Here is a 54,557-nt window from a genome sequence, read left to right on the forward strand (position 1 = left end):
CGGAGTCACCGTCACGGCCGGATGGGTCCAGAGCCGCGAGTCCTGCGGCAGTGGCTCGATCTCGAACACGTCGAGCACCGCTTCCCGGAGCTCGCCGGCGTCAAGCGCGGCGAGGATGTCCGTCTCGACCTGCAATTTCCCGCGGCCGGCATTGATCAGCGCTGGCCCGCCGAGCCTTCCATCGCGCGCCAGCTTGGTCAGCAACGGACGGTTCAGGATGCCTTCCGTCTCCGGCGTATGCGGCAGCAGGACGACCAGGATGTCGGTGCGGGCGAGGAAAGCTGTGAGGCCGTCTTCGCCGGAGAAGGTGGCGAGCCCCTCGATTGTCTTCGGCGAGCGGCTCCAGCCGGCGACGTCGAAACCGATCACCTGGAGCTTGCGCGCCGCGTCCTGGCCGAGCTCGCCCAGCCCCATGATGCCGACGCGGACCTCGCGTGCTGCTGGCTGGTGGCGATCATCGTCCCAGGATTTCTCGCGCTGCTGCCGGTCGTAGCGGCGCTGCTGGCGCAGCTGCATCAGGCAGTGCATGACGACATATTCGCTCATCCGTGTCGTCAGGTCGGGATCGATCACTCGGGCGATCGGCGCCTGCGGCAAGCGGCTGTCGGTGAAGAGGTGGTCGACGCCGGCGCCGAGCGAGAAGATCGCGGCGAGGTTGGGCAGGCCGGCAAGGCTGCCCTCGGGATGCTTCCAGCTCGCGACATAATGCACCGCGCGCCGGTCGAAGGGCTCGCCGAGCGTGACGATCGGCAGCTCGGGCAGCAGCGCCGCGAAGCGCTCGCGCCAGCTCTCGACATGCCAGCCGGTGATCGCCAGAAGCAGGCTCATGGGTCGGGAGACTCCTAGATCACGATGATTTTGGATCGAGCCGATCCAAAATCATAGAACGTGATCGATTTCACTAAGTTAGAGCAGGATTCATGCGAAAAACCGGTTCCCACTTTTTCGCATCCTGCTCTAGGCAGGGATGATCTGCGGCCCACGCGTAACAGCGGTCTCGCCGCGGCGATAGGCGCTCTTCAGGCGGATGCGGGCGGCGTCGAAGCCGGCCTCGCTGCGGGCATGGATGATGCCGAGTGGCCGGTCGGGACCGACCCGGTCGCCGAGGCCGGCGAGCTCGGTGATCCCGACGGCATGGTCGATCTCGTCCTGCGGACGCGTGCGCCCGCCGCCGAGCGCGACCACCGCGAGGCCGACACCGCGCGTGTCGATCGCCTCGACCAGGCCGGGCCGGTCGGAGAAGACCGGGCGGACGATCGGCGCGCGTGGAAAGTGCCGCTCGGGATGCTCCAGCAGGTCGGCCGGGCCGCCGAGCGCCGCGATCATGTGGATGAAACGCTCTGCCGCCGCCCCGCTGGCGAAGGCGTCCTCGATCCTGGCGACCGCTTCCTCGCGCGTCGCCGCCAGCCGGCCGAGCAGCAGCATCTCGGCCGACAGCGCGACCGTGACCTCGTGGAAGCGCGGCTCGCGCCGCCGGCCGGTCAGATGGTCGAGCGCATAGGCGACCTCGAGCGCATTGCCGGCGGCGGAGGCCAGCGGCTCGCTCATATCGGTGAGCAGGGCCCGCGTCGGCAGGCCGGCGCCGTTGCCGACATCGCTAAGGCTTTGCGCCAGCGCCTCGGCCCTGTCGAAATCGCGCATGAAGGCGCCGGAGCCGAACTTCACGTCCATGGCGAGGCCGGAGAGGCCGGCCGCGAGCTTCTTGGACAGGATCGAGGCGGTGATCAACGGGATCGACTCGACCGTGCCGGTGACGTCCCGGATCGCATAGAGCCGCTTGTCGGCCGGAGCGAGATCGGCGGTCTGGCCGATGATGGCGCAGCCGGCCTCGCGCACGACATGGCGGAAGAGATCGATTCCGGGCTGGGTGACATAGCCCGGCACCGCGTCGAGCTTGTCGAGCGTGCCGCCGGTATGACCGAGGCCGCGGCCCGAGATCATCGGGACATAGCCGCCGCAGGCAGCGACCGCCGCCGCGAGGGGCAGCGAGACCGTGTCGCCGACGCCGCCGGTCGAGTGTTTGTCGAGCGCCGGCCCGGGCAGGTCGCGCCAGTCCAGCACCGTGCCGGAATCGCGCATGGCGAGCGTCAGCGCCACGCGCTCCTCGGCGTCCATGTCGCGGAAGAAGATCGCCATGGCGAAGGCGGCGGCCTGACCTTCGCTGACCGAACCGTCGGTCAGGCCCGCGATCATCTGGCGGATGTCCTGGGCGCTCAGGCGCTCGCCGTCGCGCTTGGCGGCGATGATCTCCTGCGGCAGGCGCATCAATAGGCTCCGTCGGTCCGTTCGGGCGGGGTGGTGCCGGCGATGATGTCGGCGAGGACGCCATAGAGACCACTGGCGCCGAAGCGGAAGGTCTTCGCCGTCGCCCAGTCCGGGCCCATGATCTCGTCGGCGAGGTCGAGATAGCTCTTGGCGTCGGCGAGCGTGCGCAGACCGCCCGAGGGCTTCAGACCGACCGGCTTGCCGGAGGCCTTGATCGCTTCCAGCATGGTGCGGGCCGCCGCCGGCGTGGCGGAAGTTCTGGTCTTGCCCGTCGAGGTCTTGATGAAGTCGGCGCCGGCGGCGATGGCGAGATCGGATGCCGCGCGCACAGCTGTCTGATCAGGGTATTCGCCGGTTTCGAGGATGACTTTCAGCATCTTGTCGCCGCAGCTGCTGCGCGCTTCGGCGACCATTTCGCGGGCAATCTCGGCATCGCCGGCGAGGAAAGCGCGCCAGGGCAGCACAAGATCGATCTCGTCGGCGCCGTCTGCGATCGCCTCGATGATGTCGCTGCCGATCAGGCTGCAATTGCTGTTGCCGGCCGGAAAGTTGACCACCGTCGCGATCCTGACCGGCGAGGCTTTCAGTGTCTGGCGCGCCAGCCTGATGAATTGCGGCCAGATGCAGATCGCCGCGACCGGGCCCGGCGCCGCGGCGGCGCGGGCGCAGAGCTGCAGCGTGCCGGTCTCGCTGGCTTGATCCGACAGATCGGTCAGGTCGAGCAGGCGTAGCGCACGCAAAGCGAGATCGGCGTCGGACATGGTCAGAGCTCGCTCAGGAAGACGCGCAACACCCGCCGCAAAGCCGTGGTCGCGGCGGCTGCGACGTCGCGCGTCTCGCCATGGCTGGGCGCCCCGCCGAGGATGCCGGCGCCCATATTGGTGACGATCGAGATGCCGGCGACGCGCAGGCCGTGACGGCGGGCCAGGATCACCTCCGGGACGGTCGACATACCGACGAGATCGGCGCCCAGCGTCTTGGCCATCTTGATTTCGGCCGGCGTCTCGAAGCTCGGCCCGGAGAACCACATATAGACGCCCTCGCCGAGATTGGCGCCGCTGCTGGCGGCCGCTTTCTTCAGGCGGGCGCGCAGATGCGGGTCATAGGCATCGATCATCGGCACGAAGCGGCCGTCGCCGGCATCGCCGAGCAGCGGATTGGGGCCGTTGAAATTGATGTGGTCGGTGATCAAGGCGAGGCTGCCAGGCCGCAAATCCGGACGGAGCGAGCCGGCGGCGTTGGTCAGGATCAGCGGCGGCGAGCCGAAGGCGGTGAGCATGCCGAGCGGTACGCGCATGATGGCCGGGTCGCCGGTCTCGTAGAAATGCGCCCGCCCTTCGAAGACCAGCACCTTGCGGCCGTGCAGCGTGCCGTAGCTGAGCCGCTTGGCATGGCCCGAGACCGTCCCTTGCGGAAAGCCGGGTATCTCCGCGAAGGGGATCGAGATCGGATCGACCATGTCATCGATGATGCGGCCGAGCCCGGTGCCGAGCACGATGGCGCAGTCGATGCCGCCATCGATGCCACGATCGATCAGTACCGATGCCGCTTGGTCGAAAAGCGCATCCGCTGCCATGTTGTCTGCTCCATCGGCGCGTTGGCCGCGCTCATCGGGCTGTCTCTACCGGACGCCCGCAAATCAGGTCGGCAAATTGGCCGGTCCGAACGAGGCTGGCAACAGCTCCGCGAGCGAAAAACGCGCACGGATGCCTTCGGACCCGGCGATGGCGATCGGCGTCTCCGGCGCGGCGAATTCGCGGATGCGCTGGCGGCAGGCGCCGCAGGGCGTCACCAGTTCGGCGCCGTCGCCGAGGACGAGGATGGCGCGGATCGCGCGCGCACCGCCGGCGATCATCGCCGAGATCGCCCCGGCTTCGGCGCAGGCACCGACGGGATAGGCGGCGTTCTCGACATTGCAGCCGGGGTAGACGGCGCCGTCATCGGCCAGGATGGCGGCGCCGACCTTGAAGCGCGAATAGGGCGCATAGGCCCGTTGCTGCGCGGCCTTCGCCGCGGCGAAGAGGGCGTCGAGATCGGGGTCGGCGGTCACTCAGCGTTCTTTCACATAGGGCAGGCCCGAGGCCTTGGGCGGCGTCGCCTTGCCGATGAAGCCGGCGAGCAGCACCACCGTCATCACATAGGGCAGCGCCTGGATCGCCTGCACCGGCACCTGGCCGATCCCAGGCAGGACGACACCCTGCAGCCTTATCGCCACCGCGTCGAGCAGGCCGAAGAGCAGGCAGGCGAACAGAGCTGGCCAGGGCCGCCAATTGGCGAAGATCACGGCGGCGAGCGCGATGAAGCCCTTGCCGGCGGTCATCTGCGGCAGGAACCCGGCCGATTGCGAGACGGCCAGATAGGTGCCGCCGAGCCCGCAGAGCGCGCCGCAGATGATCACGGCGGCGTAGCGCAATCCGGCGACCGAGACGCCGGCGGTGTCGACTGCGGCCGGGTTCTCGCCGACGGCACGCAGGCGCAGGCCGAAGCGTGTGTGTTTCAAGGTCAGCGCCGTCAGGATCAGCGCGAGCACCGCGAGATAGACTGGGGCAGCATGGCCGGAGATGGCGATGTCGTAGATCGGGCCGAGGACCGGGATGTCCTTGATCGTTCCGACGAGTGGCAGATCGAGCTCGGGAAAGCGCGCTGCGCCTTCGAGGTTCGGCGTGCGTCCGCCCTGGCCGTACCAGGCATTGCCGAGGATGGCGGTGAGGCCCACCGCCAGCATGTTGATCGCGACGCCGGAGACGATCTGGTTGCCGCGCCAGGTGATCGCGGCGAAGCCGTGCACCAGCGACAGGGCGATCGCGGCGAGCATGCCGGCCCCTAAGCCCGCCCAGGCCGAGCCGCTGTGATAGGCGATGACGGCCGAGGCGAAGGCGGCGATCAGCATCTTGCCTTCGAGGCCGATGTCGACGACGCCCGAGCGTTCCGACCAGAGCCCGGCGAGCGCGGCGCAGAGCAGCGGGATCGACAGGCGGATCGTCGAATCGAGGATGACGGCGAGGGTCTGGACGATCTCCATCGCCTAGCCTCCGCGCCCGAGAGCGAGCACGCTCGCCACCAGCCGCCGGAACAGGCCGTCGAGCGCCCCGGCGAAGAGGATGACGATGCCGCCGATGACCACGACCATGTCGCGGGTGATGGTCGGCTTGTCGAAGGAGAGCTCGGCTCCGCCCTGATAGAGCACGCCGAAGAGCAAAGCGGCGAGGCCGACGCCGACCGGATGGCCGCGCCCCATCAGCGCGACCGCGATGCCGACGAAGCCGTAGCCGGCGGTGAAGTCGAGCACCAGCCGGTGCTGCACGCCCATGGCTTCGTTGACCGCGAGCCCGCCGGCGAGCGCGCCGGAGAGCGCCATCGCCACCATGATGATCCGCGCCGGCGAGATGCCGGCATAGGCGGCGGCGCGCGGATTGGCGCCGACGGTGCGGATCGCATAGCCGAGCCGCGAACGGTAGATCAGCGCCCAGACCGCGACCAGGGAGGCGAGCGCCAGCAGGAAGGAAGTGTTGAGCGGCGTCGAGGGCAGCTTCAGGCCGAAGGCGCCGAGCAGTTCGTGGATCGGCGTCAGCACCGCCTGCTTCGGGAAATCCGGGGTTTCCGGCTGCATCGAGCCGGCCTTCCCCATCACTTCGACCAGCAAATAGACGATCAGCGTCGCAGCGATGAAGTTGAACATGATCGTGGTGATCACGACATGGCTGCCGCGCGTCGCCTGGAGATAGCCGGGGATGAAGGCCCAGAGCGCCCCGCCCGCAGCCGCGGCGAGGATGGCGAGCGGCACCAGCAATATGCCCGGCAGCGGCGCGAGCCAGAGGCAGGCGAGCGCGGCGAAGATGCCGGCGACGGTGGCCTGGCCCTCGCCGCCGATATTGAACAGCCCGGCATGGAAGGCGACCGCGACGGCAAGGCCGGTGAAGATGAAGTTTGTGGTGTAGTAGAGCGTGAAGCCGAGGCCTTCGAGGCTGCCGAGTGAGCCCTTCAGCAAGAGCATCGTCGCTTCCAGCGGGCTTTCACCGATCGAGAGCACGACGAGCCCGGCGACGACGAGCGCCGCCGCGACCGAGACCAGCGGGACAAGGGCGGTGTCGGCCCAGCGCGGCAGATCGATCGGCGCAGCGCTCATGCCGCGCGCTCGCTGACGCCGGCCATCAGCAGGCCGAGATCGCGCTCATCGGTCGCCATCGCCTCGCGCTCCCCAGTGATCTGGCCGCCGCAGAGCGCGAGAATGCGGTCGGAGAGGGCCATAACCTCTTCCAGTTCGACCGAGACGAGCAGGATCGCGACACCCTGATCACGCAGGGCGATCAGGCGGCGGTGGATGAACTCGATCGCGCCGATATCGACGCCGCGCGTCGGCTGGCCGACCAGCAGCACCTTCGGCGCCCGCTCGATCTCGCGGGCAAGCACGATCTTCTGCTGGTTGCCGCCAGAGAACTTCGCGGTTTTCAGGCCAGGATCGACCGGGCGGACATCGTAATCCTGCATTCCCACGCGCGCATGCTTTTCGACCAGTGCCGGCGACAGGAAGGGGCCAGGCCCGAAGGCCGGGTCGTCATGATAGCCGAGGATCGCGTTTTCGGCCGCCGCGAAGGCGGTGACGAGCCCGGTCCTGAGCCGGTCCTCGGGAATGTGCATCAGGCCGAGCTTGCGCAGATTGGCCGGGTTGCGGTCGGCAGCGTTGAGGATCTGGCCGCCGAGCCGGATCACGCCGCGCGCCGGCTGGGTCAGGCCCGCGAGCACGTCGAGCAGTTCGCTCTGGCCATTGCCGGCGACCCCGGCGATGCCGACGATCTCGCCTTCATGCAGGGTCAGGCTGGCGTCCCGCAAGGTCTCGCAGCCGCGCTCGTCGACCACGGAGAGCCCTGCCGCCTCCAGCACCGGCGCGCCGCGCTGGCGCGGTGCCTTCTCGACGCGCAGCAGTACGCGCCGGCCGACCATCGCCTCGGCGAGCTCGGCCGGGGAAGTCCGTTCGGTCTCGACATGGGCGACCATCTCGCCGCGCCGCATCACCGAGACACGGTCGGTCACCGCCATGATCTCGCGCAGCTTGTGGGTGATGAGAATCACCGTCTTGCCCTGCGCCTTCAGCGCCCGCAGCAATTCGAAGAGCTGGTCGGCCTCGGCCGGGGTCAGCACTGCAGTCGGCTCGTCGAGGATCAGCACCTCGGCACCGCGATAGAGCGCCTTCAGGATCTCGACGCGCTGCTGCAAGCCGACCGAGAGCTCCCCGACGATCGCGTCGGGATCGATGGCGAGCCCGTATTCCTGCGACAGCCGCGCCAGCTCGGCCCGCGCTTTGCCGATGCCGCCCTTGAGGAAGGCTCCGCCCTCGGCGCCGAGCACGACGTTCTCGACGACGCTGAGCGGCTCGACCAGCATGAAATGCTGGTGGACCATGCCGATCCCGGCGGCGATCGCATCCGAGGAGGAGCGGATGCGCCGCGCTTCACCGCGCACGCGGATCTCGCCGGCATCGGCCTCGTAGAAGCCGTAGAGGATCGACATCAGCGTCGACTTGCCGGCGCCGTTCTCGCCGACGATGCCGTGGATCGAGCCGGCGGCGACCGCTAGCGAGACGTCCTTGTTGGCCTTGACCGGGCCGAACGCCTTGCTGATGCCGTTGAGCTCGATCGCAGGGTGCGGGTTGTTCACCGGCGCGCCGCGCTCACATCGTGCACTTGGAATCCGACATGTAGTCGTGGACCTTGACGGTGCCGGCGATGATGTCGGCGCGGGCCTTGTCGGCGGCCGCCTTCATCTCGGGCGTGATCAGCGCCTTGTTGTTGTCGTCGAGGGCCCAGCCGACGCCGTCCTCCTTCAGTCCGAGCACCGAGACGCCGGGCTTCCAGGTGCCGTCGCGCGCCTCCTTGAAGGAGGTATAGGCGGCAACGTCGACGCGCTTCAGCATCGAGGTCAGCACCTTGCCGGGATGCAGCATGTTCTGGTTGGAATCGACGCCGATGCCGAGCTTGCCGGCGTCGGCGGCGGCGCGCAGCACGCCGATGCCGGTGCCGCCGGCGGCGTGATAAATCACGTCGGCGCCACGGTCGATCTGCGACTTGGCGAGCTCGCCGCCCTTCACGGGATCGTTCCAGGCGGCCGGGGTCGAGCCGGTCATGTTCTGGAAGATCTCGGCGTCCTTCTTGCCGGCCTTGACGCCCTGGACATAGCCGCAGGCGAATTTGCGGATCAGCGGGATGTCCATGCCGCCGACGAAGCCGACCTTGTTCGTCTTCGAGGCGAGGCTGGCGAGGAGGCCGACGAGATAGGAGGCCTCATGCTCCTTGAACACCACCGACTGCACGTTCGGCAGCTCGACCACCATGTCGATGATGGTGAACTTCAGGTTCGGGAACTCGGCTGCGACCTTCTGCAGCGCGGTCGCCTGCGAGAAGCCGACGGCGATGATCGGCGAATGGCCGTCGCGGGCGAAGCGCCGCAGCGCCTGCTCGATCTGGGCGTCGTTGGTCGGCTCGAAATCGCGGAATTCGACGCCGGTCTCGGCCTTGAACTTCTCAGCCCCGACGAAGACGCCCTCATTGAAGGATTTGTCGAACTTGCCGCCCTTGTCATAGACGATCGCCGGCTTGATCGCGGTCTGGGCGACGGCTGCCATGGCCGAAAGGGCGACGCCCGCCAGAGCGAGGGCGAGAGATTTCAAACGCATCGAGCCGTTCCCCTGTCACACGCGGAATGGTTGCGCCATTCCTGCCTGGGGTCACGATGGCACGGCTTGCGGGCGGGGCCAAGCGGGCTTGCCGGCCCGCCTGGCGATATGTGTCACATATGAACAGTCGCCTCAGCCGCGCTGGATCGAGACGCCGCCATCGGCGAGGAACGCCGTGCCGGTGACGAAGCTCGACGCATCTGAAGCGAGGAAGAGCGCGGCGCGGGCGATTTCCTCCGGCTGCGCCATCCGCTTCAGCGCGTGGATGCCCTCGACGAAGGCCAGCACCTCCGGGCCCGAGGCGGGATCGTTGGTGATGCTCGCTGGGGTGTCGGTACCACCCGGCAGCAGGGCGTTGACGCGGATGCCCTTGCCGCCGAGCTCGGCCGCGAGCGCCTTCACCAGACCGATCTGCCCAGCCTTGCTGGCGGCATAGGCCGACATGCCGGCGAGCCCGGCGGTATGGCCGACGAAGCTCGAGGTGAAGATCAGCGAGCCGCCGCGGCGCGCTTCCAGCGCCGGCGCCTGGTGCTTTGCGCCGAAGAAGGCGCTGGTCAGGTTGATCGCGATCACCTCGTGCCAGTTCGCGCTCGCCATCTCTCCGATCGGGCCGAGCTCGCCGATGATACCGGCATTGTTGAAGCCGATGTCGAGCCCGCCGAAGCGCTCGGTCGCGGTCTCGACCAGGCGCTGCGCCAGCGCCTCCTCGCGGATGTCGCCGGCGACGGCGATCGCTTCGCCGCCTGCCGCTTCGATCTCGCTGACGAGCGCGTCGAGCTCGTTTTGCCGCCGCGCTGTGACCACGAGTTTCGTGCCCTCGGCCGCGAACAGCTTCGCCGCCGCCCTTCCGATGCCGGAACTCGCGCCGGTGACGATCGCGACCTTGTCCTTCAATGCCGTCATGTCCTGTTTCCTCGCTCAGGGAATGCGGCGCGGGTGATCGCAGGCGGGCGGCCCGTGCAGACACCCGCTTCCTGTCACGGCAGGGCACCCGATTGCTGATGCGGACGGATCGGCCTAGCTTGCCGCCCATGACGCTGAACGACGCCGAGATCGAGCGCTATGCCCGCCATCTGGTGCTGCCGGAGATCGGCGGGCCCGGCCAGGCGAAGCTCAAGCGTGCCCGCGTGCTGGTGATCGGCGCCGGCGGCCTCGGGGCGCCGCTGATTCCCTATCTCGCCGCGGCCGGCGTCGGCACGATCGGCATCCTCGACGACGACCATGTCTCGCTCTCGAACCTGCAGCGGCAGATCATCTTCGGGACGGAGGATATCGGCGCGCGCAAGGTGGTCGCGGCCGCCAATTTCGTCACCCGGCTCAACCCGCGGGTCGAGATCGAGGAATACGTCACCCGGATCGACGCGCATAACGCCCGTGCTCTTGTGGCGTTCTATGACGTCGTCGCCGACGGCTCCGATAATTTCGCGACGCGCTATGCCGTCTCGGATGCCTGCTTCCACGAGAAGAAGCCGCTGGTGACGGCGGCGCTCGGTCGCTTCGACGGCTCGCTGACCACGATCCGCGCGCATGAGACCAGCGCCGATGGGCGGCCCAATCCGACCTATCGCTGCCTGTTCCCGAACGAACCGCCCCCCGGCACGGTCGCGCCCTGCGCCGAGGCCGGCGTGCTCGGCGCGCTCGCTGGCGTGATGGGCTCGCTGATGGCGCTGGAGGTGATCCGCGCCATCACCGGCTTCGGCGAGCCGCTGGTCGGCAAGCTGCTGCTTGTCGACGCGATGGCGATGCGCTTCGAGACGATGAAGTATGGCTGGGACCCGGACAATCCGCTGAACGGGACGGCCGGCGTCGCCGCCTGAGCTATTTTGCGGCGCGCTTGGCTTCGATCACATCGAAGAGCTGGGCCGCGAGGTCTGGCCCGCCGAGCTTCTTGATGGCGCGGACCCCGGTCGGGGCGGTGACGTTGATCTCGGTCAGCTTGCCGCCGATCACGTCGATGCCGACGAGCAGCAGGCCGCGCTCCCGCAGCGCCGGCCCGATCCGCTCGCAGATTTCGAGCTCGCGCTTCGACAGGTCGGTCGGCCTGGCCGCGCCGCCGCGCACCATGTTGGCGCGCAGGTCGCCGACCGCCGGCACGCGGTTGACCGCGCCAGCCGCCTTGCCGTCGATCAGGATGATGCGCTTGTCGCCCTCCGAGACCTCCTTGAGGAAGGCCTGGATCACCCAGGGCTCGCGGAAGAGATTGGCGAACAGGTCATAGAGCGAGCCGAAATTCGGATCGCCCTTGCCGGTCTTGAACACGGTCGCGCCGCCATGGCCGTAGAGCGGCTTCATCACGATCTCGCCGAACTCCTCGCGGAAGGCCTCGATCTCGGCCCGGTCGCGCGTGATCAGCGTCGGCGGCATCAGCTCGGGGAAATGCGTGACGAAGAGCTTCTCCGGCGCGTTGCGGACTTCGGTGGGATCGTTGACCACTAGCGTCTTCGGGTGGATGCGCTCGAGCATATGCGTCGAGGAGACATAGGCCATGTCGAAGGGCGGGTCCTGGCGCAGCAGCACCACGTCGAGCGTCGAGAGATCGGTGCGCTCGGGCTCACCCAGCGTGAAGTGGTCGCCCTCGATGTCCCGCACCTCGACTGGATTGATCACGGCGGTGACCTTGCCGTCGCGGAGGGTCAGCTTGTCGGGCGTGTAGGTGAAGAGCCTGTGCCCGCGCACCTGCGCCTCCAGCATCAGCGCGAAGCCGGTGTCGCCGGCGATGCGGACCTTCTCGATCGGGTCCATCTGGATGGCGACGTTCAACGGCATGGCGGAAGCTCCGGTTGCGGCCGTTATATCGGCTGCGGCGGCCCGCTAGTGCAAGAGGCTGCGCCTTGCGTCAGAGCACGAGCTCGAACACGCGGGGAACATGGCGGGGCAGTCGCCAGGGCGCGAGGAAGACCGCATCGGCCCGCAGGTTGCGCTGCATAGCCCATGGATTGCGCGCCAGCCATTGCCGGATACGCGCCTCCATCAGCCGGCGCTTGTCCGCTGTGATCGCGCTCGCCGCATCGTCGAGCACGGCGCGCGCCTTGACCTCGACGAAGACGATGTCGTCGCCACGGGCCATGATCAGGTCGATCTCGCCACCCTTGCCGCCGAAGCGGCGCTGCAGCAGGCGATAGCCCTTGAGGGTGAGGAAGGTGACGGCGAGCCATTCGCCGCGGCGGCCGGAATGACCTGAATGGCGGGCGCGCCGGCTGCGCAGCGCCTCGCTCATGGCGCGCGCGTCAATTCGAGCGCGCGGGCATAGACGACCCGGCGCGGTTGGCCGCTCGCGGCCGCGACCTGCGCCACCGCTTCCTTCAGCGAGACTTTCGTGAGCGCGGCGCGCAGGGCTTCGTCGAGCGTGTCGCCTTGCGCTGCGGCAGCGGAGGCGTCGGGCGGGCCGATCACCACGACGATCTCGCCGCGTGCCTCCTCGGCCTCGCCATAATGGGCGGCGAGTTCCGGCAGCGGGCCGCGCCGGACATTCTCGTAATATTTGGTCAGTTCACGCGCGACCGCGCCGGATCGTGCGCCGAGCACTGTGGCGGCGTCCGCCAGCATCTCCGCGAGCCGGCGCGGCGATTCGAAGAAGACGAGCGTGCCGGGAATAGCGGCAAGCTCGGTGAGGCGCCCCTTTCGGGCTGCGCTCTTCGGAGGCAAAAAGCCCTCGAAGAAGAAGCGGTCGGTCGGCAATCCAGCCAGCACCAAAGCCGCCAGCACGGCCGATGGACCGGGAATGCCGGTGACCGGCAAACCTTCCGCGACCGCTTCGGCGACGAGCTTGTAGCCGGGATCGGAGACCAAAGGCGTGCCGGCATCCGAGATCAGCGCCAGCTTGCCGCCCTGGCGCAGCTTGTCGAGGATCTTCGGGCGCATCTGCGCCGCGTTGTGCTCGTGATAGGGCAGGAGCGGCGTCGCGATGCCGTAATGCGCCAGCAGCGTCTTCGAGGTCCTGGTGTCCTCGGCCAGCACGGCGTCGGCCGCCGCCAGCGTCGACAGCGCCCGGAACGAGATGTCCTTGAGGTTGCCGATCGGCGTTGCGACGATGTGCAGGCCCGGCGCGAGCGGCTCGGCCTCGGCCCGGAGCCCGAAGGCCGCATAGCTTGGGGCGCGACCAGGGGCGGGCGGGGCGGATACAGGGCCGGACATGGCGGCGAAACTGCCACAGCGGCCCGGAAGATACCACTGCCGGCACAGCAACCTAGAGTTAACAACTTGAAAATAGCCTTGCTCGCTGGCAGGACTTGTCCACGGTTCGGGACAAGACATTCAGCCGGTGCGGGCTCGTCTCGTGCCTCGCCGAGGAGTGGAGACGAAATCCGTGTCGCGTCAGAGCAAGCTCCTCACTCCGCCGAGCCGTCGTCTCATTCTGTTGTCCGGTGTCGGTGCCGTGCTCGCCGCCTGCAGTGGCGGAACCGGCGGCTTCCCTGGCTTCGACAGCCCCACCGCGCCCCAGGGCGGTAACGCGCCGCCGAGCGGGCCTACCATCGGCACCGGCTCGGTCAAGGTCGGTCTGATCCTGCCGCTGACCGCCGAGGGTTCCGGCGCGACCGTCGGCAACTCGCTCAAGAACGCTGCCGAGATGGCGCTCGCGGAATTCCCCGGCGCCGACCTGACGCTGCTGGTCAAGGACGATCGCGGCACGCCTGACGGCGCCCAGGCCGCGGCGCAGGAAGCTTTCCGCGAAGGCGCCGAATTGATCATCGGCCCGCTCTTTGCGCCGTCGGTGCAGGCGGTCGGCCAGGTCGCCCGCGGCGCCGGCAAGCCGGTGATCGCCTTCTCCAGTGACAGCAACGTCGCCTCGCGCGGCGTCTATCTGCTCTCCTTCCCGCCGGAGAACGACGTCAACCGCGTCATCGCCTATGCCTCGGCGCAGGGGCGCAAATCCTTCGCCGCGCTGGTGCCCGAGACCGCCTATGGCAAGGTCGTCGAAGGCGCCTTCCAGCAAGCGGTGGCCAATCGCGGCGCCCGCGTCGTGGTGATCGAGCGCTTCGGCTCCGATCAGAACAGCATGCGCGCCGCCGCGACCCGTCTCGTGCCGGCGCTGCAGCAGGCCGATGCGCTGTTCGTGCCGGCCGATGCCGCGGCGATGCCGACGCTCGGTCTCCTCCTGCAGCAGGCCGGCTATGATCCGGCCAAGGTCAAACCGCTCGGCACCGGCGTCTGGAACGACGCCAATGTCGCGCGTGTTCCGGCGATTCAGGGCGGCTGGTTCGCCTCGCCCGACACCGCCGGCTTCAACGCCTTCTCCGGCCGCTACCAGAAGCGCTTCAACAGCGCCCCGACCCGCACCGCGACCTTGTCCTATGACGCGGTCTCGCTGGCGGCGGCGCTGGCCCGCACCCAGGGCAGCCAGCGCTTCTCGGAAAGCGTCCTGACCAATGCCTCGGGCTTTGCCGGGGCCGACGGCGTCTTCCGCTTCCGTCCGGATGGGCTCAACGAGCGCGGCCTTGCGGTGCTTGAGCTGCGCAATGGCCAGATCGTCACGGTCAACGCCGCCCCGCGCGATCTCGGGCCTCGGACGAACTGACGCGCCGACGGCGCGTCATTCTCGGCCGAAGCCCTCGGGTCCGACCTTTGGTCGGACCAAGGATAAACTCAGCGAAGAGCCGAGAATCTCGTGCGGGAAGAGGCGCCCCTTCAAGGGCGCCTTTTTGTCTCGAGATGCTCGGGTCAAGCCCGAGCATGACGTGCGTGGTTCCTCACCCGCCGATATTGAACGCCGCCAGAGCCGCCATGTTGACGATGTCGGAATCCTTGGCGCCGAGCGGGACGATCTGCACCGGCTTGTCGAGCCCGACCAGCAGCGGGCCGATCACGGTCGCGCCGCCGAGTTCCTGCAGCATCTTGGTCGAGATCGAGGCCGAATGGAACGCCGGCATCACCAGGACGTTCGCCGTCCCGGTCAGGCGGCAGAACGGGTACTGCGCCATCAGGTCGCGATTGAGCGCGACATCGGCCGACATCTCGCCATCGTACTCGAAATCGACGCGCTGGCTGTCGAGGATCGTCACGGCCTCGCGCACCTTTTCCGATCGCTCCCCCGCAGGATGGCCGAAGGTCGAGAAGGCGAGCATGGCGACCTTCGGCTCGTAACCGAGGCGGCGCGCGACGCCGGCGGCTTCGACGGCGATCTCCGACAGCTCCTGCGCCGTCGGCATCTCGGTGATCGCGGTGTCGGCGATCAGCACGGTCCGCCCGCGCGTGATCGCGATCGAGACACCGATGAGCCGGTGGCCCGGCCGGTCGTCGATGACGCGGCGGACCTCTTCCAGCGCGATCGAGTAGTTGCGCGTGACGCCGGTGACCATCGCATCGGCATCGCCGAGCGCCACCATGGCGGCGGCGAAATGGTTGCGATCCTGGTTGATCAGGCGCTGGCAGTCGCGGAAGAGATAGCCCTGCCGCTGCAGCCGCTCGTAGAGATACTGGGCGTAGGCGCTGTTGCGATGCGAGAGCCTGGCGTTCTGGATCTCGATGCCCTTGGCAGCGAGGTCGACGCCGAGATGCTCGGCGGTCTCGTTGATGCGCTCCTCGCGTCCGACCAGGATCGCCTTGCCGAGTTCCTGATTGACGAAGGAGGCCGCGGCGCGGATGACCTGTTCCTCCTCGCCCTCGGCGAAGACGACACGCTTGGGATAGCGCCTGACGCGCTCGAAGATGCGGTTGAGCGTGCCGGTGACGGGGTCGCGCCGTGCCGAAAGCTGCGCCTTGTAGGCGCCGGTGTCGACGATCGGCTTGCCGGCGACGCCGGTGTCCATCGCCGCCTTGGCGACCGCCATCGGCACGACATGAATCAATCGCGGATCGAACGGCACCGGGATGATGTAATCCTTGCCATAGCGCGGGCGCGCCCCCTGATAGGCGGCGGCGACTTCGTCCGGCACGTCCTCGCGCGCCAGCATGGCCAGCGCCTCGGCCGCGGCGATCTTCATCTCCATGTTGATCGTGGTGGCGCGCACGTCGAGCGCGCCGCGGAAGATGAAGGGGAAGCCGAGCACGTTGTTGACCTGGTTCGGATAGTCCGAACGCCCGGTCGCCATGATCGCGTCGTCGCGGATGGCATGCACCTCTTCCGGCGTGATCTCCGGATCGGGGTTGGCCATGGCGAAGATGATCGGGTTCTCCGCCATCGACGCGACCATCTCCGGCGTCACCGCGCCCTTCTGCGACAGTCCGAAGAAGGCGTCGGCCCCCTTCATCGCTTCGGCCAGGGTGCGTCGGTCGGTCACCGCCGCATGGGCCGATTTCCACTGGTTCATGCCCTCGGTGCGGCCCTGGTAGATCACGCCCTTGGTGTCGCAGAGGATGACGTTGTCGGGCTTGAAGCCCATCGCCTTGAGCAGTTCGATGCAGGCGATCGCCGCGGCGCCGGCACCGTTGATCACGAGCTTGGTCGACTGGATGTCGCGTCCGGTCAGGTCGAGCGCATTGACCAGGCCGGCGGCGGCGATGATCGCGGTGCCGTGCTGGTCGTCATGGAAGACCGGGATGTCCATCAATTCGCGCAGGCGCTGCTCGATGATGAAGCATTCCGGCGCCTTGATGTCTTCGAGATTGATGCCGCCGAAGGACGGGCCGAGATAGCGCACGGCGTCGATGAACTTGTCGGCATCCTCGGTATCGACCTCGAGGTCGATCGAATCGACGTCGGCGAAACGCTTGAACAGCACCGACTTGCCTTCCATCACCGGCTTGGAGGCGAGCGCGCCGAGATTGCCGAGGCCGAGGATGGCGGTGCCGTTCGAGATCACCGCGACCAGGTTCGAGCGGGTGGTGTAGTCGTAGGCTCGGCTCGGATCCTCGGCGATTGCCAGCACCGGCACGGCCACGCCCGGCGAATAGGCCAGCGACAGGTCGCGCTGGGTCGCCATCGGCTTGGTCGGGACGACTTCGAGCTTGCCCGGTCTCCCCTGCGAGTGGAAGAGCAGCGCCTCCTGATCGGTGAAGGTCGGACGGGTGCGCTTGGTCGGCGGAGAGCGGTCGTTCATGCGCTTGTTCTTTTTCACAGGCGTTTCCTCGGGGGGAAACGACCATAGGGCAGCCCCGCTTTCCTCGACAAGGCGCGATTGCGCGACAGCAGTTTTACCGTGTCGGCGGGGATTGGTGCCTGCTCTGAGCGCTCAGAGGCCGGCGCGCATGCGCGCGACGCTGTCGCCGACATAGCGGTCGAGCTCGACCGCCTGCTCGCTGACCAGGCGCGCCGCTTCGACGACGCGCGCAGCGGCCTGGCCGGTGGCGCGGGCCTCGCCGCCCGCCCCGGCGACGTTCTCGGTGACGGTCGCGGCCGAACCGGCTACGGCCTGGGCATCAAGGGCGATGCCCGAAGCGATCGCGCCCTGGCCGGTGACGACCTGCGCGATGGTGTCCGAGGTCGTCTCGATCGTGCCCATCGTGCCTTCGATCTGCCCGACGGCATCGGCGACGGCAGCGGCGGCGCCGCGGATCTCCTGCAGTGTCGCGGCGATGTCCTGTGTCGCCTGCTGGGTCTGCTCAGCCAGGTTCTTGACCTCGCCGGCGACCACCGAGAAGCCGCGTCCGGCGACACCGGCGCGCGCAGCCTCGATCGTTGCGTTGAGCGCCAGCAGATTGGTGCGCACCGCGATGTCCTCGATGAAGGCGAGCACGGCGCCGACCTTGTCGGCAGCGATCGCGAGCCCGTCGACATCGGTTCTGGTCGAGCGGACATGTTTCGCCGCCTGCCGGGCGGTCTCTGCCGCGAGATCGGTCTGGCGCGTCAGCTCGCGGATCGAGGCGTCGATCCGCTCGGCCGCATGGGCGACGCTGCCGACGCGCTGCGAGGCGAGCTCGGCCTGCTGCGTCGCCTCCCCGGCACGGGCCGTGGTGCGGTCGGCATTGGCGGCCATGCCTTGCGCAGCCTCGAGCATGCTGCGGGCGGAGTCGCCGACCCGGCGCAACGCCTTGCCGACGGTGGCTTCGAGATTGACGGCGAGCTCCTCCAGGGCAGCCTTGCGCAGCGTCTCGATCTCCTGCCGCCCGGTCGCCAGGGTCTTTTCCGTGGTCACGTCGAGCAGGATTCCGTCCCAGATCGTGGTGCCATCGGGCAGATGGCGCCTGGTCGCCTCGCTGCGGAGCCAGACGACGGAACCATCGGCCGCCGCATAGCGCAATTCGGTGCGCCGGTGCCCGAACTCGTTGACCTGTGCGTCCTCGCTCGTCGACGAGCAGCGCTGCCGGTCCTCGGGCAGGATCCGCGACAGCAGCGCCTCGGGATCGCGTTCGATCTCCTCCCGGCTCAGGCCGAGCAGTTCTCCCAGGCGATAGCTGACGAAGCGGTAGCGGCGCTCACCGTCCGGCCGATCGATCCGCTGATAGAGCGTGCCGGGCACGTGATCGAGCAATGTCTTGTAGCGGTAGGACGTCTCGCGCCGTTCGCGGTCGTTGCTGAGGACGAGTCCGACCAGCACGGTGCCGAGCGTGCTGACCACGATCATGATCGGCACGGCTTCGGTGAGGAAGCGCTGGGCCGCAGCCCAGTTCGGCATGAAAATATTCGAGGCGATCAGGCAGCCGGCGCTGATCAGGCTGAGCCGGACGAGGTCGCGCAGCGTCAGCGAGCGCTTCTGCCGGCCGAGCCAGCCGGCATAGAGCACGCCTGCGAGCGCATGCAGGACGATCCCCGCAATCCCGGTCGGCATGCCGACGCCGCCGAGATTGTAGCGTGCCGCCGCCAGCGGGACGGCAGTCAGCAACGCGGCGATCGGCCCGCCGATCGGGCCCGCCAGGATCGCGAAAGTGTTGCGCGAATCGACCACCAGCCCCGGCTGGATCACGAAGGGATTGGCCATGCTGCACAGCGCGCCGGCGGCGAAGAGCACGCCGACGGCGAGCTGGCGCAGCAGCGGGCGCCGGTCGATCCAGCTGGCGCTCGCGGTCAGGATCAGGGCCGCCAGCAGGAGAAAGGACAGGCTCTCGATCAGATTGATGAACAGCGACATGACGGGCCCTTGGCCGAAGCGGCCTGCCGACCCTGCTTAAATATGTTGAAAGCAGTCCTAACGGATGGCCTTGGCGGCGCGATTTGCTAGCGTGCGCGCCCCATGCGCCACACAAAGCCAGACGATATCGCGGAAGCCAAGACCGCCGCTGCAGCCGATGCCGGCCGTGTCACGCCGATGATGGCGCAGTACGTCGAGATCAAGGCCAACAATCCGGACTGCCTGCTGTTCTACCGGATGGGCGATTTCTACGAATTGTTCTTCAAGGACGCCGAGATCGCCTCTCGCACGCTCGGCATCGTCCTGACCAAGCGCGGCAAGCATCTGGGCGAGGACATTGCCATGTGCGGCGTCCCGGTCGAACGCGCCGACGACTATCTGCAGAAGCTGATCGCCGCCGGCCATCGCGTCGCCGTCTGCGAGCAGACCGAGGATCCGGCCGAGGCCAAGAAGCGTGGCGCCAAATCGGTGGTGAAGCGCGACGTCGTCCGCCTCGTCACCCCCGGCACCATCACCGAGGAGCGCCTGCTCGATCCCGGCCGGGCGAGCCTGCTCGTCGCCGTGGCCCGGCGCCGGCTCTCGGACGAGGTCTACGCCTACGGCATCGCCGCGGTCGACATCTCGACCGGTCGCTTCGCCGTGCTGGAGACCGACCAGCGAGGCCTCGCCGTCGAGCTCGCCCGGCTCGAGCCGCGCGAGATCGTCTGTCCCGACGCCATCCATGACGATCCCGAGCTCAGGGAATTCTGGCGCGACATCGCCGCGCCCGTGACGCCGCTGGCGCGCGAGGGGCTCGACCCGGCCTCCGGCGAGCGCCGGCTGAAGGAGTTCTTCGGCGTCGCCACGCTCGATGCCTTCGGCGCCTTCAGCCGCGCCGAGATCGCCGCCGCCGCCGCCGCGCTCGCCTATGTCGAGCGCACCCAGTTCGGCGCCCGCCCGCCTTTGTCGCCGCCCGTCCGCGAGGGCATGAGCGCGACCATGCTGATCGACGCGGCGACGCGGGCCAATCTCGAACTGACCCGCACCCTCGCCGGCGAGCGCACAGGCAGCCTGCTCGCCACCATCGACCGGACGGAGACGCCGGGCGGCAGCCGCCTGCTCGCCGAGCGCCTCGCCGGGCCGCTCACCGATCCCGAGGCGATCGGCCGGCGGCACGACGCCGTCGCGCTGCTGGTCGAGGTTCCATCGCTGCGCGAGGCGCTGCGGCGCGATCTGTCGCGCGTGCCCGACATCGCCCGGGCGTTGGCGCGGCTCTCGCTCGATCGTGGTGGCCCGCGCGACCTCGCCGCGCTCGGCTCTGGGCTGGACGCCGCCCGCGGCGTCGCAGCGGCGCTGCTGCGCCAGGGCGACCTGCCGGATGAATTGCGCGAGGCGGCGCTGGCGCTGGGCCGCACCGATCCCGATCTCGCCATCCGCCTTTCCACCACGCTTGCCGACGAATTGCCGCTCTTGAAGCGCGACGGCCGCTTCGTGCGCGAGGGCTTCGATGCGGCGCTCGACGAACTGCGCCTGCTCCAGGTCGACTCGCGCAAGGTCATCGCGCAATTGCAGGCACGCTATGCCGCAGAGACCGATTGCCGGACGCTGCGCATCAAGCACAATTCCATGCTCGGCTATTTCGTCGAGGTGCCGCAGGCGGTCGGCGAGACCTTCCTGAGGGAACCCTGGCGCGCCGTCTTCGTGCATCGCCAGACCATGTCGGACGCGATGCGCTTCTCCTCGGTCGAACTCGGCGAGCTCGAAGCCAAGATCGCCTCCGCCGCCGACCGGGCGCTCAAGCTGGAACTGTCGATCTTCGTCGCGCTGACCGAGGCGGTTCTCGCGCAGGCCGAGCCGATCAAGGCGGCGGCGCAGGCGCTGGCGGTCATCGACGTCGCCGCGGCTCTCGCGGAACTCGCCATCGATGGCGGCTGGACCCGGCCGCAGGTCGATGACGGTGCCGCCTTCACCATCAGGGCCGGGCGCCATCCGGTGGTCGAGGCGGCGCTGAAGCGTCAGGGCCAGCCCTTCGTCGCCAATGACAGCGAGCTGTCCGCGGCAGGCAAGAGCCGCGATGGCCGCATCTGTCTGATCACCGGCCCGAACATGGCGGGTAAGTCGACCTTCCTGCGCCAGAACGCGCTGATCGCGGTGCTGGCCCAGATGGGTTCCTTCGTGCCGGCCTCGAGCGCCCATATCGGCGTGGTCGACCGGCTGTTCTCGCGCGTCGGCGCCGCCGACGATCTTGCCCGTGGCCGCTCGACCTTCATGGTCGAGATGGTCGAGACCGCAGCGATCCTCAACCAGGCCGGGCCGCGGGCGCTGGTCATCCTCGACGAGATCGGGCGAGGCACCGCAACCTTCGACGGTCTTTCGATCGCCTGGGCCGCGATCGAGCATCTGCACGAGGCCAATCGCTGCCGGGCACTGTTCGCGACGCATTATCACGAGCTGACGGCGCTGGCCGAGCGGCTCGACCGCGTCGCCAACGCGACCGTGCGCGTCACCGAGTGGAACGGCGAAGTGGTCTTCCTGCACGAGGTCGTGCCGGGAGCGGCCGACCGCTCCTACGGCATCCAGGTCGCCAAGCTCGCCGGCCTGCCGCCGGCGGTGGTCGAGCGCGCCCGCGCCATCCTCTCCGAGCTGGAGAAGAGCGAGCGCGAGAAGCCGGTCGCAGCGCTGGTCGACGATCTCCCGCTCTTCGCCGTGCAGATGCGCAAGCCTGCAGCGGTCATTGCAGCGGCCGCTGGTCCGGATGAATTGCGCGAAACCCTTGCCGGGCTCGATCCCGACGAAATGACGCCGCGCGAGGCGCTGGAGGCGCTCTACAGGCTCAAGCGGCTGAATTGATTGATCGTCATTCTCGGACGGAGCGAAGCGGAGATCCGAGAATCTCAGGCCCAGTGCCGTTACTGGAGCCTCTTCCGGCCTGAGATGCTCGGGTCAAGCCCGAGCATGACGCGTGGTGAGAAAGCGGCCGATCGCTTCCGCCGCCGCGACGCCCGTCGCGAAGCAGGCTTGCAGCAGATAGCCGCCGGTCTGAGCCTCCCAGTCGAGCATCTCGCCGGCGATGAAAGTGCCCGGCAGGCGCTTCAGCATGAAGTCCCGGTCGATCTCCTCGGCCCGGACGCCGCCGGCGGTCGAGATGGCGCGAGCGAGCGAGGCCATGCCGTTGAGACGCAAGGGCGCTGCCTTGATCAGGCTGGCGAGCGCTTCAGGCTCGGCCGGCAGCGGACCGCCTACTGCCTCGCGCAGCACTGCCACGGCAACCGGCGAAAGCCCGGCCGCCTTGCGCAGGTGATTACTGAGCGTCTCGCCAGGACGACGCTTGGCCAGCCGGTTGGCGAGCTCCGGTTCGCTCAGATCCGGCCGCAGGTCGATCATCAGGGTGGCCTTGCCGTCGCGGGCGATCGCGTCGCGCAGCGGACCTGACAAGGCATAGACCGCCCCGCCTTCGATACCCCCGGCATCGATCATGATCTCGCCGGGAACACGCTGTCCGGCGAAGCTCAGCGCAATCCGCTTCAAGGGTAAGCCGGCAAATTTATCCCGCATCAGCGCCGACCAGGCGACGGTGAAGCCGGCATTGGCCGGACGCAAGGGGGAGATCGCGATACCCTTCTGTTCGAGCAACGCGGCCCAGGAGCCGTCCGCCCCGAGCCGTGGCCAGCTTGCCCCGCCGAGCGCCAGCAGGGTCGCGCGGGCCTTTGCGATCTCTTCGCCGCCACCGCGGACGGAGAACCGCAACGCGCCGTTCTCGTCCCAACCCGTCCAGAGTCGCCCCGCATGCAGCTGGACGCCGAGCCCGGCGAGCCGCGCCAGCCAGGCGCGCAGCAGTGGCGAGGCCTTCATCGCCTTTGGGAAGACGCGCCCGCTCGAGCCGACGAAACTCTCCGCGCCGAGCCCGTCGGCCCAGTCGCGCAGCGCCTGCGGCGGAAAAGCTTGAATCGCCGGCTCCAGCCAGGTTCGCGCTGCGCCATAGCGGCCGAGCAGAACGTCCAGCGGCTCGGAATGCGTCAGGTTGAGCCCGCCGCGCCCGGCGAGCAGGAACTTGCGCGCCGGTGAGGCCATCCGCTCGTAGAGCGCGACCTTGTAGCCGGTCTCAGCCAGCCTCTCGGCCGCGATCAGCCCGGCCGGGCCGGCGCCGATGATGGCGACGTCCGGTGCGCTCAATTGCCGAACACGGTGTTGAGCTGGCTGCCGACCATGATGAAGGTGGTGCGCTTCGGCATCTCCTTGAGCCGGACCGCGCCGATATAGGTCATTGCCGAGCGCACTCCGCCTATGATCTCCTGCATCGTGCCCTCGACCGGGCCGCGATAGGGCACCTCGACGGTCTTGCCCTCGGAGGCCCGGTATTTGGCGACGCCGCCGGAATACTTCTTCATCGCCGTGTCCGAAGACATGCCATAGAACACCATTGCGACCGGCACTTTTTCGCCGTCACGGGTCTCGTAGCGGATCTCGCCCTCGCATTCGTCATGGCCGGCTAGCATGCCGCCCATCATCACGAAATCGGAGCCGCCGCCATAGGCCTTGGCGACGTCACCCGGAACGGTCAGACCGCCATCGCCACAGACCAGCCCTTTCAGGCCATGGGCGGCATCCGAACACTCGATGATCGCCGAGAGCTGCGGATAGCCGACGCCGGTCATCTTGCGGGTGGTGCAGACCGAGCCCGGGCCGATGCCGACCTTGACGATATCGGCGCCGGCCAGGATCAGCGCCTCCGTCATGTCGCCGGTGACGACGTTGCCGGCCATGATCGCCGCATTCGGGAAGGCCTCGCGCGTCGCCTTGACCGTGTCGACGAACTTCTCGGTGTAGCCATTGGCGACGTCGAGGCAGATCTTGTCGATCGGCGCCTTGGCATGCACCGCCTTGAGCTTGTCATGGTCGGAATCGGTCGTGCCGAGTGAATAGAAGGCGTTGGCCGAGCCCGGCTCCTTGAAGAAGGCGATCAGCTCGTCGGCGTCGTAATGCTTGTGCAGGGCGACCATGGCGCCGTGCTTCAGCAGCGCGCGTGCCATCGCCATGGTGCCGACTACGTCCATGTTCGCCGCGATCAGCGGGAAGCCGGTCCATTCGCGGCCGGTATGCGCGAAACGGAAGCTCCGGTTGACGTCGACTTCGGCGCGGCTGCCGAGCGTCGAACGCTTCGGTCGGATCAGCACGTCGCGAAAGTCGAGTTTCGGATCGTTCTCGATGCGCATGGTCAAAGCTCCGGCGGCTGGCGCAGGTCAAAAAAGGCGCACGCGGCGTGAGGGAGCGTGCCGGGATTCATAGCCGCTCGAACCCATGGGAGCAATGCGCCGGCTGCGGTCGGAGTTCTCGGCGAAAGAAACTTTAGCATCCTCTAAAGTTTATGCTGGACGGCTCGCTTGCGCCGCGATACTTAAGTTCATGCTTCACCAACCTGACCAGCTCGATCTCATGTTCCAGGCGCTGGCGGACCCGAACCGCCGGCAGATGGTGCAGCGGCTCAGCGAGGGGCCAGCGAACGTCAGCGAGCTCGCCCAGCCCTTGCAGATGACGCTGTCGGCGGTGGTGCAGCACCTCGCGGTTCTGGAAGGAGCTGGGCTGGTGCGTACGCAGAAGATCGGGCGGGTCCGCACCTGCCAGCTCGATACGCAGGCGCTGCGGGCGGCGGAGCGCTGGATCGGCGAGCGCCGCGCCCTATGGGAGCGGCGCTTCGACCGGCTCGGCGCCTTCCTCGCCGAACAGGACCAGGATTTGAAGGAGGACGGAGCATGACCGAACGGACCGTCGTCCACGCCGATTTCTCCATCGAGCGCCGCTATGAGGCGAGCCCGGCCCGCGTCTTCGCTGCTTTCGCCGATCCCATCGCGAAGAGGCGCTGGTCGGCCTGCCATGACGAAGGCGGGCTCGGCGAGCACAGGCTCGATTTCCGCGAGGGCGGCCGCGAGACCATGCGTGGCGCCCCGGCCGAAAACGGCGTCTACGCGATGAACGCGACCTTCCACGAGATCGTGCCGGAGGAGCGCATCATCTACAGCTACGAACTGCTGCGCGATGGTATCCGCCTGTCGATCTCGCTGGCGACGATCGAGTTCCATCGCGACGGCGCCGGCACCCGGCTTCGCTTCACCGAGCAGGCCGCCTTCCTCGACGGCCATGACCGGCCCGACTGGCGCGAGCAGGGCTCGCGCATCGGCTTCGACCGGCTGGCGGACTATCTCGCGCAGGAGCAGGCGCCAGCCTGAACCGCAGCCGTCGTCGACCAATCCCGTTTCAGCCCGCTCCTTTGCAGAAGCAGGAATGCACACTCATGTCCTTGACGCTCTATTTCCACCCGCTTTCGGGCTTCTGCCAGAAGGTGCTGGTTGCGCTCTACGAGAACGAGACACTGTTTACGCCGCAGCTCGTCAATTTCGGCGATGCCACCGAGCGCGCCGATTTCCTGAAGCTCTGGCCGATCGGCAAGTTCCCGCTGCTGCGCGACGACAGCAATGGAAGGCTGATCCCGGAGACCAGCCTGATCATCGAATATCTCGCTCTGCACTATCCCGGCCCGATGACGCTGCTGCCGGAGAATCCGGTCGAGGCGCTCGAAGTCCGGCGGCTCGACCGCCTCTTCGATCTCCATGTCGCCATTCCCATGCAGAAGGTGGTGCTCGACCGGCTGCGCCCGCAGGGCAGCCATGACCCGGTTGGCGTCGCCGAGGCCAGGGCGACGCTTGCGTCGGCCTATGACGTTCTGGAGGCGGAGATCGGCGGGCGGCAATGGGCGCTCGGCGACGCGTTCAGCCTGGCCGACTGCGCGGCCGCACCGGCGCTGTTCTATGGCGAGCGGGCGCTGTCCTTCCGCGACAGCCATCCACGGCTCTGGGCCTATTTCGACCGCCTGCGCACGCGTCCCTCCTATGCCCGCGCCCTGGCCGAGGCCGAGCCCTATTTCCAGTTCTTCCCGCGCGGAGAGGGCGATGCCGGGCTGTCGCGCTAGCTCAGCTGGCGGCTCTGGTTTCGGCGGGCTGCCGCGCCACGACCTCCTCATAGGCCGCGCGCAGCCGCTCCATGACGCGCGGCCCGTCATGGGGACGCAGAATCCCGAGATGGCTTTCGCGCAGTTCGTCCATGAAGTCGTCGAGCAAGGGCTGCCCGCCATCCTGCAGGATCTGCGCGCGCACCGCCATGTCCGGGGTCACCGGCTGGAAGCGCAGGCCCCAGCTCGACAATTGCGCCAGTACCGGCAGCAGCTGGATGCCCTTTTCCGTCAGGCTGTAGATCGCCTTCTGCTTGTGGCTGGGGTCATCGGCCTTGGTCAGGACGCCCGCCGCCAGCAGTGTCTTCAGCCGGTCGGCCAGGATGTTCGAGGAGATGCCCTCCTGCGAGTTGAGCAGCAATTCGCGGAAATGCCGGCGATTGCCGAACATCATGTCGCGCAGGACCAGGAGGCTCCAGGCGTCGCCGACGACTTCGAGCGTCAGATTGATCGGACAGCCCGAGCGGGGATTCGCATTCATCTTGATCTCCAGAAAACCGCTTGCAATATCGCATCAGTTTGCTTAACTCGCAACCAGTTGCAAATCGCAATCAGTTAGATCATCGACCCCAGCACCAAAGGAGACGATCATGACCGCCAATCCCGTCATCCATGCCAGCTTCACCATCGAGCGCAGCTATGCCGCCTCACCCGCCCGCGTCTTCGCCGCCTTTGCCGATCCCGCGCAGAAGCGCCGCTGGTTCGCCGAGGGCGAGGGCTGGGAGGTCGAGCAGTTCGATGTCGATTTCCGCGTCGGCGGCTTCGAGCGCAGCCGTTTCCGCTTCCAGGGCGGCCCGCCGATCACCAATGACAGCGTCTATCAGGTGATCCAGCCGAATGAGCGCATCATCCTCGCCTACGCCATGGCGATCGATGGTGCGCCGCTCTCGGGCTCGCTGCTGACCATGGAGTTCGTGCCCGAGGGCACCGGCACCAGGCTCGTCTTCACCGAGCAGGGCGCCTATCTCGACGGCAAGGACGGCCCGATCCATCGCGAGGAAGGCTCACGTGAATTGCTGGAGACGCTCGCCAAGATGCTCGGCGAGCCCGCTGACGCGGCGGCGTGAAGGAACAGGACATAGCCTGGCAATCCGCCGACGGGCTCCTCCCTTCCCCCTTGCGGGGAAGGGTACGGGAATGGGGGGCGAACGACTGGGCGAGCGGCGGCTTGTAGAAGTGGGTCGATCCCAGTTCCCTACGAATTCGCTTGGACTTTGCGCCCCACCCCTGCCCCTCCCCGCAAGGGGGAGGGGGCCCCGCGCACCCCATTCCGATCGTTCCATTCAGCCGCAGTTCATCCCCGGCCGGCTAACCGGCATGCTGGCGGCATCCGAACCGGGAAAACCCGGCGGCTGCTGCCTCCGATGCCGCGATCCGGGGGGATCTCTCGACTGTGCTGAAGGCCGTCGATCCGAACACCGTGCCTGCCGGCCCGCCATCCGATTGGCAGGTCACCAAGAGCTTCGCCCGTCTCACCGGCGGCTTCTGGCGCGGCGGCACTGCCGGCCGGGCCTGGTTCTGGTCGGTCGCGCTGGCGAGCGCGATCATCCTCTCCGTCTTCGCCAATGTCACCGTCAACCGCTGGAACGGCTGGTTCTTCGACGCGCTCGAGAAGAAGGACGGCGAGAGCGCGCTGATCGCCATGGCGGTCTTCCCGGTGCTGGTGCTGATCGCAGCCGGCCTCGGCGTCATCATCCTGGTCTCGCGCGAGACCTTCCAGGTCCATTGGCGCGCATGGGTCACGGCCAAGCTGGCCGATGGCTGGATCGGCGAGCGCCGCTTCTACCGGCTCGGCCTCTCCGGCTACGAGCCCGCCAATCCGGAATACCGCATCGCTGACGATGTCCGCTGGGCGACCGAGCCGGTGGTCGACTTCGCCATCGGCCTGCTCTCGGCAGTGATCACCGCGATCACCTTCATCGGCATCCTCTGGTCGATCGGCGGCTCCCTCAGCGTCGAGATCCGGGGCGTCGCCTTCGAGATTCCCGCCTATATGGTGCTGGCCGCGATCGTCTACGCGGTGCTGGTCTCCAGCCTGATCACCTGGGTCGGCCGGCCGTTGCCGCGCCTGATCGCCGCCCGCAACGAGGGCGAGGCGCGCCTGCGCTTCTCGCTGATGCGCATCCGCGACCATGGCGAGACGATCGCGCTCTCGCGCGCCGAAACCGGCGAGCGCCGCGCCGTCGCCGCGACCTATGACACGCTGGTGACACGCTGGCTGGCGATGATCCGCCAGCGTGGTCGTTTGACCTGGATCACCAATGGCAGTGGCGCCCTCGTCCCGGTCGTACCGCTGCTGCTGGCGGCGCCGAAATACCTCTCCGGCGAAATGTCGCTCGGCGACGTCGTCCAGGTCGCCGCCGCCTTCGTCGCCGTGCAGAACGCCTTCAACTGGGTGCTCGACAACTTCATGCGCATTGCCGAATGGCTGGCCTCGGCAAGGCGCGTCAACGAGCTCGCCGTCGCGCTTCATGCGATCGAGGCCGGCGCGGCCGAGAGCGACATCGCCGTCCTGACCAGCGACGATGGCGGCCTGCGGCTGGACGATCTCACCCTGACCGATCGCGACGGCCGCACCTTGCTCGCCGATTTCTCCACGTCCCTGCCCGCGGGCGCGACGCTGCATGTCGCCGGCGAGCTCGGCCATGGCAAGGCCGCTCTGATCCAGGCGGTGGCGGGCCTCTGGCCATGGGGACGCGGCGCGGTGGTCCTGCCGGATGGCGCGCGCATCGCCGTGCTGCCGCAGCATCTGCATCTCTCGGAAGGCAGCCTGCGCGCCGCGCTCGACCCGATCGGCGGCCATAGCGACGAGGAGGCTGCTGCCGTGCTCCGACATTACGGCCTCTCCGGCTTGGTGCCGCAAATCGATCTCTCGCGCGACTGGGACAAGGCGCTGACCACCGGCGACCGCCAGCGCCTCGCTCTGGCCCGGACCGAGCTGGCGGCGCCCGATATCCTCGTGCTCGACGAAGCCACCAGCGGCCTCGAAACCGAGGCGGCGCTCGATCTCCTGTCGCGGCTGCGAACCGCGCGGCCGCAAGCGGTGATGCTGCTGATTGGCCAGAGCCCGGGTTTCACCGAAGCCGCCGACCATCACCTCACCATGCGCCGGGCCGGCGGTGTCGCCCGCATCGCCGCATCCGACATGGTGCGCCCTGCTGCGCTCGCCGAAACCGGCGCAGGCTGACGTTCAGGCGCAGTTCAGGACCTTTTCCATCCAGTGCCGGGCAATCTTCCGGTCCTTTCCGAACACGGAGCCGACAGCATGTTGAACATCTGGGACGTCTATTGGGGCCTGCGCGTCGAGCAGTGTCCCTGCGACGTGCACTTCGTCGAATGGCTGGAAGAGCAAGGGCTGACCGAGAAGCGCATCTACCATTTCGGTACCGGCGGCCATCACTATGTCGGCATCCGCTGCGCCGAGCCGGAGCTGAACAGCACGGTGCTGGGGATCACCGCCTCGCCCAAGGAATACGAGGCCTTCGTCAAGCTCGCGATCGACAATCCGACGATCACCAAGACCTACAGCGCCTATTTCGGCGACATCTACACCAGCAATGCCCGCCTGCTGCCGCGCTTCGACATCGTCACGCTCTTTCATTCCTGCGAGTTCCGCAGCGAGAAGAACGACGTCTATGGCGCGCTGACCGATCTCGAAGTGATGCAGCTCTTCACCGACCAGACCGATGCCGGCGGCTATATCCTGTTCTACACCGGCTCCTTCGCCTATGAGAGTGCCAAGCCGATCATCGCGGATTGGGCCAAATCGCGTCAGGTCGAGGAAATCGGCGAGTTCAAGACGCTCCGGGTCTTCCGCAAGACCGCCTGAGGCGATTGCCTGAAGCGCTGAACGGCGTTAATTCCGTCCCGTCGATCCATACGAACCAGGGAGGGCTGCGTGATCACGTTCTTTCGTCACCATCGTCAGCGCGGCCCCGTTCAGGCCCTGCAAGCCGGCTTGCAGGGCTGACCGCACAGGCGATCCTTTCTAGGTCTCTTCCAGGTCTGCCCTTTGTGAGGGCGTAGCGTCTTCGAGCCCGGAGCTCGGTCAGCCACGCCCATCCCCTCATCGAGCCAGGCGTTCCGCATTCGTGGTGGTCCGGGGTTAGGGACCCCGGCCGAATGACGGCGCGCGGCTCGGGCAGTTCCGAGACCGACCATGACCTTGATCACCTCGCGCAATCTCGGCGTCACGCTGGGCGCGCCCCTCTTTTCCGACCTCTCCTTCTCCCTGATGGCCGGCGACCGCCTCGGCCTCGTCGCCGCCAATGGCCGTGGCAAGTCGACCTTGCTGCGCTGCCTAGCCGGCTCTTTCGAGCCGTCCATCGGCGAGATCACGCGCTCGCGCGGCCTGCGCATCGGCCATGTCGAGCAGGACGCCCCGCCGCACTTGCTGGGCCAACCGGTCGACCAGCTTCTGCTCGGCCAGCTGCCGGCCGAGCAGCGCGAGAGCGAGCATTGGCGCGTCGGCGTCGCGCTCGACGGGCTCGCTGTGCCGATGGAATCGCGCCGGCGCCCGCTCGGACAGTTGAGCGGCGGCTGGCAGAGGCTCGTCCTGCTCGCGCGCGCAGGCATCGCCGAGCCGGATCTGTTGCTGCTCGACGAGCCGACCAATCATCTCGATCTCGCCCGCATCGGCCTGCTGGAGAGCTGGCTCGCCGCTCTGCCGCGCGACATGGCCGTGATCCTGTCGAGCCACGACCGTGCCTTCCTCGATGCGACGACCAATCGGACGCTGTTCCTGCGGCAGGAGCGCTCGCGCCTGTTCGCGCTGCCTTACTCCCAGGCTCGCGCGGCACTGGATGAGAGCGATGCCGCGATGGCTCGCCAGCATGAGCGCGACCTCAAGGCCGTCCAGCAGATGCGGCGGCAGGCGGCGAAGCTGAACAATCTCGGCATCAACTCCGGCAGCGACCTCCTGCTGAGCAAGACCAAGCAGCTCAAGCGCCGGGCCGACGAACTCGAAGCTTCAGCGCGTCCGGCCCATCGCGAGCGCTCGGCCGGCGCGATCAGGCTCGCTGGCAGCGCGACGCATGTGCGGGCGCTGGTCGAGCTCGACGACGTCGCGGTCGAGACGCCAGACGGGCGGCTTCTGTTCAGGAGCGGCAAGCGCTGGATCGGCCCCGGCGACCGCATCGTGCTGCTCGGTCTGAACGGCGCCGGCAAGTCGCGCTTCGTCGGCATGCTCCACAAGGCGATTGCAGGTGACGAGCAGCCCGGCATCAAGCCGACGCCCTCGCTGGTGCTGGGCTATGCCAGCCAGAGTCTCGCCGAATTGCCCGATGCCGAGACTCCGCATGGGCTGATCAGCCGGCGCTTCGATGTTGGCGACCAGCCGGCCCGCGGCCTGCTCGCCGGCGCCGGTATCGTCATCGATCGCCAGATCGGGCCGATCGGCGCGCTCTCGGGCGGACAGCGGGCGCGGCTCGCCATGCTGGCGCTGCGCCTGGCCCGGCCGAACTTCTACTTGCTGGACGAGCCGACCAACCATCTCGACATCGAGGGGCAGGAGGCGCTGGAGACCGAGCTCACTGCCGGCGAGACCAGCTGCCTCCTCGTCTCGCATGATCGCAGCTTCGTTCGGGCCGTCGGCAACCGCTTCTGGCGTATCGACAAGCGGCGACTGGTCGAGGTCGACGATCCCGAAGTCTTCTTCGAGGAGGTGCTGGAGGCGCAGGGCTAGTCGTCTCCATCACGCCGATTGAAAGTTGCCGGCGCGTCCTGCGCCGGCCTCATGGCGCGCATTCGTCGCGCCATCCTGCCTTGTGCATCGCGGCGAAGGCGCTATCTCTCGGGTCCGGCCGCCAAGGCCAGCCGCCAGCAATCCGCCTTGCCCACCGCAGCCGCGCATGGGCGCAACCCGACAAGAGCACCGATGTCGTTCGGCCCGCACGAGCCAGGAATGCCGCTGCGCAAGCGCAGCCGCTGGTGGTGGCTCGGCCCGCTCGCGTCCTCGGTGATCTTCATCGCCTCGCTGGTGGTGCTCTATTACATCGTCCGAGAGATCGAGCCGGCCGAGATCGCCAGCACCTTCTCGCGGACGAGCTGGCGCCAGATCGGGTTGGCGCTCGGTTTCACCGCGCTGAGCTATCTGCTGCTCACCGGCTATGACGCATTAGCGCTGAAGCGGCTCGGCCTCTCGATCCCCTATCGGACCACGGCGCTCGCCTCCTTCACCAGCTATTCCGTCGCCTTCACCCTCGGCTTTCCGATCGTGACCGGCGGCACGGTGCGCTACTGGGTCTATTCGGCCAAGGGCGTGCGCGCCTCCGAGGTCGCGAGCCTCACCGTGATCGCCGGCCTGACCTTCTGGCTCGGGCTGGGCATGATCCTCTGCGCCAGCCTGTTCTATGCGACGGATGCGGTGGCGCAGCTGGCGCGGACCTCGCCGCTGGTGATCCAGGCGGTCGGCGTCGCCGTCGCGCTCGGCACGCTCGGCTATCTCGCCTGGGTCGCGACCGGCGAGCGCACCTTGCGGGTCAGCGGCTGGAACCTGCCGCTGCCGGGCCTCGGCGTCACGCTGGCGCAGATGCTGCTCGGTGCCGCCGAGGTCTGTGCAGCCGCTGCCGTGCTCTTCGTCCTGCTGCCGGGCGGGCACAATCTCGAATATCCGGCCTTCCTCGCGGCCTATATCTTCGCCTGTCTGATCGGCATCGCCAGCCATGCGCCCGGAGGCGCTGGCGTGTTCGAGGCGACCATGCTGCTGGCGCTCAATCGCCTGCCCTATGAGCAGGTGGTCGGCGCGCTCGTGTTGTTCCGGATCATCTACTACATCCTCCCGTTCATCCTGGCCCTGGTGCTGCTGGCATTGAACGAGATGATCCGTCGCATCAGGCGGCACGAGATCTGAGGCGCAGCCCTGTCGAGCATGACCAGGCGAGCGCGAGCTTGACGTAACGCCCCACCGACGCCAACTCGATTCTGCCGGGTGGGTGTTGAGGCCGCTGGCGGCCCGTGGGAGAGCGATTGGACACGACGAGCCTCATCGACGAGATCTACGAGGCGGCCGTCGTGCCGGAGCGATGGGCGGGTGTGCTCGACCGGCTGGCGGCGCGTGCCGGCGGCGTCGGCACGATCCTGTTCGCGGCCTCGCCGAACCGGTTCCAGTGGACCTCGTCCAAGGCCATCCATGCCATCACGGCCGAATGGGTCGCCTCGTCGTTCGTCGTGGATAATCTGCGGGGTAAGCGCCTGGTTCCGCTCTTCGAGCCGCGTTTCCTGACCGATCTCGACGCGATTACGCCCGAGGAACTGGAACAGGACCCGTTCTATCGCGATTTCCTCAGGCCACGCGGCTGGGGCTGGTGCGTCGGCACCTCGATCCGCTCGCCCAGCGGCGACAGCATCGTCTTCTCGATCGAGCGCCTTTATGCCGACGGCCCGGTTCCGCGCGAGACGGCCGCGGCGCTCGACCAGTTCCGGCCGCATCTGGCCCGGGCCTCGATCATCGCGGCGCGCCTCGGCCTCGAGCGGGCGCGCGCCAGCGTGGCGGCACTGGAGCTGGTCGGTCTGCCGGCCGCCATCATCACAGGCCGCCATAGCGTGCTTGCGGCCAACGAGCTGATCGTGAAATGCGCTGCCGTCGGGATCGGCGCCTTCGATCGCGTGCGCCTCACCGATCCCGTGGCCAATGAGCGCCTGCAGCGGCATCTCGATGCGGCCGGAGATGCGGGCCTGTCATTCCCGATCCGCGCGAGCGGCGAGCGGCCTGCCTTCGTCGCGCATCTGGTTCCGCTCAGGCGGGCCGGGCTCGATGTCTTCTCCGGCGCGGCCCAGCTGTTCTATCTCACCGAGGTCGGCCGCAGCGAAGCTCCGTCTGCCGCCATCCTCGAAGCCTTGTTCGATCTCAGCCCCGCCGAAGCGAGGGTCACGCGGCTGTTGCTGGCGGGCGGCACGGTTGCCGGCATCGCCACCAGCCAGGGCATCCGGCCTGAAACCGTCCGGGGCCAACTCAAATCCGTCTTCGCCAAGACGGATGTGCGTCGCCAGGCCGAACTGATCCAGCTCCTCGGCGGCATTCAGGCTCCCGGCACGCCGGGCTTCGGCCTGGGAGGAGCAGCCGGGACCGGCACGCGCGGATAGCACTTCCTCGTCCGGGGGAATTGCGCTGCACTATCGCTCCGGCATAAGACGCCTCGCCGCAAGCCACGCAAAGGCAGGAGCCGCATGCACGCTTTGGTCGACCCAAAGGCGCCCGTCACTGCGGCGCTGATCGAGGCCATCGGCGTTCCCGCCGTGCTGCTCGACCCGCAGGGCGTGATCCAGGCGCTGAGCCCGACAGCGCCGGCGCTGGTCACTGCGCTCGCCAAGGGCAAGCCGCTTGCCCTGGTGATGCGCGATCCCGATCTGATCGATGCTATCGAGCAGGTCTCGCGCCATGGTGGCCGCCGCGCCGTCGAATTGATCGAGCGCGTGCCGGTCGAGCGGACCTTCCGCATCCACATCGCCGCGCTCGCCGGCAGCGGCTGGCGCCGGGCCGTGCTGCTGACCTTCGAGGACCTTAGCGAGCAGCGCATGACCGAGCGCATGCGCGTCGACTTCGTCGCCAATGCCAGCCACGAATTGCGCACCCCGCTGGCCTCCGTGCTCGGCTTCGTCGAGACCCTGCAGGGACCGGCGCGCAACGATGCCGCCGCCCGTGACCGCTTCCTGACGATCATGCGTGAGCAGGGCCTGCGCATGGCGCGCCTGGTCGACGATCTGCTCTCGCTCTCGCGCATCGAATTGCGCGCCCATCTCGCGCCGGAGACGCCGGTCGACCTCGCCAGCATCGCTCGCGAGATCCTGGACTCGCTCGTGCTGATGGCGCGCGAGCGCGAGGTGACGCTGAAGCTCGACATTCCGCAGCACCCCGTCACCGTCGCCGGCGACCGCGACGAATTGCTGCGGCTGATGGAGAATCTGGTCGAGAACGCGATCAAATATGGCCAGCGCGGCGGTGAGGTCGGTATCACCGTCGGGATATCCGGCGACGAGGCCAGCCTCAGCGTGCGCGACGACGGGCCGGGCATCGCGCCGGAGCATCTGCCGCGCCTGACCGAGCGCTTTTATCGCGTCGATACCGCTGCGAGCCGCGAAGCCGGCGGCACGGGCCTCGGCCTCGCCATCGTCAAGCACATCGTCCTGCGCCATCGCGGCCGGCTGACGATCGAGAGCGTCGTCGGCCAGGGCGCGACCTTCCGGGCGATCCTGCCGCGCCTTCCCGCGGCGGTCCGTTAACGATTTGTGACGAGGACGGGTGCGCTTTCATGACTGTGTGTCATCCAGCTGTCATATAGCCGGTGTTCTAGCAGGGCCGCTGCACTTGCGATCCGAAAGAGGACATCTGATGCGCAAACTTCTCATTCTCACGGCCGCTGCAATCGGCCTGACGGGCGCTGCCCAGGCTGCCGACATCACCGGCGCCGGCGCGACCTTCCCCTTCCCGATCTATTCGAAGTGGGCCGAGGCCTACAAGAAGGAGAGCGGCGTCGGCCTGAACTATCAGTCGATCGGCTCGGGCGGCGGCATCCGCCAGATCAAGGCGAAGACCGTCGCCTTCGGCGCCACCGACGCCCCGCTCAAGGGCGAGGACCTCACCAAGGACGGCCTGATCCAGTTCCCGACCGTGATGGGCGGCGTCGTTCCGGCGGTCAACATCGCCGGTGTCGAGCCGGGCAAGCTCAAGCTCTCGGGCGAGCTGATCGCCGAGATCTACATGGGCACCGTCAAGAAGTGGAACGACCCGAAGATCGTCGCCCTGAACGCCGACCTCAAGCTGCCCGACGCCAACATCAACCCGGTCTACCGTTCGGACGGCTCGGGCACGACCTTCGTCTTCACCGACTACCTCTCCAAGGTCTCGGCCGACTGGAAGTCGAAGATCGGCACCAACACGGCCGTGCAGTGGCCGGTCGGCATCGGCGGCAAGGGCAATGAGGGCGTCTCCGCTTCGGTCAAGCAGGTCGCCAACTCGATCGGCTACGTCGAATACGCCTATGCCAAGCAGAACAAGCTGGCCCACGCCCTCGTCAAGAACGCCGACGGCAACTTCCCGGCTCCGGACGACAAGGCCTTCCAGGCCGCCGCCGCCAACGCCAACTGGAACGAGGCTCCCGGCTTTGGCATCTCGCTGAACAACCAGAAGGGCGCCCAGGCCTGGCCGATCACCTCCGCCACCTTCCTGCTCGTGCACGCCAAGCCCGAGAAGCCGGAAGAGGTGCAGGCCGCGCTGAAGTTCGTCGACTGGGCCTATAAGAGCGGCGACCAGCTCGCCCTCGACCTCGACTACGTGCCGCTGCCGGCCAACGTCAAGGATCAGGTCCGCAACGCCTGGAAGGGCGTCACCGATCCGGCGGGCAAGCCGATCTTCTGATCGCTCCCGCACGAGAATACCGGGCGGGGGCCGGCCACGGCCCCCGCTTCCGCGACGACCAGAATATCGTTTCGCCCCGATAGTCGCCTTTCGAGACCGGAGTAACCACGGATGGCTGCCGTGACCGATCAGTTCGCCGCGTCGAGCGCGCCGCCGCGCAAGACCCCGATGGGGACCTTCGATCTCATCTTCCGCAATGCCAGCTTCCTGGCGGCGCTGTTCGTGCTGGTGCTGCTCGCTGGCATCATGGTCTCGATGGTCATCGGCGGCTGGCCGGCCTTCCGCGAGTTCGGCTTCGGCTTTCTGACCTCGAGCGTCTGGGACACCCAGAACGAGCAGTACGGCGCCTGGCCCGCCATCGTCGGCACCCTGTCGACCGCGCTGATCGCGCTCGTCGTCGGCGTCCCGCTCTCGCTGGGGATCGCCGTCTTCCTGACGCAGCTCGCCCCGCCCTGGTTCAAGCAGCCGGTCTCGACCGCGATCGAACTGCTCGCCGCCGTGCCGTCGATCATCTATGGCATGTGGGGGCTGTTCGTCTTCGCGCCGCTGTTCGCCGCCTATGTCCAGATCCCGCTCTCGAACATCGTCGAGGGCATGCCGATCGTCGGCACCATCCTCTATTCGCGCTCGCCCTCGGGCCTGGGCATCCTGACCGCCGGGATCATCCTGGCCTTCATGATCATCCCCTTCATCGCCTCGATCACCCGCGACATGCTTGACCAGATTCCGTCGGTGCTGCGTGAGAGCGCTTATGGAATTGGGGCCACGACATGGGAAGTCGTGCGCCATGTCCTGGTGCCGCAGGCCGGCGTTTCGATCATCGGCGCGATCATGCTCGGCCTCGGCCGCGCGCTCGGCGAGACCATGGCGGTCACCTTCGTCGTCGGCAACGCCAACCGACTCTCGGCCTCGGTCATGGACCCGGGCTCGACCATCGCCTCGCGCATCGCCAACGAGTTCAACGAGGCGCTCGGCCTGCAGCTCAACGCGCTGATCGCGCTCGGCTGCATCCTGTTCTTCGTCACCTTCGTCGTCCTCGTCATCGCGCGCCTTCTGGTGGCGCGGGTGAAGCGCTACTGAGCGGAGCTGGACCCATGACCATGGCGACATCTGCCAAGACCACGGCCGCCCCGCATGTCGAATGGGGCCGCGTGCGACCCGCCCGCCGCACCGCCGACCGGATGATGAAGATCATCGCGACGAGCTTCACCCTGATCGCGATCGTCGTGCTGTTCTGGATCCTCGGCATGCTGATCGTGAAGGGGCTGGGCGGGCTCTCCGCCTCGACCTTCACCCAGATCACGCCCGGACCTGGCACCGAGGGCGGCGGCCTCGCCAATGCCATCGTCGGCTCGATCGTGCTGACCCTGCTCGGCATCGTCGTGGCGACCCCGATCGGCGTGCTCGCCGGCACCTATCTCGCCGAGTACGGCAAGGCCTCGAAGCTCGCCGACCTGATCCGCTTCATCAACGACATCCTGCTCTCGGCGCCCTCGATCCTGATCGGCCTGTTCGTCTACGTGATCATGGTCGAGCCCTTCCGCGGCTATTCCGGCTGGGCCGGCGGCGTCGCGCTCGGCATCATCGCGATCCCGGTGATCGTGCGCACCACCGAGGACATGCTGCGCCTCGTTCCGGGTTCGCTGCGCGAGGCGGGTGCCGCGCTCGGCGCCCCGCCCTCCGTCGTCATCACCTCGGTGACCTGGCGTGCCGCGAAGTCCGGCATGGTCACCGGCATCCTGCTGGCGCTCGCCCGCATCGCCGGCGAGACCGCACCGCTGATCTTCACCGCGCTCAACAACAATTTCTGGTTCTCGCCGAACCTGGTCGGCGGCGTCTCCAACCTGCCGGTGACGATCTACCAGTTCGCCTCGGCCCCTTACGAGAACTGGCAGCAGCTCGCCTGGGCGGGGTCGTTGATCATCACCGTCTCAATCCTCGTGCTTTCCATCATCGCCCGGCGCATCGTGCGCGGCGGCAAGTGAACAGCGTCCGATCGGAAGGACCATGCAGATGCTCTCGACCCTGGAACTGAGCCCGCAGTCGCTGGACGCCGAGGCTCCCGTCCGCATCGCCGTCAAGAACCTCGATTTCTACTACGGCGAGCACAAGGCGCTGAAGAACATCAATCTCGATTTCCGCGACCGCCACGTCACGGCGCTGATCGGCCCGTCCGGCTGCGGTAAGTCGACCCTGCTGCGCATCTTCAACCGCATCTATTCGCTCTATCCCGAGCAGCGCGCCACCGGCGAGATCCTGCTCGACGGCCGCAACATCATCTCCAACAATGTCGACGTGAACGAACTGCGCTCGCGCATCGGCATGGTCTTCCAGAAGCCGACGCCGTTCCCGATGTCGATCTACGACAACGTCGCCTTCGGCATCCGCCTCTATGAGAAGCCGCCGAAGTCGGAGCTCGACGATCGCGTCGAGGGCGCACTGCGCCGCGCCGCCCTCTGGGACGAGGTCAAGGACAAGCTGAGGAGCTCCGGCATGGGCCTGTCCGGCGGCCAGCAGCAGCGCCTGTGCATCGCCCGCACCATCGCCCAGAAGCCCGAGGTCATCCTGTTCGACGAGCCGACCTCGGCGCTCGACCCGATCTCGACCGGCAAGATCGAGGACCTGCTCGAGCAGCTGAAGAGCGACTTCACCATCGTCATCGTCACCCACAACATGCAGCAGGCGGCGCGCATCTCGCAGTACACCGCCTTCATGTATCTCGGTGAGGTGATCGAATTCGACGCCACCAACACCATCTTCATGAACCCGCACAAGAAGCAGACGCAGGACTACGTCACCGGCCGTTTCGGCTGACATCCTGAAATCGTCGGCAGCCCCGAAGGATACGCCCCGATGTCCGACCATATCGTCCGCTCCTATGATGCCGATCTCGAGGGCCTGCGCCGCAGCCTCGCCGAGATGGGCGGCATGTCCGAGCGCATGCTCGGCGACTCGACGGTCGCGCTGGTGCGCCGCGACACCGCGCTCGCCCAGAAGATCATCAGCGCCGACCAGCGCCTCGACAATCTCCAGCGCGATGTCGAGGAGAAGGCGGTGCTGACCATTGCCCGGCGCCAGCCGCTCGCCAACGACCTACGCGAGCTGATCTCGGCGATCCGCATCGCGGCCGATATCGAGCGCGTCGGCGATCTCGCCAAGAACATCGCCAAGCGCGCCGTCGCGATCTCTGGCCAGTTCTCGCCGCCACATCGCGCCGTGGTCGGGCTCGAGCATATGAGCCGCCTGGTCCAGGCCCAGCTCAAGGACGTGCTCGACGCCTACGCTGCGAGCAACGAGCAGAAGGCGATGGAGGTCTGGCGCCGCGACGATGAGATCGACGCGCTCTATACCTCGCTGTTCCGCGAGCTCCTCACCTACATGATGGAGGACCCGCGCAACATCACCTTCTGCACGCATCTCCTGTTCTGCGCCAAGAACGTCGAGCGCATCGGCGACCACACCACCAACATCGCCGAGACCATCCACTATCTCGTTACCGGCCAGTCGATCGACGAGAGCCGGCCGAAGCTCGACACCACCAACATCCTCGTCGACCTGCCGGCGGCCAATGGCTGAACCGGCGGGGCTTGAACGGACCCTGACATGCCCGCACGCATCCTGATCGTCGAGGACGAGGAGCCGCTCACCCTGCTCCTGCGCTACAATCTCGAGGCCGAGGGCTTCGAGGTCGACAGCGTGGCGCGCGGCGACGACGCCGAACTGCATCTGCGCGACCATACGCCGGACCTCGTCCTGCTCGACTGGATGCTGCCCGGCCTCTCCGGCATCGAGCTCTGCCGGCGCCTGCGCACCCGCCGCGACACCGAGCGCGTGCCGATCATCATGCTGACTGCCCGCGGCGAGGAGACCGAGCGCGTGCGCGGCCTCGCTACCGGCGCTGATGATTATGTCGTCAAGCCGTTCTCGCTGCCCGAGCTGATCGCCCGCATCCAGGCGCTGCTGCGCCGCGCCAAGCCCGGCCATGTCGCCGGCCTGCTCGCGGCCGGCGATCTCGAGCTCGACCGCACGACGCGGCGCGTCCGCCGGGCTGGTGCCGAACTGCATCTCGGCCCGACCGAGTTCCGCCTGCTCGAATTCCTGATGCAGGCGCCGGGCCGGGTCTATTCGCGGGCGCAGCTGCTCGACGCCGTCTGGGGCCGCGACGTCTATATCGACGAGCGCACCGTCGACGTCCATGTCGGGCGCCTGCGCAAGGCGATCACCCCGGCCAACGCCAAGGATCCGCTGCGTACGGTGCGCGGCGCCGGCTACGCCTTCGACGAGACGTTTGCGCGGGGTTGATCGCGTTCGTCAGCGCGGTGCGGCGATGACGACAGCCGCGCCGGCAAGGCAGAGCGCCGCGCCGGCCAGGTCGTAACGGTCGGGCGCGACCTTCTCGACCAGCGCCATCCAGGCCAGAGACGCCACGATGTAGACGCCGCCATAGGCGGCGAAGGCGCGCCCGGCGGCGGGGCTGTCGACCAGCGTCAGCAGCCAGGCGAAGGTTGCGAGAAAGACGAGGCCTGGCAGCAGCCACCAGACCGGCTTGTCGAGCTTCAGCCAGGCCCAGAAGGCAAAGCAGCCGGCGATCTCGGCCAAGGCCGCGCCGAGATAGATCGCGATCGTAGCCATCACGTCCTCCTGCCAGCCCTGGTCATGAAAAAGCCGGCCCACAGGCCGGCTTCCGTAAACGTTTCGCGAGTGCCTGTCGTCAGGCGCGGGCGACCTTGCTGCGGTCGCGGCGGCGATCCGCTGCCGGCTGGTAGGCGATGCGGGCGTGATAGGCGCAATAGGGCAGGCCGGTCGCGCTGCGGCCGCCGCAAAAGCGGAATTCCGGCGAAGTCGGATCGCCCATCGGCCAGCGGCACATGTATTCGCGCAGGTCCATGATCGTGACCCGCTCGGAAAACGGCACCACCACGTCTTCGGACGGCGCCGGCGCGCGCTCGACCTGCGCCTCCGCTTCGATCTCGGGCGAGAACTGTGGGGCGAGGGCGGTATTGCCGCGGGTCAGCCCGGCGCCGCCGCTCTGATGGCCAGCCGGATGGCTCGGCGGACGGGCGGCAGGCTTGCGCGGACGCGGCGTCGCCGAGCCCGGGCTCTTGGCCCGGCCGGACAGGCCGAGCCGATGAACCTTCCCGATGACGGCGTTGCGCGTGACATTGCCGAGTTCCGCCGCGATCTGGCTCGCGCTCAGGCCGTCATTCCAGAGCTTCTTGAGCAGTTCGACGCGTTCGTCGGTCCAGGCTCCGGCTTCGGTCATGGAGTTGCACCTGTCTTCGTCATGCCCCGCCAGCGTGCCGGCGAGGCATAGGGAGAGATCATGGCGGAATCCGATACCGGCAGCGTCCGCCGCAAAACGGAAGCCGTTACGCCCGGGACTGACGATACTGGAGACGCCGCACGAGATGTCGTATCTGACGAAGAGGACCATACAAGATGGCCTGACTCGGCCACAAGAGTCGCCGAATCGTAATTCGGCTTTTCCCCAGCCAATCACCGCAGACGGCGGAACAGTGAGTCCAATCGGCAACGCTGCCGCGAGAGCCGGATCCGATCAGGGTGGCACACCCTGATCGGTGAATCCGTCTCTCACTTTTAGAATGGAGATCGTTTTATCCCAACGGCTTGCGGAACAAACGGTTGGGACGGGCCCAAGTCAGCCGGAATTGACAGGGCCGGGCCGGTTTTGCATAGTCGCCGCGACGCAGCCGCCCCCTAGGGCGGCGCTTATGTTTTTGAGCGATCGGGATTTTCCTTCGATGCGGCTTGACGCGCGACGAGACGGCGGGAACGGCCAGCGACGATAATGTCGCCGGCGGGTCGCATCGTGCCGGCATCATGCCGCCTCGCGTCCCACCCTGCCGTTCCCGGCCTGAAATTCCGCGCTACCTTCCTGTTTCGCCGCAAGGATTTCGCTCCATGAGCACCGCTTCCATTTCCCCCACGTCTTCCGTCCTCCTGCCGACCTATGCCCGCGCTCCGATCGCGCTGGAGCGTGGCGAAGGCGCCTGGGCGATCGCGGCCGATGGCACCCGTTACCTCGATTTCGGCGCCGGCATCGCCGTCAATGCACTCGGCCATGCCCATCCGCATCTGGTCGAGGCGCTGACTCAGCAGGCTCAGCGCATCTGGCACACCTCCAACCTCTACACGATGCCCGAGGGCGAGAAGCTCGCGCGCCGGCTCTGCGAGGCGACCTTCGCCGAGCGCGTCTTCTTCACCAATTCGGGCGCCGAGGCGAACGAGTGCGCGATCAAGATGGCGCGCAAGTATCACGCTGCGAAGGGCCATCCCGAGCGCTATCGGATCGTCACTTTCGAGGGCGCCTTCCATGGCCGCACGCTCGCGACCATCGCCGCCGGCGGCCAGCAGAAATACATCGACGGCTTCGGCCCCAAGGTCGACGGCTTCGACCAGGTGCCGTTCGACGACGAGGCGGCGCTTAAGGCGGTGATCACGCCGGAGACCGCGGCGCTGATGATCGAGCCGATTCAGGGCGAGGGCGGCCTGCGCTCGGTGCCGATGCGCTTCCTGAAGCGCCTGCGCGAGCTCTGCGACGAGCACGGCCTGATGCTGATCTTCGACGAGATCCAGACCGGCGTCGGCCGCACCGGCAAGTTCTTCGCCTATGAACACAACGGTATCGCCCCCGATATCATGTCGATCGCCAAGGGCATCGGCGGCGGCTTCCCGATGGGCGCCTGCCTTGCCACCGAGGAGGCGGCCTCCGGCATGACACTCGGCACGCACGGCACCACCTTCGGCGGCAACCCGCTCGCCATGGCGGTCGGCAACGCGGTGCTCGACGTCATCCTGGCGCCGGGCTTTATCGAGAACGTCCAGAAGACGGCGCTGCGCCTGCGCCAGTCGCTGGCCCAGCTCAAGGACCAGCACCCCCAGGTGATCGAGGAGATCCGCGGCGAGGGGCTGATGCTCGGCCTCAAGCTCAAGACCCCGAACACCGATTTCGTCGCCCAGGCGCGGGCCGCCGGCCTGCTCGTCGTCGCGGCCGGCGACAATGTGGTGCGCCTGCTGCCGCCGCTGATCATCGGCGAGAGCGAGGTGGCCGAGGCGGTGGCGCGGCTCGACAAGGCGGCGGGCGCGGTCGAGGCTGAGCTCGCCCGGCCAGCGGCGGAGTGAACATGATGTCTGCGATGCGTCACTTTCTCGATCTCTCGGACTTCTCCGCCGGAGAGCTCCGCGCCATTCTCAAGGCTGGAGAGGATATCAAGGCCCGCCGGCGCACGCCCGCGGCCGCTGGTGACCGCCTGCTCGAAGGCAAGGTCATCGCCATGATCTTCGAGCAGCCTTCGCTTCGGACCCGCGTCTCCTTCGATGTCGGCATCCGCGAGCTCGGCGGCTCGCCGATGATGGTGACCGGCCAGGAGATCGAGCTCGGCGAGCGCGAGACCATCGCCGACACCGCCCGCGTGCTCTCGCGCTATGTCGACGCGATCATGATCCGCATGCTCGACCACGATTCCGTGGTCGAGATGGCGAAGTACGCCACCGTGCCGGTGATCAACGGCCTGACCAAGCGCCAGCATCCCTGCCAGGTGATGGCCGATGTCATGACTTTCGAGGAACGCAAGGGGCCGATCAAGGGCAAGCGCATTGCCTGGACCGGCGACACCAACAATGTCCTGACCTCCTGGGTCCATGCCGCCGGCCGCCTCGATTTCGAGCTCGCCATCGCGACGCCCGAGGAGCTCGCGCCCCCCCCGGCATTGCTCGACTGGGCCCGCAAGCAGGGCGCGAAGCTGCAATTGACCTCCCGGCCCGAGGCCGCAGTCGAGGGCGCCGACTGCGTCATCACCGATTGCTGGGTCTCGATGGGCGACGAGGAAGGCACGCGCCACAACCTGCTGCGGCCCTATCAGGTCGACGAGCGCCTGCTCGTCCGGGCCGAGAAGGATGCGATCTTCATGCACTGCCTGCCCGCGTCGCGCGGCGAGGAAGTGACCGATCAGGTCATGGACGGGCCGCAGTCGGCTGTGTTCGACGAGGCCGAGAACCGGCTGCACGCCCAGAAGGGCATCCTGGCCTGGTGCTTCGGCGGAGTGGCCGCCTGATGGCCGATGCTCCGCCAGCGGGCGCACCCGACGACCGGGTGCTGCCTTTCGCCGTGCCGGCGCTCGACGTGCGCGGCCGGGTCGTCAGGCTCGGCCCCTCCCTCGACCAGGTCCTGGAGCGGCATCATTACCCCGAGCCGGTGGCGCGCGTCCTCGCCGAGGCGGCGGCGCTGACCGTCATGCTCGGCACCACGCTCAAGGGCGAGGGCCGTTTCCAGCTCCAGACCAAGAGCGACGGGCCGATCTCGATGCTGGTCGTCGACTTCAATGCGCCCGACTGCTACCGCGCCATGGCCCGCTACGATGCTGACCGGCTCGCAGCGGCGATTGATGCGAATGCGATTTCGACCGGCGAGCTGCTCGGCAAGGGCCATCTCGCCATGACCGTCGACCAGGGCACCGACGCGACCCGTTATCAGGGCATCGTCGCGCTCGACGGGCAGAGCCTGGAAGAGGCCGGCCATCAGTATTTCCGCCAGTCCGAGCAGATTCCGAGCCGCATCCGCCTCGGCGTTGGCACGGTCCTGACCGGGAGCGGTCTCGCCTGGCGCGCCGGCGGTCTGATCGTCCAGTTCATGCCGACCTCGCCCGAGCGCCTGCGCGCCGCCGATCTCCATCCCGGCGACGCGCCGGAGGGGCACGAGATCCTCGCTGCCGGCGACGATGACGGTATCAGCGACGATGCCTGGGCCGAGGCGCGCTCCCTCGTCGGGACGATCGAGCATCACGAACTGCTCGATCCGCTGCTGGAGAGCGAGCAGCTGCTCTACCGGCTCTTCCACGAGCGCGGCGCCCATGTCTTCGAGCCCGTTTCGGTGCACGAGGCCTGCCGCTGCTCGCGCGAGCGCGTGCTCGGCATGCTCAAGGGCTTTTCGGCCGACGACCGCAAGGCGATGATCGCCGATGACGGCTCTCTCGGCGTCACTTGCGAGTTCTGCTCGCGCCGCTACGAGTTCGACCCGGCCGAGGTCGAGGCGGAGATCACGGCGGGGGAGTGATCGCAGTGCGTCATGTTCGGGCTTGACCCGAGCATTTCAAGCCGGAGAAGGCGCAGATTGGCGCCCTCTCGTCAGGAGATTCTCGGGTCTACGCTACGCTTCGCCCGAGAATGACGGCGTTGTTTACACCCGGCACTCCGCCATCAGCTTGCGCATGAAGGCCTCGCCGGCGGCGAACTGCTCCAGCGTGATGTACTCGTCCGGCTGGTGGGCCTGGTCGATCGAGCCGGGGCCGCAGACGATGGTCGGCAAGCCGGCGCGTTGGAAATGCCCCGCCTCGGTGGCGTAGGCGACGGCGATGGTGCGGTTGCGCCCGGCGAGCCGCATCACCAGCGTCTCGGCTTCGGAGCCCGGATCTGGGGCGAGGCCCGGCACGTCCGAGCTCATTACCGTCTCGATCGCAGCCGACGGCGCGGTCTTGCGCATGCGGGCCAGTACCTCGTCCGACAACTTGGCGAAACGGGCCGGCACCTCCTCGGGGTCGGAGCCGGGCAGCGTGCGCACCTCCCAGGAGAGATCGGCGCGATCGGCTAGGATGTTGCGGGCGATGCCGCCATGGAACTTGCCGATATGGATGGTGTCGTAAGGTGGATCGAAGCGGCCGCTCTCGTCGATCAGGCCCTCGTGCTCGTCGGCCATGGCGACGAGGCCGGCGGCGAGCCGCGCTCCGGCATGGACGGCGCTGGCGCCGAGGTGCGGCTTCGAGGAATGCGCGGCAAAGCCGGTGATTGCGGTGAAGAAGGTGCGGATGCCCTTGTGGGCATCGGCGAGTTCGAGCGAGGTCGGCTCGCCGACGATGACGGCGCGCGGCTTGGGCAGGCTCTTGCCCATCGCGGCGATGCCGTCGACGACGCCGAGGCAGGTGACTTCCTCGTCATAGGAGAAGAACAGGTGGATCGGCGTCTTCAGGTCCGCGGCGAGGAAATCCGGCACCAGCGCCAGCGCCAGCGCGACGAAACCCTTCATGTCGACCGAGCCGCGGCCATAGGCCTTGCCGTCCTCGACATGGAGAGTGAACGGATCGCGCGACCAGGCCTGCCCCTCGACCGGTACGACATCGGTATGGCCGGAGAGGACGATGCCGCCCTTGTCCTGCGGGCCGATCGTGGCGAACAGCGCCACCTTGTCGCCGGTCGCATTGGGGAAGCGCACGGAGGGCACGCCCCAGCCCGTGAGGTAGTCCTCGACGAAGGCGATCAGGTCGAGATTGGATTTATGGCTCACCGTGTCGAAGGCGACGAGGCGGGCGAGCATGTCGAGCGGCTGGTAGCGCTGCCCGGTCGGAGCTGTGGCGTTCAATGCAGGACCTTCTTCACATAGGGCGAGTCGAGCGGAAACAGCGGCACCTCGACATCGAAGCGCGCGCCATCCTCGCCGAGCATGGCATAGACGCCGCGCATGCTGCCGTCGGGCGTCATCAGCGGGCAGCCGGAGGTGTAGCTGAAGCGCTCGCCCGGCTGCAGGACCGGCTGCTGGCCGATCACGCCCTCGCCGCGGACCTCGTGCACCTCGCCGCGGCCATCGGTGATGAACCAGTGACGCGTCATCAGCTGCATGGTGTGGGGCGACAGATTCTCGATCTCGATCGTATAGGCCCAGAAATACCGGCCTTGATCGGGAGTGGACTCGGAGTCCATGAACTTGGGCGAGGCGGTGACGCGCACGCCATGCGTTTCGGCCTGATACATCATCGCGGCTCCGTGCCGCCTCCACGCGGCTCTCGCCGGGGCGGCGGGAAGGCCTTGTTAGGACTCGGGGCAGTGCAGCGTCAATGCCGCCTATCGGTTGCATGGGTCGACCCTGGCGCAAGCGAGCGGGCATGTGGACAACGCGTCGCCGGACTCGCCAGCCGCGCTCCGGCACGGCAAGAAGAACGATCAATCTCGCGGCGAGCCGGCTTTGCGCCGCACTTCACAAGGTGGTCTGATAGCGCCATGGCGACATCGCCCGACATGCTGGCCGAGATCGCGACCGCACCGGCTTCGCTCGCCGGCCCCTCCGGCGTGCTGCCGCGCCAGGACATCCGCAAGCTCGTCCATCGCGGCATGGTTCGTTCGACCTCCGGCGCCTTCTCCGAGAGCCAGTACCAGCCGGCGAGCCTCGACCTCAGGCTCGGCCACAAGGCCTACCGCGTCCGCGCCAGCTTCCTGCCCGGGCCGAACAAGAGCGTCGCCCAGGTGCTCGCCGACCTGACCCAGGATGAGGTCTCGCTCGAAGAGGGCGCGATCCTCGAGAAGAACTGCGTCTACGTCGTCGAATTGATGGAGTCGCTGCATGAACTGCCGGCGACGATCTCCGCCTTCGCCAATCCAAAGAGCTCGACCGGCCGGCTCGACGTCTTCACCCGCCTGATCGCCGACCGCAGCGAGGCCTTCGACAGCGTCGCCGGAGGCTATTCCGGCAAGCTCTATGCCGAGATCTCGCCGTCGAGCTTTTCGATCAAGGTGCGCAAGGGCAGCCGCCTCAACCAATTGCGCTTCCGCCGCCGCGGCTCCGGCCAGGAGGAGGCGGAGGGCTTTCGCGTATCCGACCGGGAGCTGCGCGAGGTCCATCGCCATACGGCCCTGGTCGACGGGCCTGCGACGATCCGCAACGGCCTGCTGTTCAGCATCCATCTGGGCGATGCCGAGAACGAGATCATCGGCTACCAGGCCCAGCGCTTCACCGATGTGATCGATGTCGATCGTGTCGGTGGCTACGAGATCGACGATTTCTGGACGCCGATCCCGGCCAAGCGCAAGCGGCTCATCCTCGATCCGCACCAGTTCTACATCCTCGCCTCGAAGGAACGAATCCACATCCCGCCGGCTTTCGCCGCCGAGATGGCGCCGATCGACCCGGCGATGGGCGAATTCCGCGTCCATTATGCCGGCTTCTTCGATCCGGGCTTCGGCGTCGGTGCCGGCGGCGTCCCCGGCAGCCGCGGCGTGCTCGAGGTCAGGAGCCATGAGGTGCCCTTTCTGCTCGAGGACGGGCAGGTGGTCGGGCGCCTCGCCTTCGAGCGCATGGCGGCCGAGCCCGACGCCCTCTACGGCGCGATCGGCACCTCGAACTACCAGGGCCAGGCGCTGAAGCTCTCGAAGCATTTTCGGAGCTAGGCGACGGGAGAGGCGCTCGGTCCGCGCGGCCGGCTCAACCCTTCCTTAGCTGCAAATTCTTGTCCAACAGCCGAATAGTGTCGCGATGGCAACCTACGGGGCGACAAGATGGCGATTCCGTGTCAGATGGCTGCAAGCGCGGGAGACGACGCCGGCCTCGGTCTGCGGCGTGTTCATGCTTGTGTCACGGACGGGAGCCAGTTGACCGCTTCCCGTTTCATGGCTTTCGTAGTCAAACGCCTACAGGGAAAGGATTTCTCATGCGCGCCCTCATCATTGCCGGCGTTCTCGCCGCTGGCCTCGCCGGTTGCCAGAGCGTCGAGCAATCGGCGGCCGAATCTGACCAGGTCTGCCTCGATGCCGGCCACCGCCCCGGCACCCGCGCTTTCGAGCGTTGCCGCAGCGAGGTCTTCCAGAGCTTCCGCCGCTCCAATGCCCAGGCCAGCAATGCGGTCGCGGCTGGCGTCGTTGCCGGTGCCGTCGGCGGCGCGGTCATCGCCGCCTCGTCGCGCCGCCATTACGGCTACTATGGCTGCGGCTATTACGGCTGCTGGTAAGACGCCTCGCGTCTGACATAGGCCGCGCCGAACGACAGGGGTTCGGCGCGGTTTTTTCGTTTACAGCCGGAATCTCGGATCGGCCGGCTTGCCGGTTGCGGCTCTGCCCGGCTATACGGGCAGGCATGCGGGCGTAGTTCAGTGGTAGAACGTCAGCTTCCCAAGCTGAATGTCGTCGGTTCGATCCCGATCGCCCGCTCCAAATTCCTTTTTAGATCAGCGCCTATGAACCGACGCTGAAGGCATCGCGCGTGCGCTGGACCACGTCGAGGAAGGCCTTGATGATCCGGCTGGTCTGTCGCTGCTTCAGCACGACCACATGCGCATAGGTGTAGACCTCCGCCCCCTCGATCGGGATTAGCCGCAGCGTCTCGTCCGGAACGAACTCGGCCTCCGAGACATAGCTGATGCCGAGCCCGCGAATCACCGCCTCGCGGATGGCTTCGCGACTGCCTATCTCCATGACGAGGCGCGGCTTCGTGCCCGTCATGGCCAATGCGCCCTCGAAGGCACGCCGCGTCGTCGAGCCCTGTTCGCGCGCGATCACCGGCTCGCCGTTGAGTTCCGTCAGCCGGATGCTGCGGCGCCCCGCCAGGCGATGATCGCGCCGGACGAAGACCGCGACCGGATGGCGCCGATAGGGGATGGTCAGGAGCCGGTCGTCCTCGTCGATATAGGCCAGGACCGCGACGTCGCAGCGATAGCTGGCGAGATCGTCGAGCACCTCGGTCGAGTTGCCGATCTTCACGGCGAGATCGATGCCCGGATAGGCCTGGTTGAAGGCGGCGAGCATCTCGGTGACATGGAACGGCCCGACCGCGCCGATCGAGAGCCGGCCGGTCCTGAGCTCGCGTGACTCCGTCAGGAAGGCGAGCGCCTCGGCCTCCTCGGCGAAGAGGCGGGTGGTGATCCCCAGCAATTGGCGCCCGGTATCGCTCAGCTCGCGCCGCCTGCCGCGCTTGACGAAGAGCTCGACGCCGAACTCCTCCTCCAGCGCGCCGACCTGCGCCGTCAGGGTCGGCTGGCTGATGTTGAACGCCTCGGCGGCGGCATTGAAGCCGCCCGCATTCGCGACATTGTGGAACGATCTGAGCTGAGTGTAACGCATAGAGAATTGCTATCTATTCGGATCAAAAAATCAATTTGTTATAGAAACTCAGCTCTGTGAGCATCCTCCCCAACGCAGCCGGCAAGGCGCATTGCAAGGGATGGACCGCATGAACTGGGCGTACTGGAACCCCGTGAAGATCCGGTTCGGTAACGGTCTCCTCGATGAGGTCGCCGGTCTGATCGCTGGGCGGCGCTGGGCCCTCGTCACCTATGACCAGCCGCTTTTCCGCGAATTTTCCGCCCGGCTGACCGCGGTCGCCGGTGCGCCGGTCGTCTCGATCACCAATATCGAGACCAATCCGGATTGCGCCGATCTTGCCGAATCCTGCCGCCAGTTCGGCGCGGCCGAGCCGGCCGAGGTCATCGTTGCGCTTGGCGGCGGCTCGATGATCGACGCCGCCAAGGTGCTGGCCGCCAGCAACGGCGATTTCGAGACAGTGCGCCGGCACCTGACCGAGAAGACGCCGCTCGACGAGACCTCGATCATCCCGATCATCGCCGTGCCGACCACGGCGGGTACCGGCTCCGAAGTCACTTCCTGGGCGACGGTCTGGGACTCCGCCAATGGCAGCAAGTATTCGCTCGCCCACCCCATGCTCTACCCCGAGACGGCGGTGCTCGACCCTTCTCTGACGGTCGGCGCGCCGCGCGGGTTGACGCTGGCGACCGGGCTCGATGCCCTCTCGCATGCGCTTGAAAGCATCTGGAACGTCAACGGCAATCCGGTCTCGGCCAACTACGCGGTCGAGGCCGCCAGGGAGATCATCGAGACACTACCTCGCTTGCTGGAGCGGCTGGACGATGTCGAGCTCAGGACCCGGCAGATGCGCGCCAGCCTGCTGGCGGGCCTTGCCTTCTCCAACACCAAGACGGCGCTCGCCCACAACATCTCCTACGACATCACGCTGAAGAGCGGCACGATCCACGGCATCGCCTGCTCCTTCTCGCTGCCGATGGTGATGCGCTGGGCGATGGGCGCGCAGCCGCAATGCGACGCGGCGCTGCGCCGGGTCTTCGGTCCCGATCTCGAAGCCGGCGCCGAACGCCTCGGCGCTTTCCTCAGGGATCTCGGCGTCGCGACCGATCCGTCCGCCTATGGCGTCTCGGCCGGCGAATGGAACCGCCTCGTCGGCAAGGCGCTCGAAGGCGAGCGCGGCCGCAACTTCATCGGAAGGCAGGCGGCTATGGCCGCCTGAGAACCAAGCGGGCAACGACGCCCATAACGGCTCACCGGCAGATCAAAAAGATCGCCGGATCATCTTGGGAGGATGACATGACCACCACGCGTCGCACGATACTCAAAGGTTCGCTGGCCGCCGGAGCGCTGCTGGCAGCGCCGGCCCTGGTCCGGGCCCAGACGAAGCTGGTCCGCGTCGGGCTGATCCCATCAGAGGATTCGCGGGCGATGCTGGAATCGAGCGCGCAGCTCCTCGCCGCGCTGCAGAAGAACCTCGGCATCCCCGTACAGGGCTTCGTCGCCTCCGACTATAACGGCGTGATCGAGGCGATGCGCTCGAACCATGTCGACGTCGCCTATCTCGGCCCGTTCTCCTATGTGCTCGGCACGACGGTCGCGGCGATCGAGGCCTTCGCCACCGCCGAAACGGCGAAGTCGAGCCGCAGCTATTATCGCAGTCAGATCATCGCGCGGAAGGATAGCGGCATCGGCGACTGGAAGGACCTGAAGGGCCGCACCTTCGCCTTCGTCGATCCGTCCTCGACCTCCGGCCATCTCTTCCCGAAGGCCGGTTTGATGAAGCTCGGCTTCGATCCCGAGAAGGATTTCGGCCGCGTCCTCTTCACCGGTTCGCACGATGCCAATGCGCTCGCCGTCGCCAACAAGCGCGTCGACGCCGCGACGATCGCCGACCGCATCCTCGATGCAGCCGTGCAGAAGAAGCTGGTCGATCGCGCCGACATCCATGTCGTCTGGGAGTCGGACCCGATCCCGGAATCGCCGACCTGCTGGCGCAAGAACCTCCCCGACGACCTGAAGGCGAACATCAAATCCGCCTTCCTGAACATCCGGGACATCACCTGGGCCGACCAGGGCAAGCTCAACCGCTTCGTCGAGACCAACGACCAAGCCTACGACATCATTCGCGAGACCGCGAAGGTGCTGAAGCTCGATCTCACCAAGATGAAGTAGTCGCGCAAAAAGCGACCGGCGGAGGAAGCGGCATGATCAAGATCGAAGGGCTGAAGAAGTCCTATGCGGGCCGCCCGGTCCTGCAGGGCATCGACCTCAGCGTCAAAGCCGGCGAGTTCCTCGTCGTGCTCGGCCCCAGCGGCGCCGGCAAGTCGACGCTGCTGCGCTGCATCAACGGGCTGGCGCAGCCCGATGCCGGGCGGACCGTCATCGACGGCAAGGTGCTCGATCTGAAGCGCGGAGCCGCCGGCAAGCGCCCGGTGGCGATGATCTTCCAGCACCACAACTTGGTGAAGCGCCTCTCGGTGCTGAAGAACGTGCTGGTCGGCCGGATGGCTGGCCTGTCTTCCTTCCTATCCATGCTCCAGCTCTTCCCGAGAGAGGACGTTGCGATCGCTATGGATTGCCTGGCGCGGGTCGAGCTCGCCCAGAAGGCGAATTCGCGCGGCGACCAGCTCTCCGGCGGCGAGCAGCAGCGCGTCGGCATCGCCCGGGCGCTGGCCCAGCAGCCGGCGGTGATCCTCTGTGACGAGCCCGTGGCGAGCCTCGATCCCAAGACCTCGCGCATCGTGCTCGGCTACCTCAAGGCGATCTGCAAGGAGGAGGGGATCGCGGTGATCTGCAATCTCCACCAGGTCGACTACGCCGTCGAGTTCGGCGAGCGCATCGTCGGCTTGAGCGGCGGCCGGGTGATCTTCGACGACACGCCGGACCAGCTCACCTCCGAGATCGTCCACCAGATCTATCCCGGCCTGGAGGACCCCGGCATCAGCCGCGTGCTGAAGCCCCGTCCGGCGAGCCAGCCCGTGCTGGCGCCGATGATCGCCACCGCAACCGCCTGACGGGGAGCTGAGCCATGTCGTTCGGAACGCTGCAACTCGTCCTTCGTCCCCCGCAAGGCCGCTTCGGCTGGTGGGGCGTCGGCTTCGTCACCCTCGCCGCCCTGGTTTTTCTGTGGTGGGCCGCGGTCGGCTCCCAGATCAACGCCAGCAATCTCTGGAACGGCATCCCCTATATGTGGGACTTCCTGGTCCGGATGGTACCGCCCAATCCGGAATTCCTCGAACGGCTGTGGCGGCCGGCGCTGGAAAGCCTGCAGGTTGCGGTCTGGGGCACCTTGCTCGGCGTCGTCATCGCCCTGCCGGTCTGCTTCTTCGCCGCGCGCAATCTGAGCCCGAGTCCTGTCGTCTTCCATGCGACGCGGCAATTGCTCAACTGCATGCGCGGCATCAACGAGATCATCCTGGCGCTGATCTTCGTCGCCGCGATCGGCCTTGGCCCCTTCGCCGGCGTGCTGGCGCTCGCCATCCACGGCGCCGGCATGCTCGGCAAATTCTTCGCCGAGGCGATGGAGGATATCGACGAAGGGCCGCTGGAGGCCTTCCGCTCGGCCGGCGTCGGGCCGTTCAAGACCTTCTTCTTCGGCGTGCTGCCGCAGGTCCTGCCGGCCTGGCTCGGGACGATCTTCTATCGGCTGGAGACCAATGTGCGCCAGTCGACCGTGCTCGGCATGGTCGGCGCCGGCGGCATCGGCTTCGAGCTCGTCTCCTCGATGAAGCTCTTCAAGTACCAGGACACAGCGACCTGCATCCTTGTCATCCTGGCGATGGTCCTGATCGCCGACCTGGTCTCGTCCCGCGTCCGCGCCCTGATCCGCTGATCGGCGCCGCCTGAGGAGTTTGTGATGAACATGCATTCGAAGCTTGGCGCGGATGTCGTCGCCAATGGGCGCAGCTATGCCCGTCCGGTTCGTCCGACGGTGGTGATCTGCATGGACGGCTCGGAGCCGGCCTATATCGAGGCGGCCAGCGCCAAGGGGCTGACGCCGAACCTCGACCGGATCATGAAGACTGGGGCGAGCACGCACGCCTATTCGGTGATCCCGAGCTTCACCAACCCGAACAACCTCTCGATCATCACCGGCCGCCCGCCTTCCTGGCACGGCATCGCCGGCAACTTCTTCTACGACCGCGAGGCGAAGGAAGAGGTGATGATGAACGATGCCCGCTTCCTGCGCGCTCCGACCATCCTCGCTGCCTTCCAGCAGGCCGGCCTCAAGGTCGCGATGGTCACCGCCAAGGACAAGCTCCGGACCCTGCTCGGCAAGGGCCTCGACTTCTCGGCGGGCAGCGCGATCGCCTTCTCCTCGGAGAAGGCCGACAAGGCCAACAGGGCCGAGAACGGCATCGACGACGTCCTCGGCTTCGTCGGCCTGCCGGTACCGTCGGTCTATTCGGCCGATCTCTCGGAGTTCGTCTTTGCCGCCGGCGTCAAGCTGCTGGAGAGCTTCAAGCCCGACCTGATGTACCTCTCGACCACCGATTATGTGCAGCACAAGGCGGCGCCGGGGTCGCA

Annotated in this window: 52 protein-coding genes and 1 tRNA gene (1 of these 53 cut by a window edge); 30 read left to right on the forward strand and 23 right to left on the reverse strand. The window is 67.5% G+C overall.

What is annotated here, in order from left to right; all coding sequences use genetic code 11:
• The 10 genes from ACQKLX_RS19970 to ACQKLX_RS20015 form a co-directional block, all read right to left on the reverse strand.
• On the reverse strand, positions 1 to 828 hold the 5' portion of the coding sequence (locus ACQKLX_RS19970; protein ID WP_427363302.1) for a 2-hydroxyacid dehydrogenase. It extends 117 nt beyond the left edge of the window; only the first 828 of its 945 coding nucleotides appear in the window; the start codon lies at positions 826 to 828; its stop codon lies off the left edge, out of view.
• 129 nt (positions 829 to 957) lie between these two features.
• Entirely contained in the window at positions 958 to 2,265 is a 1,308-nt protein-coding gene (deoA, locus tag ACQKLX_RS19975) for a thymidine phosphorylase (protein ID WP_427363303.1), read from the reverse strand.
• Positions 2,265 to 3,026, reverse strand: coding sequence for a deoxyribose-phosphate aldolase (deoC, locus tag ACQKLX_RS19980; protein WP_427363304.1), 762 nt, complete (start codon positions 3,024 to 3,026; stop codon positions 2,265 to 2,267). The genes deoA and deoC overlap by 1 nt, the downstream gene beginning before the upstream one ends.
• A gap of 2 nt (positions 3,027 to 3,028) precedes the next feature.
• A complete protein-coding gene (locus ACQKLX_RS19985) occupies positions 3,029 to 3,841 on the reverse strand; it encodes a purine-nucleoside phosphorylase (protein WP_427363305.1) in 813 nt (270 codons plus the stop codon).
• A 63-nt stretch (positions 3,842 to 3,904) separates the two neighbouring features.
• Positions 3,905 to 4,315, reverse strand: a complete 411-nt coding sequence (locus ACQKLX_RS19990; RefSeq protein WP_427363306.1) for a cytidine deaminase — start codon at positions 4,313 to 4,315, stop codon at positions 3,905 to 3,907.
• Complete coding sequence (locus tag ACQKLX_RS19995) at positions 4,316 to 5,287, reverse strand: ABC transporter permease (RefSeq protein WP_427363307.1); 972 nt, start codon at positions 5,285 to 5,287, stop codon at positions 4,316 to 4,318.
• 3 nt (positions 5,288 to 5,290) lie between these two features.
• The gene (locus ACQKLX_RS20000; protein ID WP_427363308.1) at positions 5,291 to 6,391 is read right to left on the reverse strand and encodes an ABC transporter permease; all 1,101 of its coding nucleotides are present in this window, start codon (positions 6,389 to 6,391) and stop codon (positions 5,291 to 5,293) included.
• Positions 6,388 to 7,920: an ABC transporter ATP-binding protein gene (locus ACQKLX_RS20005; RefSeq protein WP_427363309.1), complete on the reverse strand. Its 1,533-nt coding sequence runs from the start codon at positions 7,918 to 7,920 to the stop codon at positions 6,388 to 6,390. The genes ACQKLX_RS20000 and ACQKLX_RS20005 overlap by 4 nt, the downstream gene beginning before the upstream one ends.
• A 13-nt stretch (positions 7,921 to 7,933) precedes the next feature.
• On the reverse strand, positions 7,934 to 8,935 hold the full coding sequence (locus ACQKLX_RS20010) for a BMP family lipoprotein (protein ID WP_427363310.1): 1,002 nt from the start codon (positions 8,933 to 8,935) through the stop codon (positions 7,934 to 7,936).
• A 132-nt stretch (positions 8,936 to 9,067) separates the two neighbouring features.
• The gene (locus ACQKLX_RS20015) at positions 9,068 to 9,838 is read right to left on the reverse strand and encodes an SDR family oxidoreductase (RefSeq protein ID WP_427363311.1); all 771 of its coding nucleotides are present in this window, start codon (positions 9,836 to 9,838) and stop codon (positions 9,068 to 9,070) included.
• A gap of 128 nt (positions 9,839 to 9,966) precedes the next feature.
• Between ACQKLX_RS20015 and ACQKLX_RS20020 the strand changes: the two genes are divergently transcribed.
• Positions 9,967 to 10,752 (forward strand): HesA/MoeB/ThiF family protein, encoded by a 786-nt coding sequence (locus ACQKLX_RS20020; protein ID WP_427363312.1) that lies wholly within the window; start codon positions 9,967 to 9,969, stop codon positions 10,750 to 10,752.
• 1 nt (position 10,753) lies between these two features.
• On the opposite strand, the gene gshB is transcribed toward ACQKLX_RS20020, so the two are convergent.
• From gshB to rsmI, 3 genes are all read right to left on the reverse strand, one after another.
• The gene (gene gshB / locus ACQKLX_RS20025; protein WP_427363313.1) at positions 10,754 to 11,701 is read right to left on the reverse strand and encodes a glutathione synthase; all 948 of its coding nucleotides are present in this window, start codon (positions 11,699 to 11,701) and stop codon (positions 10,754 to 10,756) included.
• A 70-nt stretch (positions 11,702 to 11,771) separates the two neighbouring features.
• Positions 11,772 to 12,152, reverse strand: coding sequence for a YraN family protein (locus ACQKLX_RS20030; RefSeq protein WP_427363314.1), 381 nt, complete (start codon positions 12,150 to 12,152; stop codon positions 11,772 to 11,774).
• The gene (rsmI, locus tag ACQKLX_RS20035) at positions 12,149 to 13,069 is read right to left on the reverse strand and encodes a 16S rRNA (cytidine(1402)-2'-O)-methyltransferase (protein WP_427363315.1); all 921 of its coding nucleotides are present in this window, start codon (positions 13,067 to 13,069) and stop codon (positions 12,149 to 12,151) included. Before rsmI ends, ACQKLX_RS20030 begins: the two co-directional genes overlap by 4 nt.
• Before the next feature lie 172 nt (positions 13,070 to 13,241).
• Between rsmI and ACQKLX_RS20040 the strand changes: the two genes are divergently transcribed.
• Positions 13,242 to 14,450 carry a penicillin-binding protein activator gene (locus ACQKLX_RS20040; protein ID WP_427363316.1) on the forward strand — a complete coding sequence of 403 codons (1,209 nt, stop codon included), beginning with the start codon at positions 13,242 to 13,244 and terminating at the stop codon, positions 14,448 to 14,450.
• Between the two features lie 172 nt (positions 14,451 to 14,622).
• On the opposite strand, the gene ACQKLX_RS20045 is transcribed toward ACQKLX_RS20040, so the two are convergent.
• Positions 14,623 to 16,911, reverse strand: coding sequence for an NADP-dependent malic enzyme (locus tag ACQKLX_RS20045; protein WP_427363317.1), 2,289 nt, complete (start codon positions 16,909 to 16,911; stop codon positions 14,623 to 14,625).
• Between the two features lie 132 nt (positions 16,912 to 17,043).
• The gene (locus tag ACQKLX_RS20050) at positions 17,044 to 18,879 is read right to left on the reverse strand and encodes a methyl-accepting chemotaxis protein (protein ID WP_427363318.1); all 1,836 of its coding nucleotides are present in this window, start codon (positions 18,877 to 18,879) and stop codon (positions 17,044 to 17,046) included.
• Positions 18,880 to 18,981: 102 nt separating this feature from the next.
• Between ACQKLX_RS20050 and mutS the strand changes: the two genes are divergently transcribed.
• Positions 18,982 to 21,708, forward strand: a complete 2,727-nt coding sequence (gene mutS, locus ACQKLX_RS20055; RefSeq protein ID WP_427363319.1) for a DNA mismatch repair protein MutS — start codon at positions 18,982 to 18,984, stop codon at positions 21,706 to 21,708.
• Between the two features lie 93 nt (positions 21,709 to 21,801).
• Here mutS and ACQKLX_RS20060 read toward each other — a convergent pair whose 3' ends face one another.
• Both ACQKLX_RS20060 and ACQKLX_RS20065 read right to left on the reverse strand, forming a co-directional pair.
• On the reverse strand, positions 21,802 to 23,031 hold the full coding sequence (locus ACQKLX_RS20060; RefSeq protein ID WP_427363320.1) for a TIGR03862 family flavoprotein: 1,230 nt from the start codon (positions 23,029 to 23,031) through the stop codon (positions 21,802 to 21,804).
• Positions 23,028 to 24,071 (reverse strand): GMP reductase, encoded by a 1,044-nt coding sequence (locus ACQKLX_RS20065; protein ID WP_427363321.1) that lies wholly within the window; start codon positions 24,069 to 24,071, stop codon positions 23,028 to 23,030. The genes ACQKLX_RS20060 and ACQKLX_RS20065 overlap by 4 nt, the downstream gene beginning before the upstream one ends.
• A gap of 190 nt (positions 24,072 to 24,261) precedes the next feature.
• Between ACQKLX_RS20065 and ACQKLX_RS20070 the strand changes: the two genes are divergently transcribed.
• The 3 genes from ACQKLX_RS20070 to ACQKLX_RS20080 all read left to right on the forward strand — a co-directional run bounded on the left by ACQKLX_RS20070 (position 24,262) and on the right by ACQKLX_RS20080 (position 25,822).
• Positions 24,262 to 24,612 (forward strand): ArsR/SmtB family transcription factor, encoded by a 351-nt coding sequence (locus ACQKLX_RS20070; protein WP_427363322.1) that lies wholly within the window; start codon positions 24,262 to 24,264, stop codon positions 24,610 to 24,612.
• Entirely contained in the window at positions 24,609 to 25,082 is a 474-nt protein-coding gene (locus tag ACQKLX_RS20075; RefSeq protein ID WP_427363323.1) for an SRPBCC family protein, read from the forward strand. Before ACQKLX_RS20070 ends, ACQKLX_RS20075 begins: the two co-directional genes overlap by 4 nt.
• Positions 25,083 to 25,147: 65 nt before the next feature.
• On the forward strand, positions 25,148 to 25,822 hold the full coding sequence (locus tag ACQKLX_RS20080) for a glutathione S-transferase family protein (protein WP_427363324.1): 675 nt from the start codon (positions 25,148 to 25,150) through the stop codon (positions 25,820 to 25,822).
• A 1-nt stretch (position 25,823) separates the two neighbouring features.
• Here the strand turns inward: ACQKLX_RS20080 and ACQKLX_RS20085 are convergent, their stop codons facing one another.
• On the reverse strand, positions 25,824 to 26,342 hold the full coding sequence (locus ACQKLX_RS20085) for a winged helix-turn-helix transcriptional regulator (RefSeq protein WP_427363325.1): 519 nt from the start codon (positions 26,340 to 26,342) through the stop codon (positions 25,824 to 25,826).
• A gap of 109 nt (positions 26,343 to 26,451) precedes the next feature.
• Between ACQKLX_RS20085 and ACQKLX_RS20090 the strand changes: the two genes are divergently transcribed.
• The 13 genes from ACQKLX_RS20090 (at position 26,452) to phoB (ending at position 40,517) form a co-directional block, all read left to right on the forward strand.
• Positions 26,452 to 26,928 carry an SRPBCC family protein gene (locus ACQKLX_RS20090; protein ID WP_427363326.1) on the forward strand — a complete coding sequence of 159 codons (477 nt, stop codon included), beginning with the start codon at positions 26,452 to 26,454 and terminating at the stop codon, positions 26,926 to 26,928.
• Positions 26,929 to 27,254: 326 nt separating this feature from the next.
• Complete coding sequence (locus ACQKLX_RS20095; protein ID WP_427363327.1) at positions 27,255 to 29,048, forward strand: ABC transporter ATP-binding protein/permease; 1,794 nt, start codon at positions 27,255 to 27,257, stop codon at positions 29,046 to 29,048.
• 78 nt (positions 29,049 to 29,126) lie between these two features.
• Positions 29,127 to 29,690, forward strand: a complete 564-nt coding sequence (locus ACQKLX_RS20100) for a hypothetical protein (protein WP_427363328.1) — start codon at positions 29,127 to 29,129, stop codon at positions 29,688 to 29,690.
• A 330-nt stretch (positions 29,691 to 30,020) separates the two neighbouring features.
• Positions 30,021 to 31,544, forward strand: coding sequence for an ABC-F family ATP-binding cassette domain-containing protein (locus ACQKLX_RS20105; RefSeq protein WP_427363329.1), 1,524 nt, complete (start codon positions 30,021 to 30,023; stop codon positions 31,542 to 31,544).
• A gap of 219 nt (positions 31,545 to 31,763) precedes the next feature.
• Positions 31,764 to 32,711 (forward strand): lysylphosphatidylglycerol synthase domain-containing protein, encoded by a 948-nt coding sequence (locus ACQKLX_RS20110; RefSeq protein ID WP_427363330.1) that lies wholly within the window; start codon positions 31,764 to 31,766, stop codon positions 32,709 to 32,711.
• A gap of 116 nt (positions 32,712 to 32,827) precedes the next feature.
• The gene (locus tag ACQKLX_RS20115; protein ID WP_427363331.1) at positions 32,828 to 33,943 is read left to right on the forward strand and encodes a helix-turn-helix transcriptional regulator; all 1,116 of its coding nucleotides are present in this window, start codon (positions 32,828 to 32,830) and stop codon (positions 33,941 to 33,943) included.
• A gap of 84 nt (positions 33,944 to 34,027) precedes the next feature.
• Complete coding sequence (locus ACQKLX_RS20120; RefSeq protein ID WP_427363332.1) at positions 34,028 to 35,080, forward strand: ATP-binding protein; 1,053 nt, start codon at positions 34,028 to 34,030, stop codon at positions 35,078 to 35,080.
• A 109-nt stretch (positions 35,081 to 35,189) separates the two neighbouring features.
• Positions 35,190 to 36,215, forward strand: coding sequence for a phosphate ABC transporter substrate-binding protein PstS (gene pstS / locus ACQKLX_RS20125; protein ID WP_427363333.1), 1,026 nt, complete (start codon positions 35,190 to 35,192; stop codon positions 36,213 to 36,215).
• A gap of 111 nt (positions 36,216 to 36,326) precedes the next feature.
• The gene (gene pstC / locus ACQKLX_RS20130) at positions 36,327 to 37,295 is read left to right on the forward strand and encodes a phosphate ABC transporter permease subunit PstC (RefSeq protein WP_427363334.1); all 969 of its coding nucleotides are present in this window, start codon (positions 36,327 to 36,329) and stop codon (positions 37,293 to 37,295) included.
• Positions 37,296 to 37,309: 14 nt separating this feature from the next.
• The gene (pstA, locus tag ACQKLX_RS20135; protein WP_427363335.1) at positions 37,310 to 38,200 is read left to right on the forward strand and encodes a phosphate ABC transporter permease PstA; all 891 of its coding nucleotides are present in this window, start codon (positions 37,310 to 37,312) and stop codon (positions 38,198 to 38,200) included.
• A gap of 22 nt (positions 38,201 to 38,222) precedes the next feature.
• Positions 38,223 to 39,029 (forward strand): phosphate ABC transporter ATP-binding protein PstB, encoded by an 807-nt coding sequence (gene pstB / locus ACQKLX_RS20140; RefSeq protein WP_427363336.1) that lies wholly within the window; start codon positions 38,223 to 38,225, stop codon positions 39,027 to 39,029.
• 39 nt (positions 39,030 to 39,068) lie between these two features.
• Positions 39,069 to 39,791 carry a phosphate signaling complex protein PhoU gene (phoU, locus tag ACQKLX_RS20145; protein ID WP_427363337.1) on the forward strand — a complete coding sequence of 241 codons (723 nt, stop codon included), beginning with the start codon at positions 39,069 to 39,071 and terminating at the stop codon, positions 39,789 to 39,791.
• 27 nt (positions 39,792 to 39,818) lie between these two features.
• Positions 39,819 to 40,517, forward strand: a complete 699-nt coding sequence (gene phoB, locus ACQKLX_RS20150) for a phosphate regulon transcriptional regulator PhoB (RefSeq protein ID WP_092160030.1) — start codon at positions 39,819 to 39,821, stop codon at positions 40,515 to 40,517.
• 9 nt (positions 40,518 to 40,526) lie between these two features.
• Here phoB and ACQKLX_RS20155 read toward each other — a convergent pair whose 3' ends face one another.
• Entirely contained in the window at positions 40,527 to 40,847 is a 321-nt protein-coding gene (locus tag ACQKLX_RS20155) for a YnfA family protein (protein ID WP_427363338.1), read from the reverse strand.
• A gap of 79 nt (positions 40,848 to 40,926) precedes the next feature.
• Positions 40,927 to 41,478: a GcrA family cell cycle regulator gene (locus ACQKLX_RS20160; protein WP_427363339.1), complete on the reverse strand. Its 552-nt coding sequence runs from the start codon at positions 41,476 to 41,478 to the stop codon at positions 40,927 to 40,929.
• Between the two features lie 659 nt (positions 41,479 to 42,137).
• Between ACQKLX_RS20160 and ACQKLX_RS20165 the strand changes: the two genes are divergently transcribed.
• From ACQKLX_RS20165 to ACQKLX_RS20175, 3 genes are read left to right on the forward strand one after another with little or no spacing between them, the layout of a single operon-like run.
• A complete protein-coding gene (locus ACQKLX_RS20165) occupies positions 42,138 to 43,358 on the forward strand; it encodes an aspartate aminotransferase family protein (protein ID WP_427363340.1) in 1,221 nt (406 codons plus the stop codon).
• A 2-nt stretch (positions 43,359 to 43,360) separates the two neighbouring features.
• Positions 43,361 to 44,290: an ornithine carbamoyltransferase gene (argF, locus tag ACQKLX_RS20170; protein ID WP_427363341.1), complete on the forward strand. Its 930-nt coding sequence runs from the start codon at positions 43,361 to 43,363 to the stop codon at positions 44,288 to 44,290.
• Complete coding sequence (locus ACQKLX_RS20175; protein WP_427363342.1) at positions 44,290 to 45,288, forward strand: Hsp33 family molecular chaperone; 999 nt, start codon at positions 44,290 to 44,292, stop codon at positions 45,286 to 45,288. Before argF ends, ACQKLX_RS20175 begins: the two co-directional genes overlap by 1 nt.
• A 123-nt stretch (positions 45,289 to 45,411) precedes the next feature.
• Here ACQKLX_RS20175 and argE read toward each other — a convergent pair whose 3' ends face one another.
• The gene (gene argE / locus ACQKLX_RS20180; RefSeq protein ID WP_427363343.1) at positions 45,412 to 46,587 is read right to left on the reverse strand and encodes an acetylornithine deacetylase; all 1,176 of its coding nucleotides are present in this window, start codon (positions 46,585 to 46,587) and stop codon (positions 45,412 to 45,414) included.
• On the reverse strand, positions 46,584 to 46,976 hold the full coding sequence (apaG, locus tag ACQKLX_RS20185) for a Co2+/Mg2+ efflux protein ApaG (protein WP_427363344.1): 393 nt from the start codon (positions 46,974 to 46,976) through the stop codon (positions 46,584 to 46,586). The genes argE and apaG overlap by 4 nt, the downstream gene beginning before the upstream one ends.
• A 246-nt stretch (positions 46,977 to 47,222) precedes the next feature.
• On the opposite strand from apaG, the gene ACQKLX_RS20190 reads away from it, so the two are divergent.
• The 3 genes from ACQKLX_RS20190 to ACQKLX_RS20200 all read left to right on the forward strand — a co-directional run bounded on the left by ACQKLX_RS20190 (position 47,223) and on the right by ACQKLX_RS20200 (position 49,145).
• Complete coding sequence (locus ACQKLX_RS20190; protein ID WP_427363345.1) at positions 47,223 to 48,386, forward strand: 2'-deoxycytidine 5'-triphosphate deaminase; 1,164 nt, start codon at positions 47,223 to 47,225, stop codon at positions 48,384 to 48,386.
• Positions 48,387 to 48,646: 260 nt separating this feature from the next.
• Positions 48,647 to 48,943, forward strand: coding sequence for a hypothetical protein (locus ACQKLX_RS20195; RefSeq protein ID WP_137883957.1), 297 nt, complete (start codon positions 48,647 to 48,649; stop codon positions 48,941 to 48,943).
• Positions 48,944 to 49,070: 127 nt separating this feature from the next.
• Positions 49,071 to 49,145: transfer RNA gene (locus ACQKLX_RS20200), tRNA-Gly, on the forward strand.
• Between the two features lie 21 nt (positions 49,146 to 49,166).
• Here ACQKLX_RS20200 and ACQKLX_RS20205 read toward each other — a convergent pair.
• A complete protein-coding gene (locus ACQKLX_RS20205; protein WP_427363346.1) occupies positions 49,167 to 50,051 on the reverse strand; it encodes a LysR substrate-binding domain-containing protein in 885 nt (294 codons plus the stop codon).
• Between the two features lie 109 nt (positions 50,052 to 50,160).
• Between ACQKLX_RS20205 and psrA the strand changes: the two genes are divergently transcribed.
• The 5 genes from psrA to ACQKLX_RS20230 form a co-directional block, all read left to right on the forward strand.
• Positions 50,161 to 51,249 (forward strand): iron-containing alcohol dehydrogenase PsrA, encoded by a 1,089-nt coding sequence (gene psrA, locus ACQKLX_RS20210; RefSeq protein ID WP_427363347.1) that lies wholly within the window; start codon positions 50,161 to 50,163, stop codon positions 51,247 to 51,249.
• Between the two features lie 77 nt (positions 51,250 to 51,326).
• Positions 51,327 to 52,202, forward strand: a complete 876-nt coding sequence (gene phnD, locus ACQKLX_RS20215; protein ID WP_427363348.1) for a phosphonate ABC transporter substrate-binding protein — start codon at positions 51,327 to 51,329, stop codon at positions 52,200 to 52,202.
• Positions 52,203 to 52,234: 32 nt separating this feature from the next.
• Positions 52,235 to 53,044 (forward strand): phosphonate ABC transporter ATP-binding protein, encoded by an 810-nt coding sequence (gene phnC, locus ACQKLX_RS20220; protein WP_427363349.1) that lies wholly within the window; start codon positions 52,235 to 52,237, stop codon positions 53,042 to 53,044.
• A 14-nt stretch (positions 53,045 to 53,058) separates the two neighbouring features.
• The gene (gene phnE / locus ACQKLX_RS20225; protein WP_427363350.1) at positions 53,059 to 53,862 is read left to right on the forward strand and encodes a phosphonate ABC transporter, permease protein PhnE; all 804 of its coding nucleotides are present in this window, start codon (positions 53,059 to 53,061) and stop codon (positions 53,860 to 53,862) included.
• Between the two features lie 24 nt (positions 53,863 to 53,886).
• On the forward strand, positions 53,887 to 54,557 hold a 671-nt coding region (locus ACQKLX_RS20230; protein ID WP_427363351.1), incomplete at its 3' end, for an alkaline phosphatase family protein.

It is taken from the genome of Allobosea sp. NPDC003192, assembly GCF_050275675.1.
In the GTDB taxonomy this organism is placed as follows: domain Bacteria; phylum Pseudomonadota; class Alphaproteobacteria; order Rhizobiales; family Beijerinckiaceae; genus Allobosea.

Excerpts from the sequence above, each read along its gene's own strand:
- deoA (WP_427363303.1), bottom strand. The coding sequence starts at position 2,265 with ATGCGCCTGCCGCAGGAGATCATCGCCGCCAAGCGCGACGGCGAGCGC.
- deoC (WP_427363304.1), bottom strand. The coding sequence starts at position 3,026 with ATGTCCGACGCCGATCTCGCTTTGCGTGCGCTACGCCTGCTCGACCTG.
- ACQKLX_RS19985 (WP_427363305.1), bottom strand. The coding sequence starts at position 3,841 with ATGGCAGCGGATGCGCTTTTCGACCAAGCGGCATCGGTACTGATCGAT.
- ACQKLX_RS19995 (WP_427363307.1), bottom strand. The coding sequence starts at position 5,287 with ATGGAGATCGTCCAGACCCTCGCCGTCATCCTCGATTCGACGATCCGC.
- ACQKLX_RS20000 (WP_427363308.1), bottom strand. The coding sequence starts at position 6,391 with ATGAGCGCTGCGCCGATCGATCTGCCGCGCTGGGCCGACACCGCCCTT.
- ACQKLX_RS20010 (WP_427363310.1), bottom strand. The coding sequence starts at position 8,935 with ATGCGTTTGAAATCTCTCGCCCTCGCTCTGGCGGGCGTCGCCCTTTCG.
- ACQKLX_RS20015 (WP_427363311.1), bottom strand. The coding sequence starts at position 9,838 with ATGACGGCATTGAAGGACAAGGTCGCGATCGTCACCGGCGCGAGTTCC.
- ACQKLX_RS20020 (WP_427363312.1), top strand. The coding sequence starts at position 9,967 with ATGACGCTGAACGACGCCGAGATCGAGCGCTATGCCCGCCATCTGGTG.
- gshB (WP_427363313.1), bottom strand. The coding sequence starts at position 11,701 with ATGCCGTTGAACGTCGCCATCCAGATGGACCCGATCGAGAAGGTCCGC.
- ACQKLX_RS20030 (WP_427363314.1), bottom strand. The coding sequence starts at position 12,152 with ATGAGCGAGGCGCTGCGCAGCCGGCGCGCCCGCCATTCAGGTCATTCC.
- rsmI (WP_427363315.1), bottom strand. The coding sequence starts at position 13,069 with ATGTCCGGCCCTGTATCCGCCCCGCCCGCCCCTGGTCGCGCCCCAAGC.
- ACQKLX_RS20045 (WP_427363317.1), bottom strand. The coding sequence starts at position 16,911 with ATGAACGACCGCTCTCCGCCGACCAAGCGCACCCGTCCGACCTTCACC.
- ACQKLX_RS20050 (WP_427363318.1), bottom strand. The coding sequence starts at position 18,879 with ATGTCGCTGTTCATCAATCTGATCGAGAGCCTGTCCTTTCTCCTGCTG.
- mutS (WP_427363319.1), top strand. The coding sequence starts at position 18,982 with ATGCGCCACACAAAGCCAGACGATATCGCGGAAGCCAAGACCGCCGCT.
- ACQKLX_RS20065 (WP_427363321.1), bottom strand. The coding sequence starts at position 24,071 with ATGCGCATCGAGAACGATCCGAAACTCGACTTTCGCGACGTGCTGATC.
- ACQKLX_RS20070 (WP_427363322.1), top strand. The coding sequence starts at position 24,262 with ATGCTTCACCAACCTGACCAGCTCGATCTCATGTTCCAGGCGCTGGCG.
- ACQKLX_RS20075 (WP_427363323.1), top strand. The coding sequence starts at position 24,609 with ATGACCGAACGGACCGTCGTCCACGCCGATTTCTCCATCGAGCGCCGC.
- ACQKLX_RS20080 (WP_427363324.1), top strand. The coding sequence starts at position 25,148 with ATGTCCTTGACGCTCTATTTCCACCCGCTTTCGGGCTTCTGCCAGAAG.
- ACQKLX_RS20085 (WP_427363325.1), bottom strand. The coding sequence starts at position 26,342 with ATGAATGCGAATCCCCGCTCGGGCTGTCCGATCAATCTGACGCTCGAA.
- ACQKLX_RS20090 (WP_427363326.1), top strand. The coding sequence starts at position 26,452 with ATGACCGCCAATCCCGTCATCCATGCCAGCTTCACCATCGAGCGCAGC.
- ACQKLX_RS20100 (WP_427363328.1), top strand. The coding sequence starts at position 29,127 with ATGTTGAACATCTGGGACGTCTATTGGGGCCTGCGCGTCGAGCAGTGT.
- ACQKLX_RS20105 (WP_427363329.1), top strand. The coding sequence starts at position 30,021 with ATGACCTTGATCACCTCGCGCAATCTCGGCGTCACGCTGGGCGCGCCC.
- ACQKLX_RS20110 (WP_427363330.1), top strand. The coding sequence starts at position 31,764 with ATGCCGCTGCGCAAGCGCAGCCGCTGGTGGTGGCTCGGCCCGCTCGCG.
- ACQKLX_RS20120 (WP_427363332.1), top strand. The coding sequence starts at position 34,028 with ATGCACGCTTTGGTCGACCCAAAGGCGCCCGTCACTGCGGCGCTGATC.
- pstS (WP_427363333.1), top strand. The coding sequence starts at position 35,190 with ATGCGCAAACTTCTCATTCTCACGGCCGCTGCAATCGGCCTGACGGGC.
- pstC (WP_427363334.1), top strand. The coding sequence starts at position 36,327 with ATGGCTGCCGTGACCGATCAGTTCGCCGCGTCGAGCGCGCCGCCGCGC.
- pstA (WP_427363335.1), top strand. The coding sequence starts at position 37,310 with ATGACCATGGCGACATCTGCCAAGACCACGGCCGCCCCGCATGTCGAA.
- pstB (WP_427363336.1), top strand. The coding sequence starts at position 38,223 with ATGCAGATGCTCTCGACCCTGGAACTGAGCCCGCAGTCGCTGGACGCC.
- phoU (WP_427363337.1), top strand. The coding sequence starts at position 39,069 with ATGTCCGACCATATCGTCCGCTCCTATGATGCCGATCTCGAGGGCCTG.
- phoB (WP_092160030.1), top strand. The coding sequence starts at position 39,819 with ATGCCCGCACGCATCCTGATCGTCGAGGACGAGGAGCCGCTCACCCTG.
- ACQKLX_RS20155 (WP_427363338.1), bottom strand. The coding sequence starts at position 40,847 with ATGGCTACGATCGCGATCTATCTCGGCGCGGCCTTGGCCGAGATCGCC.
- ACQKLX_RS20160 (WP_427363339.1), bottom strand. The coding sequence starts at position 41,478 with ATGACCGAAGCCGGAGCCTGGACCGACGAACGCGTCGAACTGCTCAAG.
- ACQKLX_RS20165 (WP_427363340.1), top strand. The coding sequence starts at position 42,138 with ATGAGCACCGCTTCCATTTCCCCCACGTCTTCCGTCCTCCTGCCGACC.
- argF (WP_427363341.1), top strand. The coding sequence starts at position 43,361 with ATGATGTCTGCGATGCGTCACTTTCTCGATCTCTCGGACTTCTCCGCC.
- ACQKLX_RS20175 (WP_427363342.1), top strand. The coding sequence starts at position 44,290 with ATGGCCGATGCTCCGCCAGCGGGCGCACCCGACGACCGGGTGCTGCCT.
- apaG (WP_427363344.1), bottom strand. The coding sequence starts at position 46,976 with ATGTATCAGGCCGAAACGCATGGCGTGCGCGTCACCGCCTCGCCCAAG.
- ACQKLX_RS20190 (WP_427363345.1), top strand. The coding sequence starts at position 47,223 with ATGGCGACATCGCCCGACATGCTGGCCGAGATCGCGACCGCACCGGCT.
- ACQKLX_RS20195 (WP_137883957.1), top strand. The coding sequence starts at position 48,647 with ATGCGCGCCCTCATCATTGCCGGCGTTCTCGCCGCTGGCCTCGCCGGT.
- ACQKLX_RS20205 (WP_427363346.1), bottom strand. The coding sequence starts at position 50,051 with ATGCGTTACACTCAGCTCAGATCGTTCCACAATGTCGCGAATGCGGGC.
- psrA (WP_427363347.1), top strand. The coding sequence starts at position 50,161 with ATGAACTGGGCGTACTGGAACCCCGTGAAGATCCGGTTCGGTAACGGT.
- phnD (WP_427363348.1), top strand. The coding sequence starts at position 51,327 with ATGACCACCACGCGTCGCACGATACTCAAAGGTTCGCTGGCCGCCGGA.
- phnC (WP_427363349.1), top strand. The coding sequence starts at position 52,235 with ATGATCAAGATCGAAGGGCTGAAGAAGTCCTATGCGGGCCGCCCGGTC.
- phnE (WP_427363350.1), top strand. The coding sequence starts at position 53,059 with ATGTCGTTCGGAACGCTGCAACTCGTCCTTCGTCCCCCGCAAGGCCGC.